Origin of the sequence: Phormidium tenue FACHB-1050 (genome assembly GCF_014696925.1) — a bacterium.
In the GTDB taxonomy this organism is placed as follows: domain Bacteria; phylum Cyanobacteriota; class Cyanobacteriia; order Pseudanabaenales; family Pseudanabaenaceae; genus Pseudanabaena.
Window position 1 is genome coordinate 1 of record NZ_JACJQY010000031.1, and the last position, 57671, is coordinate 57671.

The following is a 57671-nucleotide window of genomic DNA, read 5'->3' on the forward strand; positions in this document are numbered from 1 at the left end:
TTCAAAAAAATCTTTGGTGGTACTTTATGTTCTCGTAAATTTGACAATCAGGCGGTTGAGTTGTTCATCAAATGTGCTGCGCTTAATCGCATGATTCAACTCGCTAAACCTCTCTCCTTCCCTGTTCCTTGTTAATTATCTATCCTAAATCTCCTATATCTTTTGTCTTCTTTTTTATTCATGCAACAAAGCCTATAGGTTTATTAAGACTCTGAAGATAATGTGCAGTCCAACTAATATAATAGAACGATATTCTGGCGCTCAATGTAGAGCAACGTAAAACTTCTTGTCTTGAAGTTTTATTATTCTAGTAAGTTATTAGTTCAATTTAAAATTCTTTAAAAAATATTTATGTCAATTCCATTGATAGAGTATAAACCTCTGTCCCAAAATCATCGCGTGGCTGGACTTGAAGTCTCAGGTGACGAGCAATCTCGAATTTACTCCACTGACAATTTGTTGACAGATATTGAGCTAGATCTTTTGATTGGAGCGGCTTATCGTCAAATTTACAACGAACAGCAAATGCTTATAAACCACCGTCAAGTGTGTTTAGAGTCTCAGTTACGAGCAAGACAAATTACAGTTAGAGGATTCATTCGCGGATTGGTATTATCTGATTCCTTCAAACGACTGACCTTCGATAGTAATAATAACTATCGCTTTGCAGAGATTTGTATTCAGAGGCTTCTTGGTCGTAATGTCTATAGCGATCGCGAAAAGATTGCATGGTCGATCATTATTGCTACTAAAGGACTCTCAGCTTTTGTTGATGAATTACTCAATAGCGATGAATATCTCAGTAACTTTGGCGATAGTATCGTTCCCTATCAACGTCGTCGCATCTTGCCACAGCACACTAAGGGAGAAATCACCTTTGCTCACATGGCAAGGTACGGTACTGACTATCGCGATCGCTTGCCGAAACAAGTATTTAAAGGCAATAAAGACGCAGCAAGATTGGATTATGTTCATTGGGAATGGCAAAAGAACCCACCTGCAATTATCGGTAAAATTGGTGGAGCGATCATCTTTGCTGGCGTTGGCTTTATCGGGTTTATGGCAATGGGAGTATTTCTCGGATTGTAAGTTCTTAATAAGCAGCTAAGCATACTTAAAACCAAAAAACAGATCTCGTGACACTAGCTAAGTTGGCGTTACGAGCTTCTATTTTTTGGTGCTTTAACTATTGTTTTTGACTCAATCACTTTCTGCTTGGCGATGAATTTGGGTGATCGCCAGTTTTGCCAATACTTGAATCACATTCTGCTCATCATTAAGCAAATTTTGCAAAGGTTCCAAGGCGATCGGATTTCCCATTTTACCGAGAGAATTAATCGCGGCCTTGCGTACATCTAAATCCGTATCTTGCAAAGCCAAAATTAGATGGGACACCGCAGGTGGATAATTAACCTGAGCTAATGCTGTAGCAGCTTCCGCACGAATTATTGCTTCTGGATCGGTGAGTGCTGATACTAGAAGATTGCAAGATTTTTCATCGGACTGTTCTTGAGCAACATGCCCGATCGCCCCAATGACCGCACAACGAACATCTAAGGAAGCAGAATCTAAAGCTTGATACAAGTAGTCAGCCCCTTCAGAGCCAATAAAGGCCAAAGCCCAAGCCGCATGACCCTTAATATCTTGGGATTTACTATCATCTCCTAAAATTTCTAGCAAAGCTGGGACAGAAGCTTCACCAGTTTTAGCTAAAGCTCCCGCCGCCGAACTTCTAACTACGGTGTCAGGATCATTCAAAAAGGAATTTAATAGCGTTGGCACGGCGATCGGATCGCCAATAATGGTCAGGGTTTTCGCTGCCGCACGACGCACCACCACATTCTCATGATTAGCTAAAGATTTCGTCAAAAATGGAGTTGCCGCTTCGCCAATTTCTCCTAAAGTTTCCGCAAATCTCAGTCTGACCAGTCCACGCGGATCTCCCAATCCTTCAACTAGTTGTTCTAAAACTTGTGCATCACTATCATCAAACGTTCCAAAAGAAATTTGTTCATTTACTCTTTGGACTAGAAGATCATTTGCTGATTGAATTTCCAGAATCGAATTTTCCATTGTGCATGTGTTCATAGATTGTTGAGGTTATGGAAGCGCATCTCGAAGCGATGCGCTTCCATAAGCCATTTAGGATTGCTATAGCAACGACTATGCTTAGCCCCATATTCTCTATTGAGCTTCGACAGTTGCTTTAGATTTTTGCTGACGTAAAGACTCAAGAGTGGCATCAATTTTAGCTAAATTTGGTTCTAAGTTTGCTAGAGCTTGAGACTTCATGATTTTTGCTCTTTGAGCCATCGCTAGAGTATCGCTCACAATTCTTTCACGATAGCTTTCTAAGTCTGCAATCATTTCTGTAAGTTGCTCAGGAGTTGCTAACTCAAGGGATTTAAGTTCAGGAACATCAAACATAGTTTTTTAATATTTTATTGATATTTTGATTAATTGTTTTTAAAGAAATTTTCAAAGATGTATTTAAAGTGTTTTTTAATATTTTTAAGTAAGTATTTTATCGATTTATTGATTTAAATCATCAAAGCAACTGAACTTTACGGAAAATATAACACGAGTCAGGGACAACTTCCAATACCAGCTTTTAACTAGACTTGCTCGTCAAATCTTGTGCGAAAGTTACCATACTTAATCCAATATTGATTTAGTTGATGGTGTGGTGTATGTAAGCTTGCTTTTGAGCGATAGAGAACTACTTGACGATGATCGCCAATCCAGACTTTATCGGCTGCATCCACACTAATAACAGTTCCACCCAAAGCAATCACACATTCTGAGAATCTTTCTACAGCACTATAGTCTACAGTCTCAAAGATAAAGAAATTACCTGAGCAGATCAGATGTCGGCTACGAATCCAACACTGCATTTTCTTCTGAGCTTCTGGGGGCAGCATTCTCGCTCCAAACTTAGCTTCATTAACATCTAAATAGACTGAGCTTGTTTGCGAATAGTCAGGAGATATCGTTGGAGATATTTGGCACTTCATGGGCAAAACTTTCTCTTTTTTCAAATTTTAGAGGACCAGTTGTAGAACCCCAGACTTGTTGATGGGTATTGATATCTATACCTTTATCAAGGCTCATCCAAGTTGTTTCCGTGACTTCAACATAGCTGTCTAAATAGGTTTGACAACCATGTTTCTCAATTAGGCATTTAGTGCCTTCAACACAACCTGTAAAGAGAGAACCATTGCGTCTAAATACCATCGAACAGTTATACCGACGTTCAATCACATCTGGGGTAATAGTTCTGAGAATGCTGAGATCACGACCAGCACCAGCAAAGAACATGGCATTTTTGAGACTGAAGTTCTCGATATAAATGCGATCGCCTTCATCAACTAAACGATGCACCCCCTGACGGTAGGGAGTCCAGAGATCGTAATCATAGACTTGTTCAGAGTAGAGTCCAATTCCAGAGAAAAAATCAAAGGGCAATGGACGAAAGAAAACATGAATATGAGCGTAATCCTTGGGATTTTCCGAGGCTTGCTTGTAGTTGCTAAAGTCGCCCGACATCCATTTCGCGAGGGTAATTAAATCACTAGCTTCAGTGTTATCCATTACATCAATCTTTAGCTGTTTGACGAATTTCAGATGAGAAAGAAGCTGTAACCACCCCAGAACCCGCACTAGTTTTGATCAAGGACACACGACACCTAACATTAGGGTTAATGAACCAGATCTTTTCTTCGGCAGAAGCGCGTTCGTAGGGAGTGATTAAGACAAAAGTGCCATCGTCTGTGAAGTGATACTTACCGATCGCTGCCATTTCCTCTGCATATCCGCGATCGCGCAGTAGATCGCCTCGATTAGGATCTTCAGGATCAGGGATAGGAACCAACAAACAAGTGCCTTTGATAGCTTCGCTATCTTCCCAGTCTGACTGCCCCTCCCAACTCATCCGAAATGGCGAAACGGCGGCGAGGGGATCAACTTTATATGCTTCACAAAGAGCTATCACCGACGGATCATCAGGGGCAATTAAAGCGATCTCAATATCAGATAGCACAGCCTCAAAATGACTAAAAGCTAGATGATGAGCGCTACGTTGCGATCGCCAATTTCCAATTGATTTCTCAACAAACTCCTGAATACCCATGAATACTTAGATTTGATTAGTTCTTTGATTAGCTTGTAGCTCTCTTCCCTAGACAATCTCAACTTAGGAATAGTTTGATTATTAAGTAAGGTTGTCTTGAGAAGAGAGCAGAGATGAAAAACTAGATTACTTCGGTGATACTAACGATTTTGCCAGAGGTGCGGTTAATTCGTTGGATTTGAGGAGTCATCTTGCTTGCAGGAACAATGTACTCGCTGGTGCTGATACGACGTTTGGTATCAAATTTGGAACCAGAAACCAAAATTTTGAAACGTTTTTCAGTGCCAGAACCAATTACCGTTGCTGTTGAGGCATTAATGGTATTGGCGCTATTAGTCGCGACTGCAAATACGAGTTGTGAAGATTGAACAGCACTATCAACTTGAGCTGCACCACGATCAAGGGCAAACATGCGATTGTATCCAATCTGCTTAGCATTTGCCGCACTGTCCTTACCACGATAGGAAGGAACGGTATTTTCACCGAAAGCAGCTTGATACTCATCACTATCGATGTAAGAATCGATCTCTGCATCATAGCCTTCAGCCACACAACGGACAATATGCTCTGAGACTTCGCGTTGATCTTGAGGCGCACGTCCTAGTAGATGCAAAAAGTTCAATTCGACAAAGCGATAGGGCGCACAGGAGGAGAAGTAGCGATCACGATAAAAGTCAGACTTTGCGACGATTCTCACAAACTCGCGCACCGAAATTTCACCATTTGTAAGCTTCGATTCTGCAACAACCAAGCGCTCACTTTCCATCATGTGAGGATTGCCCAAAACTTGCTTGTAAACTGCACGAATAACGGGATCAATTGTCATAATAGTTATCTCCAAAGTTAAATCAAGTGAAATCAAATTAAAATCATCGTGAAGCCAGCAATTACACAGCTTTAATGCTGAGGATTTTGCCAGAAGCACGACCGATCGCTTGAATTTGAGAAGTCATTCTATTAGCCGAAACAACGTACTCAGTTGTAGTCGCAGAGGGCTTGTTCTCAAAATTGGAACCAGAAACCAGAATTTTGAAGCGTTTTTCAGTGCCAGAACCAATTACCGTCGCAGTCGAGGGATTAATCTTAGTCGCGCTGTTAGTTGCAACCGCAAATACGAGTTGTGAAGATTGAACAGCACTATCAACCTGAGCCGCACCACGATCAAGGGCAAACATATGGTTATAGCCAACCTGTTTAGAGTTAGCAGCGCTATCCTTACCGCGATAGAAAGGAACCGTGTTTTCGCCAAAAGCAACTTGATACTCATCACTATCGATGAAAGAATCAATCTCTGCGTCATAGCCCTCTGCTACACATCGGACGATATGTTCAGAGACTTCGCGTTGATCTTGAGGCGCACGTCCTAGTAGATGCAAAAAGTTCAATTCGACAAAGCGATAGGGCGCACAGGAGGAAAAATAGCGATCGCGATAAAAGTCAGACTTTGCCACGATTTTCACAAACTCGCGCACCGAAATTTCACCATTTGCTAGTTTTGACTCTGCAACAACCAAACGCTCACTTTCCATCATGTGAGGATTGCCCAAAACTTGCTTGTAAACTGCACGAATGACCGTCTCAACGTCACCTAAGCTGTTCGCAAACGTTGCATTCATTACGTCTGTCATAATCATTTATCTCCAAAGTTATATATATTTCAAAATCTCGATTATTTCTCCTTTACTTAAAGTTTTAGAGATTGTAGAGATTTTGAGAGAAGAGAAGAAATTTATTGAAAACAAAAATACTAAAAACTAAAGGTAAAAAATTTATTATCTAAACAATGGGGAAGAGTCGAAGACAAATCCCCATCCTACGCAAGCCAGCTTAAACAACTGTAACGCTAGAGATCACGCCGCCTTGAGCGTGAATGCGCTGAAATTGTGCAGAAAGCTGCTCAGCAGGAACTAAATACACCTTATTGCTACGACGGAATTGAGAAACGCGATTTACAGTCTTGGCGCGGTAACCAGTAACTTCAATCCGATAGACATTGCCAATACTAGAAACAGAAGTTCCCAGAGGAGTGCGACGGGCAGGAGCATCTGCTGGTGTGCGGAATGTGCTGCCAGCACCCGAAGGAGAAATCACCGCAGTTGCCGTAGGATTGATTACTAGAGCATTTAGCTTGGGGCTAGTGCCAGATAAATCACCCTTGAGACTGCTGCTAGAAGCTCCACGCACCAGTTCAAATGTGTGGGTAAACTGCACCATGCTGGTACAAGCTTCAGTCTTGTAGCCACGAATGTAAGGAACGATGTTTTCACCAAAGGTATTTTGGTACTCGTCACTATCGATATAAGAATCGATATCAGCAGCAAACCCTTGAGTATCGAGATTGGTGCTATGTCCTCGCATTTCTTCCAAATCTAGCGGAGGACGACCGAGCAAATGACGGAAGTTAAGTTCGATCGCGCGGTAGCGAGCGCAGCTTGTAAAGAACCGAGAGCAGTAAAGATCGGACTTAGCCACAGCCCTTACAAACTCACGCACACTTAGCTCACCACTTTTAAATTGAGATTCGGCAACGGTTAGTCGCTCGCTCTCCATTACATAAGCATTGCCAAGAACTTGACGATAAACCGCACGAATAATGGTTTCAGAATCTTCCTGAGATTGTCCTTTTACCCTTTCTAAAGGAGGAGTTTCATCAAACAGGCTTACACCTAATCGCGAAGCTGGTCCAAAGGCCATTACAAAATATCTCCTAATTGAACGAAAGAATTAAAAAAATGACTTGATAGAATCTTGTTGTCTAGCCAAATTTTGTTCAGATGCTAAATAAACACTTTTTTATTACGCCCTGATGACTAAATTCTCTTACAAGTCCGTCCTATTAATTGTCAAGAATTGTAAATCTGCATAAGCTCTGCACAATTAAAAATAGCGCTCAAGAAATTATGATGATTTACAAAAGTAAGGCAACACTTTTAGAGATTGAAATCTAATCCCAGCAAGGGTTATAAAATCATAAAATGGCTTAGATATTTTGCGCTTTAGGGTTAAACACAGCGAGGCTTCGCAGATTTAATTTTGCCGAGAGCAAAATTAAATCTGTGATATTTAGGGAAAAATCATGCCTTAACCATGTGCTTTTCTAAATCAAACAAAAAACCATGAATATATTCTTCAGTCCACTCGGCTCCATAGAATCGAGTAAACATACCTCTAGCGGGATCTTTCTCGGCACGATAACGCAAATAGCGAAGTTGCGATGCTTCGATCTCTGCTAGTTGTTCAGAATCAGTTACAGGAGTAGCGCGATCGCAAAAATCTAAATAGGCTTCTAAATAATCTTTAAAAGCCGAAAAGACATGGGTTTCCACCACTTCATTTTGTTGTGGTCTCGTCCAGAGAAAAGCAGGCGAGAAGAACTGACTTGCTTCTTCTGGAAAATCACCACCCCAAGGCAAATGGGGTTGATAAGTTTCAAAGATAGGCAGAATAGGCTTGGTGTATTTAGCTTGATATTTGGGGCGATCGCGAAATAGTGGCTGCATATCTAAAGCAATTAAATGACCACCCGGCAAAGTTACTAAATCTGCACCAAAAAAAGGCAAATCATAGTTTAACTTTGGGAAAATCACAAAGTTTAGAACTTGCAGAGAACTTCCACCTTGCACATGGGCGGCTCTAATTTGTCGTAATTTCGAGGATTGATAGCCGTAACTAGTGGTTACAACTTCATTCTCATGCTTCCCTTTACCAACGATCGCTGATTTTGACTCAAACCCTATGGGAATCGGGTAGGGCTGTAAATCGGGCAATCGATCATGCAAATAGGCGATCGCATGATCTAGAAACGGTTGATAGAGGGTCATCTTAAGAATGAACTCCAACCGCTAGAGGTTTTGCATCTTCAAACAAAAATCCATAGAGAAACTTTTCAGCCCATTCATGTCCAAAATAGCTACTGAATAAACCCGACGCAGGATCGCGATCGGCACTATATTGATCGTAATCTTTCTGCGCCTTGACGATTCTCTGAATATCTGATTGATCAATGAGAGGATGAGGCTTAGCCTCATCAATCATTCGCCAATACAAATTCAAATAATCTTGAAAAGCTTCAAATACGCGAGTTTTGACCGTCTCTGGATCGGTTTTGGCAAATAGTAAATACTTGGAGAAATACTGATTAGCATCATAAAACTTCATCTCCAAGTTTTGAGAGAGTTCTGGATATTTATCATGTAAAGCCTTAAGAGGATGGATATATTTTTCGAGATATGTCGCATCCTGAAAAAGTGGCTGAAAGTCCATCACAATTAGGTTCTTAACCTGTCCAAAAGACAAGAAATCAATCCCTAGCAGAGGCAAATCATACTGATGACTGGGATAGATAACACTATTAAAAATTTGAGCGCTCGCCCCCGCATCAATATAGGTATAGCGAATTTTGCGAAGTTCAGGACATTGATAACACCAACTCCGAATCGTAGCAGGATTGCGACCACGCTCACTCGTACAAGACGCTAAACCCTTTGGTATCAATCGACTTTGTAGGTCAAATCTTTGAAATAGCGACTGCTCTAAGTGTTCCAAGAAAGGTTTATACATAATTTTTTATAAAAAACAAAAAAATAAATCTCTATTAAAAAAAGTTAAAAACAAATTTCGTTTATACAGTTCTTGGATATTCAAGACTTAGCGAAAAGTCTCTTATCTCATCTTGTTATGATTGATTTTCTTACAAGTTCGCAACTTTAATCATCAAGATTTATTAACCTGCATAATTTTTGCACAACTTGTAATGGTCGATTAATGGGCAAAAATGGCACTTAACATTGCCATAAAAAGTGAAAAAGCAGCCTAAATGGCTGCTTTTTCACTTTTTATTTATAAAAGTCAAGATAAATCCAAAGAGATAGTAGTGGTGCTAAGCACCACTACTATCTCTTTGGATTTATCGCAAACTTGCATCGCTGAGATAACGCCTTTCAGAGCAGTAGGTCATTAAATACACACCGTTCATCATTCTAATCGTGCTAACCCGAACTCGAAAATCGTCAGTAATAAACCAACAGCGTTCTTGTCCTTGATTATTGTCATATTCAGTATCAATAGTTAAAATTCCATCTTGTCCAAACCAATATCTACTAATGACAGGAATTTTTTCAACATAGCCTTGATTGCGTAAAAGTTTACCTGAACGACCTGTTTCATCATCTGGTATATCTACTAATATGGCAGCATGATCGGGATTTGGTTCTTGACCACCCTCTTCATGGGCTTGCCACATAAAACTGGCTCCCCCAGAGGCGATCGCTTCTGAAAACTGTCCGTTTATTCCCTGAGATTCACAGATATTTTTAACCCGATGATCCTCGGCTGTCAGGACTTTGACATGAATTTTGGATTCTCCCGACTCATCTTTTACAGCATCAAAATGATGTACAGTACGATGAATAAACCAGATTCCTTCACTCTTGCGAAAGAACTCCATCATCGTCATTGGTGGTACTAGCACTTCAGTTCTCCTTGAGATAATCTTCCATAATTACAGTATTTCCATTTTTTATCGAAAGATGGAAAATGGAAATACTATATAGTGGTTTTCCATTTAGTGCATCCCCATTTGCCAAGCAGCTATCAATCCTCGTCATCAAAAAAATTTTTAAAGTATCGCGAAACGCTTTAAAAAATTTTTTTGGTTTAGATTTGAGCGCAATGCGCTGTATAACAGAAACTCAAAACCATTATCTTAATAACACAAACATGAAAGAATCAAATAAATCTCAAGAAGTTGTAGAGGCGGTTAAATTAGGGAAGTCCTTAAGCATGGTCGATTTATATCAATGTGATCTACATGGTCAAAATTTAAGTAAGGTAGATTTTCATAAAGCAATTCTTGTGCGGGCAAATCTTGCTCATGCAGACTTTAGTATGGCTGACTTAGGCGAGGTAGACTTGCGTAGTGCCAATTTAAGTAATGCATGTTTAACACAAACAAATTTACAAGGGGCTTGTTTATATCGGGTTAATTTATGTGGAGCCGATTTGTCTGGAGCGAATCTGCTGGGTGCTAAATTACAAGGAGCGATATATGATAGCCAAACAATCTTTCCTGAAGGGTTTGCCTATAAATCTTCAGGTGCAGTGGGACCAAATGCTAATCTCAATGGCGCTCCATTTAATACCGCAAATCTCAAAAACGCAGATTTGCAGGGCATCAACTTTTTAGGAGCATATTTGGGAGGAGCAGATCTTTCTGGAGCCAATTTAATGGGCGCGAGATTAGTCCAAGCGGATTTAAGAAGAGCTTGTTTAGTGCGAGCTTCTTTACAGAATGCAAGATTGAATGGTGCAAACTTAGCTGGTGTCGATCTGCGATCTGCTAATTTAACAGATGCAGATTTTGAGCAGTTTGAAAGTATTGCAGGTGCAGATTTTACTTATGTTATCGGTTTAACAGATACTATGCGATCGCGACTACTAAACCATCCTCGACAAGAGCTAGAAACCTTAAACCCTTTAACCCTGAGAACAACTTTAGCAAGTTTATCTAGCTAGTTTTGCTTAATCATTTGCCAAAAAGTTGTGGCACACACCACAACTTTTTGGGTTTTATATTCTAAATCTTAGTACAGGACAAAAAGGTGAAAAAGTAGAGAGGAAGGGGTTTTTATAAAGATAACCACATCACAAATAGGTAGTGATCAAGAGGGAATGATAAGAAACTTAGATTGGATTAGAGTATTGTAGTGATGGACAAAAAGCCAAATCATAGCAATGTGATTATCCAACTTTTTAGAGAAAGATAAAGTTTTTCTGACTAGACGAGCAACCCGTTGCCGCAAAGTGCAATTAAACCTTTCAATGTGATTAGTCTGTCCAGACTCTTTGCCAACTGCCCGATGACGCTTTTTGGGTAATACACAACAGTAAGCTTGCCAAAAGTCACTATAGCAAACGGCACATTGACGATAGACCCTTGGCAAGGATTGCCATAATTCTCTAGCAGCATCTTGATCTCGATTGCCGATATATACCCCAACAATTTCTCTAGTATCACGGTCAATAGCTAACCACACCCACACCTTATATTTTTTATTGCCAACAAAAGACCATAGTTCATCACATTCAATAGAGAGACGCACTTTTTTTTAGGAATTACTTTTACTTTCTGCTCAACAGTACGAGATTTACTGTTGACGTAGCTTTGCACCCATTGCAATGAAACGCCTGCAACGCGCGTGATCGCTCTTAAGGACATACGCTCTAGCAGCAGCTTCTCAACTAGTTGTTTTGTTGCTTCAGGTATAGGCTGATTTCGAGGATTACTCACAAATTGGCGATGGCATTCCTTGCATTTGTGATTTTGTTTTCCATGGCGGGTTGTGCCATTTTTGATAACTCTCTTGGATTTGCAGTAAGGACATTCTTGTTCCATCGGGGTTCCTTGTTCAATTGCTTTCTTTTTTATACCATTCCCTCTTGATCACTACCCCTTTTTCCATACGCGATCGCATTCCCGACATCCCTATCCCATTACGATTAGGAGAACCAGAACCCATACTCGATTTACAAGCCCTACTCCATCAAATTTATCAACGTGGACGCTATGGCCTTGCCATCGATTATTCCCAAGCACCACAACCACCTTTAAGTATGGAAGACGAAGCTTGGGTAAGAAGTTTGATTGAGAAAAGCTAAGGGACTTGTGATTAACTAAAGTATCTACGGCTTCGACTGCGCTCAGCCAACAGGGACTTGTGATTAACTAAAGTATCTATGGCTTCGACTGCGCTCAGCCAACAGGGACTTGTGATTAATTAAAGTATCTACGGCTTCGCCTTCGCTCAGCCAACCTTGGCTGAGCGAAGGCGAAGCCATACCTCGGTGATACCTTTTTTCTCGTCAAGTCCCTAAGTACTTGCTAGCTGACTGAGAAACTCTCCTACTAGATATAAAGAACCACAGAGAATAACGACATCATTTTGTTGATCCTCAAAAGCGGCTGCTAGTCCTAAAGTTAAACTTGCATAAGGATGAGGTTTAGCTTTAATAATAGAAGATGCAACTTGAGCTAAATCCTGTGGTGAAGTAGTCGCAGCACTAGGTACAGGCACAGGAAAAAGTAAATCATCGGGATCTAAAAGTGCTTTGAGAATTCCCGCTTGATCTTTCGTATTCAGAATACCTATGACCCAACGTTTACGCCGAAGCGGAAAAGCCTCATCGACAAATTGCCGTAGATATTCCGCCGCTGCTACATTATGCGCTCCATCAATCAGGATTTTATGGGACTTACCATCAAGGTTAAATTCGATCCATTGCAATCGCCCTGACCATTGCGTATTAGCCAAGCCTGTCCGCATCGCCGCCTCACTAATCTCCCAACCCTGATTTCGTAAGGATTGAATTGTGGCGATCGCCACTGCGGAGTTAATTAACTGATGATTTCCCAATAAAGGCAAAGGATACTCAAAGCCTTGATAGATCGCCACTGTCGCTGTACGTTTAGCCGCACTTACCCAAGTTACAGGAGCCTCACAGTCTGTAACCTTTGCTTGCAAAGCCGCGATCGCCTCAGCATGATTCTCGGCAATGACGACAGGACATTTAGGTTTGATGATTCCTGCTTTTTCCGAAGCGATCGCACCTAAGGTATTGCCCAATTGCTGACAATGATCGAGTCCAATGGAAGTAATCACAGAAACTAAAGGGCGATCGCAAACATTGGTAGCATCTAATCTCCCGCCTAAACCTGTTTCGATAATCCCTATATCCAGATTTTGCAGAGATTTCTGTTTCGCGAAATACCACCACATCGCCGCCGTAATTACTTCAAACTGAGTGGGCGGAAATTCAGGATTAATTGCTGCTTCTACCTGTTGCAGAGCCTCTAGCAAATCCTGATCACGAATCCATTCACCGTTAATCGTAATTCTTTCACGCCAATCAATCAGATGTGGAGAAGTATAACGCCCAACGCGATAACCCGCAGTCTGCAAAATTGACAGCAAAAAAGCACAAACAGAACCTTTTCCATTTGTGCCTGCGACATGAATCACGGGAATTTGTTGATGGGGATTTCCTAAAGCATCGAGCAGTTGGTAAATTCGGTCTAAACCGAGATGAATGCCAAACTTATCAAAAATGGCAAGATATTCTTCAGGTGATAGATTAATTAGCTTTGGAGACATGAACTTCTAAGGCGTAGATTTTGCCTTGGGCATCGACTTCAGCAATATGTCGTCCTTGCATCGCGAATAGTTCACCACTATCACGTTTACCAGCGATCGCCCAAATTGCTTCTAGTCCATTTTCCGTCTTTCTGGTCGTCCAAACACGTTGCATTCCTGAATAGGATTGAAAAAACTTACGATATAGTTGGGCGATTTCGTCTTTGCCAACTACTTTTCGCGCCCCCGATGGATGAACTTCAGCTTGCTCCGCAAACAACTCTACTAGTTCATTAAATGCTTGTTCGTCGTCACTAGCGCGATCAGAAAGTTTAAAATACTGGTCTAAAACTGTCATATTCCCTTACCTCAACTACTTTCAAGCTAAAAACTTCGTTTAACGAGACTAAGCAAGATTTATTGAAGTTTCTTTAGATATCCTATTTGCTTGTAAACATATATTAAGCTCACTATGGCAAGATTTACTTCACCCTATAGGGCGTTAAAAATCGGATGCATTTTAAGCACAAGCAACAGTCTGAACTTTAATATCTACGTGCAGGGTTTTACGCAAGACTTTGAGAATAGCTGTGAGATTATCCATAGTGGGATTGCCTTTTGCGGACAGCATTCTATGTAGGCTTTTGCTAGGTTTAGAGGTGGCGATCGCTAGTTCTTCAAAACCAATAGTTGCATTGACTAGATCTCTCAAGATGAGTCTTGCAGTTTCGGGTTCGCCATTAAGAAAAAGGGAAATAGCTTCGTCAAGTAAAGCGGCTGCAAATGCTGAGTCTCTTTTGACTCTTGCGTTAACTGTTTCTGTAAAGTCTGGAGTTAGGGGTGGGGTTGTCATGTTTATCCGAAAGTCTTTAGAGTACCAAAGCCAAGGGCAAGAAAACTGATAATTCCCAAAAGTGTTTTTTGTAATCTCGTCATGACTGGCTTAATTTCGTAAGTGACTAGCAACCGATCCTTAGCTAAGTCTGCTTCTGGCTTTTCCCATGTTTGCCCATCATACCAACCCGACTCTTCATAAAAAATCTTCGCACTATCCAGTCTTTGCTTGACATGACTCCATCCCGATAGTAACAACAGCACTGGTAAAATCAGCCCTACCGCACCGCCAATACTTGCCACACAGATAAATTGCCATAGGTGTCGACTTGGTGACTCGATGCTCATCGCCACTGGCGCAAAAACAACGGTAAATCCTAACCACATGAACAACAACACTCGCAAATATTGCGATCGCGCTAGCTTTGCCCAACGATAAAAGAACGCTTCCTTAAGTTCAATATATTCGTTGAGTGGTTGTTGGTCTTTGGGAACTGGACAGGTCATGGGTTATACGATAATGAGCAAATATTCTGTCAGTGTAACTTGTTTCAATCGGTGTAAAATGTCTAAATTTCTGAAAATATTGGGCTTGACATGCTAAAGACTTTCGGTATCATTCGCCAAACCGTAATAGTGACTATTTGTTCATTTACGCTCACAGCAGGTGAACTAGTTCAAGCTCAATCTGACTCTAACCCCATCTTAAAAATTGGCATTGTGCAGCGTTTTGGGGAAAGACCGCAGGATCGACTGACCCTCAAAGCAAGAGCAGGTGGACAACTGACACTTTCTTTTCCTTCGGCTGATGGTACAAGTACCCAAACTATTACTAGCGATCGTGTAGTGATCGAAATAGCATCACAGCCATTATCTCAACCAATTCTTGAAGAGAAGATCGTTCTTAGTAATCATCGCAGTTTTGAGAATGCGGCTGCGAGTGCCTTCCATTGGGGAGAGAAAGGAATTCAAACAGAAATGGCGCAACCAAGACGTTGGCAAGTTTGGGCGAAACGCGATGTCTATGACTCAATGTTATTGCGCTATTTGATGTTTTATACCCTGCGATCGCAAGGTAATTTAACTGTACAACTTGATCGCCGTGTATTGCCTCAAAAAGCGATCGCCTCCTTTACCATCGGAGATTTTCGATATAATCGCGATCGCCTTGATGTTAGTAGTAGTACAGGAATTGTGGAAGTTAGCTACCAACGCGAGAATAAAGCCGAAATCAACAATCGTCCCTATGCAGGTACGCTCAGATTACAACCCAATGCCCATCAAAATTTTACGCTCGTTAATAACGTTCCCTTAGAAACCTATGTGCGTGGTGTGGTTCCCCATGAAATTGGATATAACGCTCCCTATGCCGCAGTCCAAGCGCAAGCAGTTTTAGCCCGTACCTATGTTTTGGCAAGTTTGCACCGTTTCAAAGTCGATAACTATGAACTCTGTGCCGATACGCAATGCCAAGTCTATCGAGGTTTAGAAGATACAACGGAAGTAGCTGATCGGGCGATATCTGATACTAGAGGCTTAGTGCTGACCTATAACAATCGGGCGATCGATGCTTTGTATTCCTCAACCACAGGGGGCATTACCGCCAACTACAACGATATTTGGGATGGCACACCCCGCCCCTATTTACAATCGGTACTAGATCTAGCTAAGCGTCCAGAAAATATGCGATCGGCAAATATTAGTGACGATAAGAATTTGAAAGCATTTTTAGATCGACAAGAAGGATTTAATGAGGTGGGGTGGAAAAATCTGCGTTGGCGGAGAGTTGGCACGTTAGAAGAATTGCAAACATCTTTGAAGAAGTTTTTACGCTTCTCTGGAGATAATACGACGAACTTTAATGCGATTAAGCAATTACAAGTCACCAAAAGAGCGGCTTCAGGACGAGTGTTAGAGATGGAAGTAACCACTGATACTGGCAAAATCATCGTCAAAAAAGATGAAATCATTGATGCTTTTGATCCACCTGACAGCACGTTTTTTAAACTAGAGCCAATTTATCAAGATAAAGTATTGACTGGATATACTTTTATTGGTGGTGGTTTGGGGCATGGGGTCGGTATGAGCCAAACAGGTTCTTACAATTTGGCGCGTATGGGCTGGACTTACGATCGCATTCTCGATTTCTATTACACAAATGTCCAACTAGAAAAGCTACGTCCTGAACATTACCAATAAAAAAGAGATAGCACGCAAAGCGTGCTATCTCTTTTTTATTGGCGAGTCTTAAATTAATTTAAGACTTTTCAAAATTTAGAAAGGAAATGTCAGGGTGTCTGGGAACAAGCGGTTAGCTTCAATCAATACACCAGCCGTAATGGTCATCCATACAGCAGCTAAAACAGGAGCAGATGATAAGAAACCTTTCAATGGAGTTCTCCTTTTAAATAGTTTTGATAAATTCTCTAAGTGGAAATATGCTGGGGGTAATTTTTAAAAGCTTTGTTTTGCAAAGCTTTTAAAAATTACTTGCATATCTAACGAGGTGAGACAGTAACTTCGTTTTCAGGAGCTACTAGTTCGCCAGTACCAAACTCTTTGAGAGCAGCAAGGGGCCATGCAAAGCCAGTTAGCATGTACTTAACAGCTAGAGGAAGATCGATGAGGATTTCCTTTTGTTGTGCAGTTGCTGGATCTTTACGAATAGCAATGAGGTAAGCACGACCTACCCAGCCGATCCAACCAGCGATGTATAGAAACATCAAGGCAGGAATGGTGAATTCGCCAGCGCGATCCCAACGACCATCACTGATCAAGTGAGGTAGACCATCATCTCCACAAAGTAAGCCAGCTTGAGCATACTTAGCAAAGCGGGCTTCAGTTTGAGCGATTTTACCTTTGAGGTATTCCGCAGGACCACTGCCAGATTTGAAGTTAGCTAGACGAGCGGTGTAACCATCAACTTCTGAAGCCAAGCGATCTTGGAATGCAGAGGAAGTAGCACAAGGAGTCAAAGCATTGAATGAGAATTCTGCGTATGCAGCAGGGGTTGCAGCAAGGCTTACGCCAAACCACAAGCTAATAACTAGAATGAGAGCAAAAAGTCTTTTCATAGACTGACCTTAATTTACCTTGGTTAAGATAGGCAAAAATAACGAGATTTTAGTTTGAGAACTTAGCCTCAGATCCTATATCAGCGATCGCGCCTTGGTAAAGCAATCTTCACATCCTGTAAAGTAAGTTATCAATTAAGATGATCTAACTGCCGCTTTGCGGCAGTTAGATCATCTTAATCTTGTTTAGAAATGCCAACTATTCTTGCGATCGAATCTAGCTGTGATGAAACTGCGGCGGCGGTGGTATGCGATCGCCAAATTCTTAGTAGCGTAGTTTCATCGCAAATTCAGACCCATGCACTCTATGGTGGCGTTGTGCCTGAGATTGCAGCCCGTCAGCATGTGGAGACAATTAATCCTGCGATCGCCCAAGCCTATCGTGAGTCTGGCAAGACATGGGCAGATATTGACGGAATTGCGGTGACGACAGCCCCTGGATTAATTGGTTCGCTGATGATCGGCGTAACAGCCGCGAAAACCTTGGCAATGCTACACAAAAAGCCTTTGATTGCGGTGCACCACCTTGAGGGACATATTTGTTCGGCTTTGTTAGCTGATCCAACTTTGGAGCCGCCTTTCTTATGTTTGCTAGTCTCTGGTGGACATAGCAGCATTATTTTAGTAAAAGACTACACCGATTATCAGGTGATGGGTAAAACTCGCGATGATGCGGCGGGTGAAGCTTTCGATAAGGTAGCAAGATTATTAGGTTTGGGTTACCCAGGGGGCCCAGTAATCGACAAGATTGCGATCGCTGGTAATCCCAAAGCCTACAAATTGCCACAGGGAAGAATCCCTGATTTTCCCTATGATTCCAGCTTTAGCGGTTTAAAGACTGCGGTATTGCGCTTAACCCAAAAGCTAAGTCCCAATGGCGAAGAGTTACCGATCGCTGATATCGCCGCCAGCTTCCAAGAAACTGTTGCCGCAGCCCTTGCCACACGCACAATTAAATGTGCGATCGAGCATAATTTATCGACAATTGTGGCGGTTGGTGGTGTGGCGGCAAATAGTGCTTTGCGATCGCGGCTAGTAACAAGTGCGGCAGAGCATGACATTCGCGCCATTTTCCCGCCCTTAAGTCTATGTACTGATAATGCAGCAATGATTGGTTGTGCAGGAGCAATTCATCTCGCACGGGGCGAAACTTCATCGATGAATATTGCCACGCGATCGCGCCTAAATCTCGAAGATTGCCAAAGCTTATACGTATAAAAAAGCGCCCCTGCGGGGCGCTTTTTTACATAACCGAGGGTAAGACTAAATTTTTCATGGCAACATGAATTTCTTCAGTCAGTTTTTTTGTACATTCTTTAGCAGAGTTACGACTGGATTGATATTCGGATAGTCGCTCAGAAACTGAGAGGGGTTCAGCCACCGAGATGGTTAATTTGCGATCGCCAAAATGAGGAGTTTCTTTAAAAGCCGAATCAGAATTACGTTCGGTGACGCGCTGCAACACGCTCCACATTAATTTCAAAACTTCGATATAACGACTAGGACTAGGATGTTGGCGTACATAGTCGCTGGTAACACCAATAATGCTTTCAGCAATTCGCATATGCCAGTTGCTATAGCTGGCTTCGAGAGCTAACTGATCGGCAAAGCCACGCTCTACTTCCGATAACTGCTCAAGATCCTTAATGTCATTGCGGAAAATGCGATCCCATCCTGCTTGTTCGAGACGGCGACAGCGATCAATGGGTGTACCCTTTGCCTTAATGCCAAAATTCATTTCAGCAACACTCAAAATGCGATCGGCTAACTCCTGCAAACTGAGTGCTAAATCATCGGAATTGTCGTTGGCGCTGTTGATTGTGACATAGTTACCATAGAAATTTTTGTAATAATCACTGACCCATTGCACTAAGTATGTACCTAAATCGTAAAGTCTTTGGTATCTGGTATCAGTAGTAATTGCAGGCTTATTAATTCCACATTCTTTTTCAATCGTGGTAATTGTCTGATCAATTTTGTCCCAAGCTTTGGTCGAATATTCGTATTGAATCCCCACAGGAATGATTAACATTTCCTCGGTACGCCCTTCTTTTTGTAAATCTTCAGCAGCCCAAAATCCGATCTGAGCGATTCCAGGTTCTAACTCCGCAACGGTTTCACTTTTACCGTTTGTGCCGCCTTCTGGAGCCATCGAGAGTGGTACATCTCCATGGGTAATTTGCTTACGCATCAGGTTTAAAGCTGGGCGATCGAGCTTGCCGCGAAAGATCGAAATCCCACCCAATGCTGGAAATAGCCAGTTTATATAGTCCCCAGCCCATAGAGAAATGCCGCGATCGTACACAAAACCACTATGGGGCAATGTCGTTAGTTTGATCCCCATTTCTCGTGCCTGCTCTGGTACTGCGTAGGCTAACAGATATAACATCGCAAAGGGATCATCTGTGGTGGGATGCCGAAATGCAAGCATATATCGGGATTTACCATCCTGAAACTTTTTGGTGGCTTCAACAAGGCGATCAATATAGCGGGTTTCAATCTGCTTAATGCCACATTGCCACCGCAACCAAAAAGGCGTTAACAGCCGTATGATTTTCAATATGAATTGATTGGCTTTGGGCGGATGAACTTTGAGAGGTGGTTGGACGCGAGTCAGATCTACTGCCATGATTTCCTTTGTATGTATAGCAATACGAATTAAAACACGCAAAGCGTGTCTTCGCGATTTTAGCTGTTTTACAATAGCAATTCTCATTATAAAAATCGGTTTTTTGAAAGCCCACCATTGACAGGCTTTCAAAAAAACGATTTTGGTATTTCCAGTACTTTCGGCATTGGAAATACCAAAATCGGTTTTTTAATGAGAATTGCTAGTTTTACAAACCAAATAAATTTAGTTACAGCAATTACAGCTAACCGCCGCCACTTTCCTTGGTTTGCTATCTCCGCTAAAGAGCTATTGTGCTTTGCAAGATAATAGATGAAGATTTTTAATCGAATATTTTTAAATACTTTTTTTTAGCACTTTTCGCAACAAACTTTAAACAGGGAACTCTATGCTGACGAATATACCTGCGGTATTAAATGATTTTGGAGCATATTTGAAAGCTAGTGGTCGAAAGTTTCAATGGATTGTCCCTAAGAAAGGTACTAAATTTCGGACGATCGCTTGGTCAAGTGGCACGATGTTACTTTTGCGAGTCATGCTCCCTAACCGTAGATATGCAGTGGCAAGAATATATTGTGCAAATCAAGAGGTTTTACAAAAAACTCATCAACATTTACTCAATGGCGATCGCCTATCCGTAAAACTAGGCTTTCAACTAACGCGAGCGATCTGGTGTACGATCCCGCAAGTATAAAAAGGCAGGCGCAAAGCGCCTGCCTTTTTTATCGACACAAATCGCTATACACTAAACATTAAGCAATAAACACAAGCGATATAGCGTTTACCAGTCCAGTGAAGTAAGGGTTTGTTTCCCCGCGAAGTCGGGGAAACAAACCCCTGTAACTCGCTTGCTTGAAAAACGCGATAAATTGCTGCATCCAAGGTCAACACTGGTATATGAGAAAGCTACTAAAGGGTTTACACAAGTTTCAATCGTCCTATTTCCCTGCCAATCAAGAGATTTTTGAACAACTCGCCGAAGGACAAAAACCGCGAGTACTGTTTATCACTTGCTCCGATTCGCGGATTGTGCCGCATCTCATTACCCAGTCAGGTGTTGGCGAACTATTTGTAATTCGTAATGCAGGAAACTTAGTACCGCCCTTTGGTGCGGCTAATGGTGGAGAAGGTGCAGCGATCGAATATGCGATCCATGTGCTTGGTATCGAGCAAGTAATTATTTGCGGACATTCTAACTGCGGTGCGATGAAAGGTTTGCTCAAGCTAGAAAAGCTGAGAACCGAAATGCCTCTGGTCTATGAATGGCTTCAACATGCTGAGTCAACCCGCCGTTTAATCCAAGAAAATTATTCTGATATTAAAGGTGAAGAACTTTTAGCAATTACGATGGCGGAGAATGTCGTCACCCAAATTGAAAACCTGAAAACCTATCCCGTAATTCGCTCTAAATTGCATCAAAACAAGATGTCTATTTATGGCTGGATTTATGACATTGAGTCGGGTGAGGTGCTTGCCTACAATCCTGAAACTGATGAGTTTGAGGTTCCCCAAACTTTATTAGCCAACTCGACCAGTGCGCCCAACGAAAATTTTGTGCATACTGATGCCCCACCGATTCCATCGGCGTATCAGAATGGTTCACAGCAAGTAGAAACTAAAAATGTTGGAGATTTACCTTCATGGATGTCTCCAGAGCAAGCAAATCGCATTTATCGCGGTTCAGCCGCCAACAGATAGATCAAAGCAGCAATTCTCATTATAAAAATCGATTTTTTGAAAGCCCGCCGTCGGCGGGCTTTCAAAAAACCGATTTAGGTGTTTCCAGCGCCTTCGACGCTGGAAACACCTAAATTGGTTTCATAAAGAGAATTGCATAGATTAAAGGCGTTGCCCAGCAACGCCTTTAATCTATGCCTTGTAAAATTGCATCTAATAAATTTGGAAATCTTGCATTTAAATCCTCTCGACGTAAAGAATTATAATGCTGCGTCCCTTCTAGGCGCGTATACATAATCCCCACATCACGTAGCACTTTAAAGTGATGAGATTGAGTGGATTTGCTCATTTCTAAGCAAAACTCTCCACAGGTAATTTCTTCTTTAGTAGCCAACATTTTCACAATTTGCAAGCGCGTTGGATCGCTGAGTCCATAGAAAACTCCTGTCAGAGAGATGTTTTCGCGATCGGGGTGATGATATTGGCGCATTACAAAAAGCTGAACAAATTTTAAGTTAGTAGAAATTTCCACTAACTTAATTATCCCATGCTCTTGTCCAAATTTCTATAGTTCGCATATAATCGAACTATAGAAATTCACGTATCACCAGTTAATCAAATGAGCGCTCCCCTCCTCTCCTCAGTTAAGCTCGGTCGTTATACCTTGCCCAATCGAATTGTGATGGCTCCCTTAACACGCAATCGGGCGGCTGCTGGGAATGTACCTACAGCCTTAAATGCTCTGCACTACGAACAAAGAGCTTCCGCAGGATTGTTGATTACCGAAGCAACACAGGTCTGTCCTGAAGGTTTGGGTTATCCCAATACCCCAGGGATTCATTCTCCTGAACAGGTTGCTGGGTGGAAACAAGTGACGGATGCAGTTCATGCAAAGGGTGGCAAAATATTTTTGCAGCTTTGGCATGTGGGTAGAATTTCCCATCCAGACTTACAACCCAATGGCGTATTGCCCGTCGCACCATCAGCGATCGCCCCTGAAGGTGAATCAGCGACTTACACAGGCATGAAGCCATACGTTACACCTCGCGCTTTGGAATTAGCTGAAATTCCTCAAATTATTGAACAATATCGTCTCGGCGCAAAAAATGCTCTCGATGCTGGTTTTGATGGCGTAGAAATTCACAGTGCAAACGGATATCTATTAGATCAATTTTTGCAAGACAATACTAATCATCGCACCGATATTTATGGTGGTTCAGTGGAGAATCGTGCTCGTCTATTGTTGGAAGTAACTGCCGCAGTTGTAGATGTATGGGGTAGCGATCGCGTGGGAGTGAGACTTTCTCCTAGTGGCACATTTAACAGTATGTATGACTCCAATCGTGCTGTTACTTTTGGCTATGCAGTGAAGGAATTGAATCGCTTTAACCTTGCCTATTTACATTTAGTCGCGCCCAGAGTTGAAGGTTTTGGCTCTGCTGAAGATCAACCTGATCTTGGTGCTGATTTCTTCCGTCCAATTTTTAATAATCCAATTATTACTGCGGGTGGTTACAGCTTTGAGACTGGTAACGAAGCGATCGCTTCTGGATCGGCGGATCTGGTTGCCTTTGGTCGTCTCTACATTGCTAACCCTGATCTCGTAGAACGCTTTGCGGCAAATGCTCCATTAAATAAACCTGATCGCAATACCTTCTATGGTGGCGATGAGAAAGGTTATACCGACTATCCTAGTTTATAAGCAAAAGAGAGTTCGCAAAGCGAACTCTCTTTCTCTTATTAGCTGATGTTACGTAGAACAAAGATCGTCATAATGCTGCTATGTCATCTTAAAACTGATGTTACGTGGAACTCAGATGATGAATCCCTTGTTGCTAGCACGACAGGGCAACCACGGGGGCATTGCCCCTACTCCAATAATTTAGATTTTCGTAGGGGCTGTGCCCCCGTGCCAGCCCTAGACTTAGATGATCGTAGGAATTCTATCCACGTAACATCAGTTAAAAGAGGATTTGGAGACCAAATCCCTACATATTTGTAAAGATTTGGGCTTGGAGACCAAGCCCAAATCTTGGTTTCTAATCAACCCGTTGAAACGGGTTTGAGCTTTTAGCCCGCACTTGAGTGCAGGGCTACCTATTTATAAAAGACTATGAGATTGCGATCGCTTAATAGCAGCAATTAATTTTTCAACTTGGATAGGCTTACTCAAAAAATCGTCCATTCCTGCTGCCAAGCACTCCTCGCGATCACTAGGCATAGCATTTGCGGTCATTGCGATAATCCGAGGACGCATCGCAAAGTTCCATTCTTCTAAAATTTTGGCTGTAGCTTCTAAGCCATCCATGACAGGCATTTGAATATCCATAAATATCAGATCATAAGTACGCGATCGTAGCATTTCAATTACTTCAAGCCCATTATTAGCAATATCAACGATGTAACCCAATTTTTGAAACAGCCTTGCAGCAACTTTCTGATTCACAAGATTATCCTCGGCAATCAAAATTTGTAAAGGATATTGCTGCGCTAATTTGGAGTCAAACCCATGATAAGAATTTATTGTTTGAGCAGAATTGCTTGACTTTAGATTTGAGCTACTATCATCATTCTCAACTTCACCATGATGGGGAGGATCAATGGCTACAAATGGTAACCGTAAACTAAAACAACTACCTACCCCTAATTCACTAGTTACACTAATTTCACCACCCAGAAACTGAGCAATTTTTTGACTGATGGCTAATCCTAATCCTGTACCTTGAGACTTAAACTTATGCTCGCCCACCTGCTCAAAGGGTAAAAAGATTTTGTTGAGTTTCTCTGAGTCAATCCCTACACCTGTATCGGCGATCGCAAATAGCATATGTACAACTTCAGATGTAGACGAAGTGGAATGTGAAGAACAGATAATAGAATTGTGGGCAGAAGCGGTGAGATCAGCAATCAACTCTTGATTAGTCATTTTACTGACTTCAAAAGTCACTCTGCCTTGATCTGTAAATTTCAAAGCATTACCTAATAAATTAAAGAGAATCTGCCTCAATCTCTTAGCATCGGTATGTATTGTCTGCGGTAGATCGGGCGCAAACTGACAAATCAAGTCTATACCTTTTTTATTTGCTAAAACTCGAAAGCTTTCACTTACTCCCTGCAATAGTTCTAACAATTGACAATCCATTGGTTGGATTTCCATTTTACCTGCTTCAATTTTGGAAATGTCAAGAATATCTTCAATCAGTGCTATCAAATGGAATCCTGCATTGTAAATGATTTGTAAATCTTCCTTTTGTTGCGGTACGGTACTTTCATCTTCCTGAAGCAATTGAGTGACACCAATAATTGCATTGAGTGGCGTGCGTAACTCATGGCTCATACTAGTCAAAAAATGGCTTTTTGAACGGTTAGCTGATTCGGCTAATTGTTTGGCTTGGGTAAGTTCCTGATTTCTCTCAGTGAGAAGTTGTGATTTCTGAAGTAATTCTATTTGGGCTTTTTTTAAATGATTGCTATTGCGACGCTGTTCATTTATCGTTCCTGACAAAATTAATGTAAATGAAACAGTAGCGACAATAAAACTTTGTAATAACAGTAAGGATTCATTAATATTGGCTCTTGCGAAAGCTCCTGAGCCTTTGAGTGTACCAAAAATAGCAATTATGGCTATCATTAGGATCAAATTAGTAGCGGCAAAATGACCAAAACGGAAAGTGACCCATACTAAGCAGGGAATGATTAGATACTCAATGGGATAAATGCCAACAAAAGCAACTTGCGAAATTATTAGTACAATGACCAACATTGCCAATGCTTCTAGTAAATGTAGAGGATTGGTTTTGCGATAGAAGTAGAGGAGTTTGTAGCGAGTAATCTCACTCCAACTTAAGAGAGCTGGCGTTAATACAAAAATACCTGTCACATTGGATACCCACCAAGTAAGCCAAACACTTGAATACTCTGACCAAGGGATCGTACTGCCCAAACAGAGCGCTGTTACTCCTGCTGTTGCGTTTATCATTGTTCCCATTAGCCCAGCCAACCAGAAAAACTTAGCAACATTCCGAAAGTTCCTTAATGGGCTTTCTTGACCGATCGCTCGACGCAGCAGATAACTGCCCAATCCAATTCCTGTAGTTGTCCCGATCGCAATCATTGTCACTTGGGCTATGGATTGCAGCATATGGAAAGTGGTATCGTTTTTCAGAAAAGCCCAAATATTTGCTAAGAAAGAACCAATAAAGACCCCAAGGAGTAAGCGATCGCCAAACAGCAAAATCGCTGCTGAGGCAAATCCATCGGGAAACCAAACAGGTGTGACATCTTGAGGAGTAGAAGCGAGGCGACGGCAAATTTCGGCAAGCCCATAGTAACCTGCTGCAACTATGACGATACCAAGGCAATTGATACAGGTTTTCCATATAGATTTGTGTTGACAAAAAATCACAGGAATTCTCAACATAATGCCGTACCTAATAGCTCAAACCCTTTAACTGATTTTATGTGGTAGTTGCTAAACACTGGCTCCCTAGCCTTACTTCTTGTGAAGGAGGGAGGAGTAACCAAACTTCTGCCTCCCCTTCTCTCTACAAGGAGAAGGGTTTGGGGGATAAAGTACATTTTTTTCACGTAAAATCAGCTATTAAAAGATTGTATTCGGTTAATTGAGTTTATTTTTATAAAAAACAAAGGATTTTCTAGCGTCTTGTACAGCGACGATAGAGATAGCTATACCACTTATCTTCTGGGTTTTATGCCCTAAGCAAAACTTACATTGCTATAGCTGCCGTTGATTGTGTTAGTTAGGACAAAAGCAAAACCCAAGAAGAGAATGGCGGCGCGAAGCGCCGCCATTCTCTTCTTGGGTTTTATGTCCTTATACACTTGGCGACAGCTATATATGGAAATCCTATATTTGTGAGATTAAATGGTGTAAGAGAGTGCGCCCTGAAGGGACGCACTCTCTTACACCATTTTAGGATTGCTATAGCTTGTTTAATGTTAGAGATCACTGTTCATTAATGATCTAGATCGGTGATTGTTGTAATTGCAATCGTGATTTTGAGTGTTGGAGATCGTTAATTTTGTATTGTTTGCATCACCAACGGATTTAGCGATCGCCACGATAATAATGATGTCCAGAATTGAGATGCGAACTCAGGGGGGCTTTTATGACACCTATACAAATAACCAGAACCCAAGAATTACTGAGCGATCGTCAGTTCCAGCTTTTCTTTCAACTTAGTAAAATTCGTGGATGGATGGGAGAACTCTATTTGGAATTAGTGTTATCCGATGAAGAGGTGGAATATATCTATCGCTCAGAAACCGATATCTGCAATTACCAAGATGATCAAAAAGAGCTGAAATCCCCCTATCTAATGCGCTGAAATTATCCATCAAACGAGCTAAAGGAGATTTGTGAAAAGGCTAATATAGCAATGTAAGTTTTGCTTAGGACATAAAACCCAAAAGATGAGTAGCGGCGCTTCGCGCCGCCACTCATCTTCTAGCTATATCTTGCATTGCTGCTATAACACTTTCACTTTCACACAAGAGTCCATACATTTTTATGAATTAAAAACCAAGCCCAATAAGGGTTGTAAAAACACAAAATGGCTAAGCCATTTTGTGTTTTGCCATAGGTTACGGTAATTTGAGGGGAATATACATGATATATTTAGGTAAAAGCATTAAATTTTCTTAAATCAAGGATCTGCTTGCATGACACTCCTCTCTCTTTTTCCTCAATGTCAAGACTTACAAGCACAGGTTGAAGCGATCTTACAACTTTTACAACAGGAGCCGAATTTGCGATCGCAGCAGGATGGCAGTATTGTTCAGGCTTCACTGAGAAAAGCGATCGCCCCAACCTTTGAGATTGTATTTGCGGGGGCTTTTAGCGCGGGTAAATCAATGTTGATTAATGCACTGTTAGAGAGGGAATTACTCTACAGTGCTGAAGGACATGCTACGGGGACGGAATGCAAAATTGCCTTTGCCAAAACTGGGGAAGAACGGGTTGTATTAACTTTCTTGAGTGAAGTGGAAGTCCGAGAACAGGTACAAGCACTGTCTCAGCTAATTGGACAGGTTGCACCGATGAATATTAATCAACCTGAAGCCCTCAAACAGTTGCAAACTTTAGCTCTCACTGTGATCGAAAAAGAAGGCGGTAAGAGCAAATCTAAACGTGCCAAGGATGCTGATGCCTTGAATCTATTGCTTGAAGGATTTACAAATAATCGCGATCGCATTAGTTCGACGGCAAATGCGACCTACTCAATGGAACAGTTTGGTTTTGACAATCTCAAAAAAGCTGCTGACTATGCAAGGCGTGGAGCTAATAGCGCTGTTCTTAAACGTGTGGAATATTATTGCAATCATCCCCTATTACAAGATGGCAATGTGATCATCGACACCCCTGGGATCGATGCACCTATCAAGAAAGATGCAGCTTTAACTTTTGAGAAGATTGAGCATCCCGATACTTCGGCAGTAGTCTTTGTTCTCAAGACCGCAGCTACTGGGGAAATGACTTCCGAAGAAACAGAACTCAGTGAAAAAATGCAGGGTAATGCAGGAATACGCGATCGCGTTTTCTATGTATTCAATCGCATTGATGAGACTTGGACGAACGATCAATTGCGAGATCGCCTCAATCACACAATTTCGAGCCAATTTCGCAATAGTTCAAAAATCTATAAAACTAGTGGATTGCTGGGTTTCTATGGCAGTCAACTCAAAAACACAAGTATTAGCGATCGCTTTGGCTTGGACTCAGTATTTGCCGAAAGCGTTAAGTCAGTAGGCGGCGAAGAAGGCACACCACAATTTGTCAATGAATTTAACAGCTATTGTTTAGTTTCTGGCAAACTGGACATTACTAAGTTTCCTATTCCCTATAGTGTTTTGGAAACCAATGTTAAGAATGAGAAGTATGTACGCTTGCTCAGCCATTCAGGAATAGGACTCATCAACCAACTGATTAAGGATAGCGGCATTGAGGAGTTTCGCACCGCGATTACCCGCTATCTGACCACTGAGAAGCGCCCCTTGCTATTTGCTGATCTTGCTGATGATTTACAACCCATTTGTATTGCCCTGCGTCAGTCCTATCTCGAAGCATGGCTAAAGCTGGAAAGTCAACCTCGCGATATTGAAGCGATCAAGTCCCAAGAATTGCAGAAACTCAGTCAAGACTTGAAACAAATTGGCGATCGCCTACGTGAGCATATTGCTCAAGAAGTAAATGTTTCAGTTGCTAGCGATCGCAATGAACTTTTAGAGGCAGATTATCTGAAGCTAAAAACTAAGATGGTCAGGCGTTTGGATGAACTGATTGTCAGTTTCTCGGTTGCTATGGTGCATCAACGCGCCCAAGCTAGCCATCGTCGTAATTCCGTAGTTCCTGTGATGGGGATTTTGACTGAGGGCTTCTATTTCTTGGCAAATGAGCTAGAGGATGTGTTGGTGGAATGCTCTAGAGAACTCATTGCTAATTTCTTCCAAAACATGATTGAACAGATTAAAAAAGCTGACTATTATCGCGAACTCTATCGCTTGCTCGGCAATGATGGCGAGACAGAGAGTTATCTCCAAAGTGTGATGGTCAAAGCATCTGAGGCTTTAGTCAATGAAGCTAAAACTGAATGCGATCGCTATGTGCGTGAACGTCCAACTTTCTATGCAGATGGGACTGTAGGCTTTTGGCAATTGCAACAAACCTTACAGCAAGCCTGTCGCGGTTATGACTATCAGAGTATGATCGAGTCTGAACCCGCTATCCGTCAACTGCTCAAGCTCGATTTTGAGTACAAAGTCAAAGACACGGTAATTCGCACTTTCCGTCAGACAATTAATCAAACTCTAAATACTCATTTACTCGGTGGTGCAGACAAACAAGCAGATAAAATTTTGCAGCAATACGATCGCGCCCGTGAGTATCTCGCTCAAACTCTTGAGAAAGAAGCTCAATCCAAGGTTGATAATAATCGTCGCTTGCAAAGCGAGGTAAAACAAAATATTGATGTGTATAATGCTGCTGTTTCAAACATTAATCAATGTTTAGAAGCAATGCAATTGACCCGTAAGAAGTTGCCAATAATCAGTGAGTCTGACCTACTGATTCCAACAGCGATCGCTGAGACAATTGAGGCAGATTCTTCTATCGTTGACGAAGTGGAAGATACAGAAGAAGAATAAACGAGTATCTAAAATAGCTTCCACTCTAAAGCCCGATCTAAATCCCGATTCTCTGTTGAGGTCGGGATTTTTATTGACATACGGCTAAACGCCGTATAGTATGAGGCTATTAAAAAATAAATATTTTCATTAAGTCAAGATAAATCAATATGACTAATGTAACTCAACCCAAAACGATTGCGAGACTTGAAGCTCGTATCAGTCCAGAAACTAAATCTTTACTACAAAAAGCTGCCGATTTAGAAGGACGAACTCTAACAGATTTTGTTATTGCAAGTGTTCAGGCAGAAGCCTACCGAGTAATTGAGAAACATCAAAAGCTAAAACTCAATCTTGAGGATAGTCAAGCTTTCGTTGATGCTTTGCTTAATCCACCACCACCTAATGAGGCTCTTAAAAAAGCAGCTTTAAAGCATAAACAATTAATTTCAAGTTAATGATTATTAAAGTTGAATCATTTGATAGTCGTAAGCATTGCCGTGCAGACTTTTGTTGTGGACAAGAAAACCTAGATAATTACATTTATAAGCAAGCATCTCAGGATATTAAGCGAAAAGTATCAACTGTATTTGTGTTAATTGATGCTGCTGATCCTAAATTAAATATTTTGGGTTATTACACACTTTCTTCTTATACTATTGAGATTGAATATCTAGATCAATCTTTTGCTAAGAACTTGCCAAGATATCCACAATTGCCAGCGACTTTGTTAGGTCGTCTTGCTATCGATAATCAACAAAAGGGTAAAGGATTTGGGGAACTTATGTTACTTGATGCTCTAAAAAAAACACTCTCTGCTTCTAAACAAATTGCCTCCTTAGCTATTATTGCTGAAGCTTTAGATGATAGTGCGGTAAGTTTTTATCTAAAGTATGGGTTTCAAAAATTCATCCAAAACCCCATGAAACTATATCTTCCAATCAAATCTATTGAAGATATTTTAAAGTAAGTTAGACTTAAGATTTTAGCCAAGATTTTGAGTTCTTGTCTAAAGTCTCAAGTTCACTGTGAAATACAGAATATTTCTAAGTAACCCGTTTCATCGGGTTGGAGATTTGAGTATTATAGCTGTCGCCAAGTGTATGAGGACATAAAACCCAAGAAGAGAATGGCGACGCTTCGCGCCGCCATTCTCTTCTTGGGTTTTGCTTTTTTCCTAACACAATCGACGGCAGCTATATAATCAAGCACAGGACTACTGCTTATTACTGATTCAGGCTGTTTTGAATCGCGATCGCTTGTTTGCGATCGCTTACTCCCAACTTGTGTAAAATTGCATGAATATGTACCCGTACTGTCCCTGATGAAATATAGAGAATCTCAGCGATTTCTTGATTGGTCTTGTGGTCAGACATTAAAACGAGAATTTCTTTTTCCCTTCGCGTCAAAGTATCAATTTTTGATCCCGATGAATTATCTAAAGTAAGTTCAGAAGATTGATTTTGAAAAGTATTGTGGATTTCAGCAGTAGCCGTAGCATCCCACCAAGACGCTCCAGCAATCACCGATCGCATCGCCAGAATTAAAGTCTCGGCAGCAACTCCCTTAAGACAGTATCCCTGTGCGCCTGCGGTGACTAAACGAGAAATCAGCGATCGCTCATTACGTGAAGTAAGTACCAAAATCGGTAAGTTTGGATGATTGATCTTGATTTGACGACAGGTTTCCAATCCACCAAGCCCTGGTAAACCAATATCAAGCAGGACAAGATCAAAGGGCTGCTGTTTAGCAAGATCGATCGCCGTTTCTCCATCATTAGCTTCTGCTAAAACCGCAATTTTAGTTTCCTGTTGCAAACGCACCTGCAAACCGAGGCGAAAGAGTTCGTCGTCTTCAACTAACAGGATTTTGAGGTGATCTAAGGTCATTTTTTTGAGAATAAACTTCAGTGCAAAGCACCAAAGTTCAGGTGATATTGTCAAGATAGCAGGATAGGCGGCGCACCGCACCGCCCATCCTGCTGTTTAGGTAATGTCATGGGATGAATAGGGCAAAGCTGGCAGACGGAATCCAAAAATTGCACCTTGGGGATGATGATTTTCTGCCCAAATTGTACCGCCATGGGCTTCAATAATCTGGCGAGTTAGGTACAAACCTAAACCAGAACCAGTAGCTAAGCGATCGCTTTGTCCTTGATAAAACCGCTCAAACAAATAAGGCTGCTCATCAGATTTAAGCCCTGCACCAACATCAATTACTTGAACAATCTGATGCGAAGATTGGGTTTCTAGCACCAATTCTACTTTTGCACCTCGCGGAGAATGGTTAATTGCATTAGTCAGTAAATTTGTAAAAACTCGACGCAATTGGAAGGCATCACCATGCACCCATAGGAATTTACGAAAGTCCGATTCTCCATAATTTAGGTTCAAATAAACGCGACGACTGGTAGATAGACTCAGTAATGAGGTTGCCACATCTTCCGCGAGAATTGCCAGATTAATTGGTTCTAATTGTAATTGTAATCCTTCCGTTTCATTGCGATAGACATCAAGGAGAGTTTCCACTAGCCGCAAACTATTCTGATGACTACGGATCATCGTTGCGACTACAGTTTTTTGTTTGGCATGAATAGTGCCAAATTGTTCACGGTCAAAGGCTTGGAGAGTCTCGATCGCACCAAGTAACGGTGTGCGTAAATCATGGGCTAAGGTGGAAGCAAAGTCTTCACGCACATTCATGATTTTCTCTTGTGCTTGAAGTTTTGCCTGTTGCTGCACCAAAACTTGCTGTGTTTGCCGATAGCGATCGCACAAAATTGCTGTCACGACTAAAGCTAATATAGTTACCAAACGATTGACAACCATAGAAACTTGAATTGTTTCATGATTAGGAATCCAGATATTGATGAGCGTCAACACCACCGATACAAGTGTGAACAGAAAGGTACTAGTACGGCTCAATTGAGAATTAGCGATCAGAATCGGACTGATGTAGAGATAACCCATCACATATTCGGGCGGTGTAGAGAATTCTAAAACAATCACCAACCCCATCAATCCTATAATCATCCAAAATGTAGGCGATCGCCAAGGTGATGCTTGTTTAGCCATGCGTATCGAATTTCTCACTACCATTCGCTTTTCTCAAAAATTAATTAAATAGCGATCGCCTATTCATTCCCACAACCAGCGATCGCTATAATCCCAACATCTATTTTTGAGGTTCTGCTTCTAGCCAACCTTTGACAGTTTCTAGTGGAATACTGACAAAGGGATTATTTGTGAGAACTTTCACTGTCTCAATACCACCAGATTTGATTGCACTTAGCAAACGATCTTTAAGGGTTGGATCTTCTTTAACTTTGCGTCTAAGTTCCATCTTAGCAACTGTTTGTTTCTCTTCTGGTGAGCCTTCAGGGTAATCTTGAGCGAGTTGTGTCAAAAGTGCTTGGATTTCCATTGCGGCGCTTGTAAGGCTTTGTTGCTGGGCGTTAATGACTTGGTTGCCTGCAACATGACCAGCGACACCATAGACATTGCCGTGAAAGTTTTGGCTAACCATATTTGTGGATTCTTGCTGTTTGCGTTGCTTGTTTTGTTCAATGAAAGTAGCAAATTTTTGGGGATCGGCGATTACTTCATCATTGATTGGGGTTTTGACGGCTTCTTGCTGAACTTTGTCCATGTAGGTGTGAAAAGCTTGCTCATCATCACGGTGAGCTAACATATATTCCCGTAGTTCGGTACGAGTCATTAGTTTGTAATCAGGCTGGATCATCTCTATATCTCCACTATTTCGCCATTACTACCAATCAATACTTCTGTTTCTTCGCCTGCGAGAATGTAAATAGCATTATATCGTGAATCAAATCTGACGAGATAAATGGGTAAATACATACTTGATAGGCTTTGACAAACTAAAAAGCATTTTTTTAACTGCGCTTCTGAAAGCACGTTATGTCACTCCTTCTTATTATATCCATCCTCAATAATATCAGTCTGTGGTGGATAGATGTTTTGATCTCCTTCTACGATTGCGGCAATTCCGTTAGCATCTCCGAAAAAAATCTGTTGAATAATTTGTGGTTTACTTTCGATTATGCGTTGTAAAGTCAAGTTTTCCCTCCGAAACCCCTCGATTTCTGCATCTTTTACCTTGAGCAAAGTCTCTATCTCTTTCTTGTCGGCATCAGGTGGGACATTGACACGAACAACAAAATAACCATCCCACTTATCTTCTATCGAATAAATAGATAGTTCGTCACCAGTTTCAGATTTTAGTTTTAAAAAGGCTTGTAGAAATGCTTGCCAGTCAATGCCATTAGTAAAAATCAAATCAACTGTATTTTGAGCTTTTGTGATAAATTTTTCAAATTCTCCTTTTTTAAAATTCACTTTAGGATTATGTGGAATGCGCTCTTGCTCATTAGTTTGCAAATAGATAAAGTCACATTTTACTCTATCAAATTTAGTATCAGAATTTATTTTCCAGTCTTGAATACAAGCTCCTGTAAAATCAGCTTCGGTAAAGTCTGCTTCTAAGGCTTGGCACATTTGCAGATTAGCGCCCCTAAGATCTGCTCCAATAAATTTAGCTTTGTTGATTTTAGAACCATTGAAATTTGTACAAATCAGACTAGAAAAACTAAGATCGGCAAAATCGAGAGTTGTTCCTTCTAGATTGGCTCTAGTTAAATTTGTCAAGTAAAAATTGGCTCTATTACATTTAGTATCATTTAAGTAAGCACCACTGAGATTTGCAGAGGTAAAATTAGTCTTGAAAAGAATTGCTCCACTAAAAGTCGTATTATTACAATTAGCAAAACTAATATCTGCGTGACTACAATCAGAGTTAGATAAATTTACTTGTTTGAGGTTTACTTTTCTAAGATCCGCTTCAGTAAGGTCTGCTCCATAAAACCGTTCATTGCTTAGATCAATTTCAATATCTTGATTTTCTTCTCGCCACTTATCCCAGGTTTCACTAATTGTTTTAGATAGTATACGATCACTAAGTTTGAGAGGGTTTGGAATTTGTATGCTTTCTCGAAATTTTTCAAGATGTTCTGGATTTGACATGATGTAATTTAAAGACTTTTTAAACTATTAGTTTTACTATATCAATCCTTTCAAGCGATCGCCATATTCATAAACCTATCAACAATCAAGCGATTTTACTCGTGAAATGAAAAGGCGATCGCTAATTTAGACAGAGGGGCGTACAACCCGAATCAACTTTTTCTGCAACGATCCCTCTGCTATTACTGCTTCATTAACCCGTGCCGCAAACTGTTCCCAATTACGATTATTCGTACAAACCACAATCCCAAAATGCTCATCATTACGACGATGCAAACGAATAAAGTCAATTCTATTGATAGTCAAAATAGAGCGCTCTTGACCTACAGCAAACGCTAACACTTGCTCGTCAGGTATTCGTTGATTAGCCTTTCCCGCTTCTTGCACTGTCAAAACATCATGACCAAAATTTCGCAGCAATTCCACAACCTGAAAGGGAAACTGCTCATCCGCGTAAAAACGTGCCATCTTCTAAGCAGCCTCATTCTGCTCGATCAGCAAATCCATCTCATCCGTATGTGCCGCCGCATATACCCAAGCGTTTGCTAAATCTGTAGCAGTAATCGTTGGATAGCTTGTTAACAAATCAACATCGCTATATCCAAGACGGCGAGCCTCTACCAGTACCCAAACAGGAATTCTTGCATTCGCAATGCAAGCCTGACCACCACAAACTCTAGGCGTTTTCTCAATTCCCTGCCAATTGCTACCAAGACTTTGAGCAAGTAACTGGATTACCTGCACTTTGTCACTAGGTCTGAGTGCAAGAAGTTGCTGTTCTAACTCTTTGACGATCACAGATGTAAATCCTCATAACGCTTTAGCAAACTATATTTACCATTTTATATCCTATCTAGCAGCCAATGAGTAGTAACTCTCTAATTAAAGATAAATAGGCTAGAAGAGATCACGATCGCCATAACCTATCAACAATCAAGCGATCGCTAACTAAACACCATCTAAACGCTATCTAAACAGCACAATCTTGAATGTGTTTAAAACCTATGCTTAAGTAAGCACAAGGATTCTAAACAAAAAGATATACCTTGTCAGAGTAGAGAAATAGGTTGATGATTTGACTGTCACAGCAATTGCTTGATACTTCATCGACTCAAAAGGAAGAAGAAATCTCCATGCTACAAGGATGGATTCAGATAGGAATTACGCTGGTGCTGATTGTGGCGATCGCGCCGATTTTCGGTCGTTACATCTCAAGGGTGTTCTTAGGACAAAAGACTTTACTAGATAGAGCTTTAAACCCACTGGAGAATTTGATATTTACTCTCAGTGGCGTTAATCCTCAAACCCAAATGACAGGTTGGCAATATGCCCGTTCGATTTTGTATAGCAATTTAGTAATGGCAATCATGCTATTTCTGATGCTCATGTTTCAGGGATTGTTGCCACTTAACCCAACGGGGATGGGCGCTCCAAGCTGGGATATGGCTCTACATACGACGATTTCCTTTATTACCAATACCAATCAACAACATTATTCTGGAGAAACAGCCCTCAGCTACTTTACCCAGATGCTAGGTTTAGGATTTCTATTTTTTACCTCAGCCGCAACAGGTATCGCAGTGGCGATCGCCTTTATTCGAGGTTTAACAGGGCGATCGCTTGGTAATTTCTATAAAGATCTCACGCAGTCGATTACGAGAATCCTATTACCAATTAGCATTATTGGAGCAATAATTTTCATCGCAGCAGGTGTTCCCGAAACCCTATCTGCGCCTGTGATTGTCCCAACTTTAGAAGATGCAAATATCAGTCAGGCGATCGCGATCGGTCCTGTGGCGCATTTTGAGATCATTAAGCAGCTTGGCGAAAATGGCGGCGGTTTTTTTGGTTCTAATTCTGCCCATCCCTTTGAGAATCCCAATAGCTTCACGAATCTGATTCAGATTTTGACGATGATTTCCATTCCCACGGCTCTAATTTTTACCTATGGAGAAATTGCCAATAGCCGTAAGCAAGCATGGCTGATATTTGGGATGGTGTTCATTCTCTATGTTGCCTTTATTGTCGTGGTAGGCGTTGGAGAGTATCAGGGCAACCCTCTTGTAAATACATTGCTTGGCTCGTCAAATCCCAATCTAGAAGGGAAAGAAGTACGCTTTGGTTGGGCGCAATCGGCTCTATTTGCAGTGACGACGACAGGAACGATGACGGGAGCCGTCAACTCGATGCATGATTCTCTGATGCCCAGTGGTGGCTTTATTACGTTGTCTAATATGTTCCTGCAAATCATTTGGGGTGGACAGGGAACAGGCACTGCTTACCTATTCGCCTATTCAATTTTGGCAGTATTTGTCACTGGCTTAATGGTTGGTCGGACTCCTGAATTTCTGGGACGCAAGATCGAGAAGAATGAAGTGGTTTTGACGAGTTTTTTGATTTTGTTAATTCATCCGATTTTTATTCTCATTCCTAGTGCGATCGCCTTAGCATTTCCTGATCAGTTAGCAGGAATTAGCAACTCAGGATTTCATGGACTCTCGCAAGTAGTTTATGAGTATGCTTCGGCAGCAGCCAATAATGGTTCAGGATTTGAAGGATTAGCGGATAATACGCTCTGGTGGAATCTGAGTACTTCCGTTAGTTTGCTAGGTGGTCGTTATATTCCTTTAATTGCTCTGTTGCTCTTGGCTGATGGCATATCCCGTAAGCAGCCTGTGGCAATGACTACAGGAACATTGCGTACCGATACAGTTCTTTTTACTAGCGTTACGGCGGGCATGATTTTGATTATGGGTGCATTGACTTTCTTTCCTGTGTTGGCTCTAGGTTCTATTGCCGAAGCTTTTCTCATCGCTAGAGGTGGATAGCCCTCATCGCCTCCCAATCCATTCTCCCGTTCCTATCGAGTACACACAAGTTATCAGCTATATCCTAAGTTACCAAAGATCCCCCTCAATCCCCCTTATAAAGGGGGAAGCAGAAGAATCCCTCCTTTACAAGAGTGTAGGGGAGACCTATATTCTCAAACTTAAAATAGATGGATTTGTGTATACAAGGCAGATTACAAAAAGGGAGAAGAAAAGTAAGAGATCTTTTTCTAAACATTTTCTTTCCTAAACCCTATGAATAATTCTTCAACCAAACCCATGCCTAGCGGCACTCGCGACTCGCGCAAACACACACCCAAAGCATCAATGGGAGGACTTTATCAACGAGCTGTGCGTGATGCTTTTCGGAAACTGAATCCTAAAATCGCGGTACGAAATCCCGTCATGTTTATGGTTTGGGTCGGTACGATTGTGACTTTGCTAGTTACGATCGATCCCAATCTCTTTGGGACAGTTAAAGGCGATCCCAATCAGGAGCGGATTCTCAATGGGTTAATTACAATAATTTTATTTTTTACAGTAGTATTTGCTAACTTTGCTGAGGCGATCGCCGAGGGACGCGGTAAAGCTCAAGCCGACTCATTACGCACCACGCGATCGGATACGATCGCCCGTAAGGTGCTTCCAGATGGCACGATTCAGCCAACTAGCTCCACAGAGTTACGGCGTGGTGATTTAGTAAAAGTGGCGATCGGGGAAATGATTCCTGCGGATGGCGAAGTGATTGCTGGTTTAGCCTCAGTCGATGAGTCAGCGATCACAGGTGAATCGGCTCCCGTTCTCAAGCAAGCTGGTACAGATATTTCCAGTTCGGTCACAGGCGGTACGCGCGTAGTTTCCGATGAATTAACCATCAAGATTTCGGCTGATCCCGGGCAAGGATTTATCGATCGCATGATTGCCCTTGTGGAAGGAGCCGAACGCACCAAAACACCAAATGAAATTGCTTTGACAGTGCTGTTGACGGTGCTAACACAGGTATTTCTGATCGTTGTCGCCACGATTACGCCGATCGCCAACTATGTGAATACCCCCACGACGATCGCAATTCTAATTTCGCTCTTAGTTGCCCTGATTCCCACTACGATTGGTGGCTTGCTGAGTGCGATCGGCATTGCAGGTATGGATCGCGTCGCCCAGTTTAATGTAATCGCCACATCAGGACGCGCCGTCGAAGCTTGCGGCGATATCAATACTTTAGTACTGGATAAAACAGGCACGATTACGCTGGGCAACCGATTAGCCGATGAGTTTATCCCTGTCAATGGACATTCCCTCTCAGAAGTTGCCACTGTTGCGCTCGCAGCCAGTATCTTTGATGAAACTCCAGAAGGGCGATCAATTGTCCAACTAGCCGAACAGTTAGGAGCGATCGCTAATTTTGATCGAGATCAGGCTAAAGGTATAGATTTTTCGGCACGTACTCGCATGAGCGGCACTGATTTACCTAATCAGATCGAAGTTCGCAAGGGAGCCGTGGATGCAATTCGTGGATTTGTGCGATCGCGATCGGGTGAAGTACCTGAAGAATTTGAAGCTGCCTATGAGAAAGTCTCAAAACTCGGTGGTACTCCTTTGGGAATCTGTCAGGGCGGCGATCTCTATGGAGTAATTTATCTCAAAGATATCGTCAAATCAGGACTGCGAGAAAGATTCGATCAATTGCGGCGGATGGGTGTACGCACCATCATGCTCACAGGTGATAACCAGATTACAGCCTCCGTAATTGCGGAAGAAGCAGGAGTCGATGACTTCATTGCCGAAGCTACGCCCGAAGATAAAATCGAAGTTATTCGTCGAGAACAGTCTCAGGGTAAATTAGTCGCCATGACTGGCGATGGAACCAATGACGCACCAGCCTTAGCCCAAGCTAACGTTGGCGTTGCGATGAATTCAGGCACACAGGCCGCCAAGGAAGCCGCAAATATGGTGGATTTGGATAGTGACCCGACTAAGTTGATTGATCTTGTAGCAATCGGCAAGCAATTGTTGATCACTCGCGGCGCATTGACCACCTTCTCGATCGCCAACGATATTGCCAAATACTTCGCGATCATCCCCACCATCTTTGCCTCCGCAGGAATTGGCACTTTGAACGTAATGGGGCTAAAAAGTCCCCAATCTGCAATTCTCTCAGCTTTAATTTACAATGCCTTAATTATTCCTGCTTTGATTCCCCTTGCGCTCAAAGGTGTAAAATTTCGCCCTCTTACTGCCGATCAGCTACTACAGCGTAATATTCTGCTGTATGGGCTAGGTGGTGTAGTCGCTCCATTTATTGCGATCAAATTCATTGATATTCTCCTGCCAATTGCCTAATTCCCTAATCTAGCATCACAGATTTTGCTGAATGATGGGATTTAATACCAAATCACTTAGATAGGGCGACAGATGGGATTTTCACACTCTAAATATTGGTTTGGGTTTACGAGCATTTTTTAATAACCATCTGTCGTCTTTACTTTGTGTTTTGGTATAACGGATTGTTATCTATATTCCACTACCAAAAATGTCTTCACAACTATGAAAAAAACTATTTCTCACTTTTCTCCAAGCTTCCCTATAGACAACCTTACCGATTTCTGGCAACACTCTCTTAAACAGAAATATCCTATCTATCTGTTTCTAGCAATCTGCTTTAATCTCATCATTGCTCCTGCGGTCTATGCCGCCAATGCTGAAAGCTTCACTAAATTCCAAGCCTATGCTCTAGGACTTTTAGGAATTGTCACCTTTGCCTTCTCAATTTATCTATTTGTCGTCATGTTTCAGCCTGAGAAGTTTTAGTTTTGGGCTGTTAGCGATTAGCTGTTAGCTAACAAACTTTAAAAAGCCAAAAGCTAAAAGCCAAAAGCTAAAAGCCAAAAGCCAATTACCAATCCCCAATTACCAATCCCCAAATTATGAACGAAATCATCAAAGCCATTCGCGCCACTCTAGTTCTCTGGATACTTGTTGCCGTGATCTATCCCTTAGGAATGTTGGCGATCGCACAATTACCATTTCTCTCCTATCAAGCCAATGGTAGTCTCATCCGTAATGCCCAAGGTCAAGTTATCGGCTCTGCACTAATTGGGCAACCATTTACTAGCGATCGCTATTTCAATAGCCGTCCTAGCACTACTAACTACAGCAGTGCAGATCCAAAAGCGGATACAGCGAATATTCTCAAAACGGGGGTTTCAGGTGCAAGTAACCTCGCACCAAGCAATCCTGATTTGCTGAAGAGAATTAATCCAGCGATATCCAAACTCCAACAATCAGGAATTTCTGCAACTGCTGATTTGGTTTATACATCTGGCTCTAGCCTTGACCCACATATCAGCCCTGAATCTGCGAAGGCACAAATTACGAGAATTGCTCAAGCTCGCAAAGTTGAACCCAGCCAACTCGAAAAGCTGATTGAGCAAAATAGCGATCGCCGTTTTCTGGGCATCTTTGGCGAGGATGGCGTAAATGTCTTGAAATTAAATTTAGCTTTAGATAGTTTATGATTAAATCTCATCGGCGCGGTAAGCATAAAATATTTATTGGCATGAGTCCGGGGGTTGGGAAAACCTATCGGATGCTGGAGGAAGGGCATCGCCTGCGCTCCGAAGGAATTGATGTGATCATTGGTTTACTAGAAACCCATAATCGCGCTGAAACTGCGGCAAAAGCCCAAGGTTTAGAACTAATTCCACGCCAACAGATTAGCTGTGAATCCGTAACACTTACCGAAATGGATACGGATGCAATCCTCAAGCGACAACCCCAATTAGCGCTAGTAGATGAATTGGCACATACTAATGTCCCCAATGCCGAACGTGAAAAGCGTTATCAGGATGTAGAAGTTCTACTCGAAGCAGGAATTGATGTCTATTCCACTGTAAATATTCAACATATCGAGAGCTTAAATGATACGGTAGCCAAAATTACTGGCGTGATCGTGCGGGAGCGGATACCCGATCGCGTGCTCGAAAATGCCGATGAAGTGGTAGTAGTTGACGTTACGCCTGAAACCCTACAAGAACGTCTACGGGATGGCAAAATCTATGCTCCTGAAAAAATTGATCAATCATTAAACAATTTCTTTCAGCGTCGCCATTTGATTGCTTTGCGAGAACTTGCCCTGCGAGAAATAGCAGATAACATCGAAGATGATCTAGAATCCCATGATCAGTCAGGTTCTAGCACAAATCTTATTTGTAATATTCACGAACGGGTTCTAGTTTGTGTGTCTACCTATCCCAATTCCCTTCAGTTACTACGCCGAGGTGCAAGGATTGCAGGATATATGCACGCCCAGCTTTACGTTTTGTTTGTTGATGATCCCGATCGTTTTTTAACCAAAGCTGAAAGCTTACATATCGAGACTTGTGAACGTTTATGTAAAGAGTTTAGCGGTACTTTTATTCGCGTGCGCGATAACAATGCTTTAAAAGCGATCGTGGAAACTGCTCAAAACTATCGAGTCACCCAAATTGTAATGGGTGAAAGCCAGAAGTCACGCTGGCAGATCCTGTTTAAAGGATCTCTAACACAAAGGATTTTACGATTACTCAAAAATGTGGATATTCATATTATCTCTACTAGCAAGGTAGATGATAGCGATCGCGATTAATCATGTGCATAGTCATGGGATGTGGCACTCCGTGCCACATCCCATGACTACATTGGTTCTAGTCGGATGAGTTGCCCCGCTTGTTCGTCAGTAAGAATATAAATAAATCCATCTTTGCCCTGTCGCACATCACGCACCCTTTGACCGATGGGAATCTTTTCTTGAACCACTGTTTGATTACCATCTATTTGAATGCGAATAACTTCTCTAGATACCAAACCTCCCGCAAATAGATTACCCTGCCAGTTAGGAAAGCGATCGCCACGATATAACAGCAACCCAGATGGTGCGATCGCAGGAGTCCACACTAATTTGGGATCGACCATATTAGGGCGAGATGTTTCGTCAGAAATCTTGCCACCAATATATTCTTGGCTAAAGCTCACCACTGGCCAGCCATAGTTTTTACCTGCCTCGATGAGGTTTAATTCATCACCACCCCTTGCACCATGCTCCGTTGACCATATTTGCTTGGATAGAGGATCAGCAAATAAGCCTTGAATATTGCGATGTCCATAGCTCCAAATTGCAGGATTAGAATTAGCTGTTTTCACAAAGGGATTGTCTAAAGGAATGGAGCCATCATCCTTGAGTCGCAGGACTTTGCCAAGCTGACTATCTAACTTTTGGGCTTGATTACGAATCAATTCACCATTTAGTTGTAAAGGTGGATTACCACCATCACCGATCGCAACCAACATAGTTTCATCGGGTAGCCAAACGATGCGCGAACCAAAATGCTGATTCCCTGATTTTGACGGTTTTACCTCAAAAATTAATTGTGGTTCAACCAGCGCTTTACCATCAAATTTTGCTCTCAAAATGCTGGTGTGATTAGATTGGAAGTCTCCAGAGGAATAGGTAAGGTAAACCAATTTATTTTCGGCAAAGCGTGGATGTAGTGAGATATCCATCAAGCCTGCTTGTCCAGACACAAATAGATTGGGGATTTCGGCGATCGCAACTTGCTGTAGTGATCCATTTCGCAGGATTTGGACGCGACCAACTCGCTCGGTAATCAGTATTGCGCCATCGGGTAACCAAGCCATCCCCCAAGGTCTTTCTAAATTTTGGGCTACCGTAACTTTTTTGAAACCCGTGGGAGTAGGCTTGTTACTCGTCGCGGTATTTGTGGCGATCGCGGATGTTGTCGGTTGAGCAACTGTTAATGGTGATGGTGATGGTGATGGATTGAGGTTGAGTTCTGGAATAGCACAACCTCCAATGGTTAGGGCGATCGCACTGATTACAAGGTTCAATGGATAGCGTAAAGTCTTCATCATTTTTGGTTGGTAATTCATAGACCTTCTACATCAGGAGCAGCAGCAATTTTATAAACTAGGTTAACTTTGGATTGAGAATAGGGTGAAAGATGCAAATCCCAAGTACAAAAGCCATTGGCATCAGGTTGAAGGCGATCGCTCGTTTCATCCTGAACTACCTCAATTTTAACTTTTTCCAATTCTGAAATAGGAATCCGTTCAGTCATCGTGATTTTTCTAACTTCATCACCAATATTCGAGAGAAAGATGCTGACGGTATTAGTAATCGTATTCCATTGGGTGAGATGATTTTTCTCACGTTTTTGTGATTGAATGCGCTGGACACGCATATTTGCATCAGTTCCCCAACCAAGGGCAAATTTTTCTTGAGGTGCAATGAAGGATATGGTTGTCCTGCCTACATATTCTGTAGATCGCACTAGATCAACGGGACCAGCTAAAATCGGCAAAGTCGCATTATTCGTTTGTTCACTTTTGAGAACGACTTGCAAAGCTATTTCTGGCATCAGAACATGCTCAATTTTGGCTGAGGATTGAAACTGAAATAATGGCACACGATAGGGATTGCCATTGGAGGGAATATTTGCTTTTTGAGGAGCGCGAATTGTTCGCACTTCACCACCATCATCCACCGATGGTAAATCGATCGCCTCTGGTCTTGTTGCTACACCTAATCCCGTGGTTTTCACCGTTTGATCGCGCATTTCTACGGCTATCTTTTTCGCTTTCTCGCGAATATTCAGCCAATCATCGGTAAGTAAAGGTGGCTCAGTACCAAGGGATGCGCGGGCAGTGGAGAAAACTAAATCGACATTTAGCCAGTCTTCGCCTGTGTTTTGCCAAACGCAACCATCGGTACGGAAGGTTAATTGGGAATTTTCTCCCATTTGCAATTGGGCTTGATGATAGGGTCGCCACAAGGCATTGGGAACCACATAATCAAAGGCTAGTTCGTACTCGCCCGTTTCCACGATCGCCAAATCAGCCTCGATGTGAGCTATAAAAATCTGATCTGGTCTAGTTTCAGCTTGGATACGGCTTACGAGTCGCTCGATCGCCGATTTTAACTGCGCCTGTGCATGGTAAGTGTGGAGAATTTCGCTACGGGATTCCCGCATTTTTTGAAATAGTGGCTGTAATTGCGATCGCCATGCCATCGGATCAACCTGTCCCCAAGCTGCATCAATAGGCAGTTCTTGCAAAGCCTTACCCAAAATCAGACCAATTTGTTGGAACTGTTCTTCGAGTTGTTGGCGATCTTCAATGAGGACGTTGTATTGATCAAATTGCGATCGCCATTCGGTCTTTAACTCTTCGATTAAACCTGAGCGATCGGATTCCTTAATTAACATGCGTCGGCGTACACGTACATCGTTAACTTTCGCACCAGATTGGCGATCGCTAAATTCCGCCCGCAGTGACTTATCAGAGAGAATCGGAGCCACCCGATCAATATGTACTCGCCATAGTCCTGCGGCTAGATTTACCTTGGCTATCCGTTGGACTTGAGCGCGATCTTCAAGCAGTGTCACGGTAGTCACAGGAGCATTTAGATCTAGGGTCTGAATTTCAGTTGATATCATGGGCTATTCCTCTCTCCGATTGCCGTTAACTAGCTCATTGTCCACAAAGGTTTTGATCGTATAGTCGGCGGTTAATTCCGTTTCTCCACCTGCGGGAACGTTGACATGCCAACGATAGCCGCCTTTGATAATGGCATTACGTTCCTGCTGTTCATACTTTTCCCATGCTGGCGAAACCTGTGTAACGGTCACATCGACTTTTACATCCGCTTGGGGGACAGGGACACGTTCGCGTACTGCGATACGGGCATCTCGTCCTAGTCGATTGGCGATCGCAATATGAATACTGTGACGCAGTTCATTAAAGGCAACCAGACTCATACCCGATCGCACTTCTTTAAAGGAGGTATTTCGCGCCACTTTAATCGATTGCTCTACGCCTAAACCTAGTTCCATTTGTCCCTTCGGTGGCACGGTATTAATGCGCGTTGAGAGGATATATTCTCCATCCACATAGACATCGGTAGAGCCTGATAATAATGGCGATCGCAGTGGGTTGCGAAGTTGCGCGATCCGAAAAACATTGGTGTCTTCACGGGGGACTACAACATAACGCATATCAATTTCGGCATTCTCTTCGAGCAGAGCCACGGAATGAAACTGCCCATCTGACGGAATATCAATGCGCCCAGATCCAAGATAGGCAAAGTCAAAAGCACCTGCCATCTCACGCACATTCGTTCCACCCGCAGGTAACGGAATGTTAGAACAAGCAGCAAGAAGTAATGCTTTTCGCAAAACCATCGTCAGATCAAAGTTAATCTTCATCTGCGATCGCTTCAGGGATTCCAAATAGAGGGTCTGCACATTAGGTAAACTGAGTTTGCCACGCTGTGAGGTATTACTAGGATCAGCCAATCGCATCAGTCCATAGTTCGTAATCTCTTGGACAGGATCAAAGGTAGCTTCTTGCATTACTGCCGATACTGTTGGTCGCTCAAGAGACATAGATCTTTTGGGAGGAGCCATAGCCTTCCGCATAACTTGCGCTTCCATTCTTTCGGGAGCAGCAGAGGGCATACTTCTACTCATATTAGGTTGCAACATGGATCTAAGTTCATCCACTTCGGCATCAACTTCTGATGATATAGCCCCAAAATATTGGTTCTGTTCGTCAAATGAGATGGCTTCACTTGCTAATTCAACCGAGTTGACTCCACGACCCAGTAGATTTTGACTAAGATCTGCAACAGAATCTATTTTTAAATTTTCAAGCTTCTGGTTCAGAATCGATTGGGTTACTGATGATAATGTTTCTAGTACTGGAATTTGAAAATTTTGCGAAACTGACGTAGTACTAATGGCGCTATAGGCAAGCTGTCTCTGAAGATCATAATCTTCAAACAGAACCTCTGCTCCTTTGGGTGGGTTTCGCCAAGCCTTTTTGGACACGAATGCTTGCGATCGCCCTAACCGTAGAGAAGGCAACTCAGGCAATTCACACCAACCCATCGGCGTAGCCGTCGAAAGCTCGATCTGTACACCCGACCAATCCTCACCAGTACGCTGGCAAATCAATGCTCTCAAGGCGATCGCTGCGGTATTATTTGCACTATTGAGCCGACAAACATAGGTCGGTGTCCATTTTGCCCCCTGTACAAAATATTCCACAATCAGTTGCAGATTATCAGGTGGTAAAGATGCTGCTTGGCGATCGCGAATTTGCAACCGCGCCACGATTGTTTTACGCAATTCGTTTTCTTTGGCAACATTGGCATTAGAGGCAAGGTTTTGTTGCTGCTGAAGATCGGCTAGATGTTCTCTGGCTTTTCGCAGTTGACTCTCAAGTTCACGCTTTTCTTTAATGCGTAACTGTTTCTGCTCATCTTTGAAATTGGCTAAGGCGATTCTTGCGCCCGTTGGTGAGGTTGGGGGTGCTTTGCCTTGTTCACCAATCGGGCGATCGGGGACATGTAAAGCATTCAAAGCCGACATTTCTAGGGCTATTACATTCGCCAAATCATTAAGGCGATCGACCTCAGCTTTTGCCGACTGAATAGATGCTTCTAAATCTGATATGGGAACTTCCACAGGTGGTGGGACATGTAATCCAACCCGCACATCTGTAACCATGATGTTGCTGTCCGTCTCTGTGCCGTTGTCTACCCTTACCCTGACACTTCCATCATCTAGAGCCAGTGGTAGTCCAACGATTTCCACTTCAATATTTTCATCGTTTTCATTTTGCCATGCGATCGCTGATAGACTTGCTAACCGCTTCACGGTGGAGCCTTCAGCATAGACTTTAACTTTATCGATTTTGGAGGCAAGCTGAGCGATCGACATAAATTTATGCGTTATCCAAATCTTGTCTTGATTTTATTAAGTTTATTATATACTCCTGAAAATTATAGTTAACTTTGGCTTGCTACCGTTGTTAGAGAAATAAGTAGATGAGCATAATTAATTACAAACCCAAACCCGTAAAGTTGCGTCCCGCAGGGGCGCAACTTTACGGGTTTGGGTAATTTATTCTGCACAGGTACTTAGGCAACAGTCAAGCATCTCTCTAACGGATTTGCTATAGCTATAGCCACCTATATCAGGACAAATCAAAACCCCAATAGTGTGAGGCGGCGCTTCGCGCCGCCTCACACTATTGGGGTTTTATGTCCTAACAAGAATGGCGACAGCTACTCCCTTCCCACCGAAGAAATAGACATATAAAACCAAGAAATAGCGTGGCGGCGCGAAGCGCCGCCACGTCTATTCTTTCACTGGGAAGGGAGTATATAAGCTGATTGCTGGTTATTAACTTTATATCGCTATTCTCTTCTTTGGGTTTGACGAGGTCACCAAAATTGGCAGATTTAGAAGTAGTAGAGATAGAATAGAGCTTATGTTTACCATGTCTTAACCTGATGTCAGACACACTTACGGTGGAAGCATTACCGATCTTAGCGATCGCACCAGCCCAACTTTTACGGGGAAACGGGATTTTAGCGCAACTCCCGAAATATTTGTCACGCTATGGGAATAAAGCTCTAGTCATTGCTGGGGAAACCGCCAATCAAGTCACAGCTAGCTATTTTCACAACAGCGATCGCGAAATTATCCATGCGCCAGCGATCGCGGATTGTAGCGATGAAAATTTAGCAATGCTGCGTCGTCTTGTTCAGCAGGAAAATCCCCATGTAATTGTGGGTGTCGGTGGCGGCAAAGTCCTTGATACTGCGAAATTAATAGCTCATCAATGTCAGTTGCCTATTTTTACTGTGCCGACCACTGGCGCAACCTGTGCGGCATGGACAGCCCTTAGCAATGTCTATGATGCTCATGGAGCCTTTGACTATGACGTGACCCTCGATCGCTGTCCTGACATGATGTTTGTGGACTATGACGTAATTGCGACTGCACCTAAGCGCACACTCGTTTCAGGCATTGGCGATGCGATCGCTAAATGGTACGAGTCCTCCGTCAGTAGTGGCAGTAGCGAGAAAACGATGGTCATCGCAGCCGTCCAAGAGGCAAGAATCCTGCGTGATATTTTGTTTCAAAAGTCTGCTGAGGCGATCGCAAATCCCAATAGCCCAGCATGGCGCGAAGTAGTCGATGCGTCTGTCTGTCTCGCAGGTGCGATCGGTGGGATCGGTGGCGCTAATTGTCGCACTGTGGCTGCTCATGCGATTCATAATGCTTTAACTCACCTGCATCAAACCCACGGCACTTTGCATGGTGAAAAGGTTGCCTATGGCATTTTGGTGCAATTACGCCTAGAGGAATTTCAAGGCAATCAACTCGCCGCTTCGTCGCGGCATCAATTGCTGAAGTTTTATCAAGAGATTGGTTTACCGAGGAATCTTGCTGATCTAGGCTTAAGTCAAGTTACCCTCGCCGAGTTAGAACAGATTGCTGAAATAGCCTGTCAACCTAATTCGGATATTCACCGCTTACCCTTTACCGTTTGCCCTAGCCAAGTTTTAGCGGCGATGGTTTCTACTACTAGTCCCATTGCCGCCACCGTTTAAATAAAAAGCCTCGCTTCGCGAGGCTTTTTATTTGTTTAGCGAACGCTGGGCAATTCAATTTTGATCGCCTGTTGTTGCATTTTCTTGAATACATTATAAAAACCATTGGCTCTAGAGGGCGTAAGACTCGCCACTAAACCTGTGTCTTTAATAAAATCAGGCGTGAGTAATTCAACTTCTTTCTGAGTCAACCCACCCATACAGACTGACAGTAAACCGACAAACCCTTTGCTAATCAAAGCATCAGAGTCACCAGCAAATACAACACGCTCATTCTCATCTAACTCGGCAACCACAAACACCTGTGAAACACATCCCTGTACTTTGTTTTCGGGTATTTTGAGTGATTCTGGAAATTCGGCTAATTTCTTCCCGTACAAAATTAATTGTTCATAACGTTGTTTGGGATCGGTGAGCCTTTGAAATCGCTGGACGATGCGATCAATGGCTTCGGGTAAATGGGTCGGACTTGGCATTAGATTTGGAAATATTTGAAAAAAGACAGAAAATCTTACAGCTATTCCAGTTTAAAGGATCTGATCACATCTTGTGGGGCGATCGCTAGCTAAATACATACATGAGGTACAAGGAAATTGATTATCTCCATCATCTCCAATTGGAAATATCGAGTTACACACTATGAGCTACATGAGTTTTGGGAAATACAGTCTCAATTGCCTTGGGAAACAAACCTTTGTACCTCGCTTGGTTGAAAAGTACTATATATTTGACGGTTACAAATTTAAACGAGCCGCAAATTTTGCGGGCTATTTATGCAACCATTGTCTGCGGATTCCTGAATAGAGTTACTTCTATCAACTTAGTCTAACTATTGGCTCTGGTGTAGTCGAATCTTCGATTAGGAAAATAAATCTACGATTAAACAAGTTAATGAATCAACCAGTGATCTCCTTTCTCAACGCTAAAAATTAGTCACGATAGCACATAAGCATATATTCACTCACTATGAGCCATATTCTTAGATGTACTCAATGTGGTAGTACAGCCAAAGAAATCTTTGATTGTCCCTCAAGAGAACTTGGTCATTGTCCCTTTATTGAGCTAAATAAGGTTAAGAGATTATTGAGTTTCACAAAGCCAAAACGTGAAAATAATATTTTTAACTTTTTTATATTATTAGGTGTCATTAGTCTAAATTTTTACTTGATAAGCATTTGGAATACTCTGCCATTAACAACAATTTGGGTAACTATTTTAGGGCTTTTAGGAGTTGTTTTTGTAATAACACTGACACTTATTGAAAAGGTGAGACTATACAACTCTGGAATAGGATTAAGGCTGGAAATTACACGTTTTATTGGTATATATCTAAGTTGCAAATGGAGTAGCAGAGGAAAAGTATTATCTATACATTTTAAATTGAATCAGAATTTTGCTTTACCTCTTAGTGTCGTTGGACTCGCTGCAATATCTCGTGATTTTGGCACTAATTTTCAGACAGACTTACGGGTTTCGATGGAAGAATGCGTCACTATTGTAAAGTTTGCTCTCATCGCTCTAATCATAAATGAGAATATTGAAATTTATCAATACGATAATAACTACAGTGATGAAATATATTACTTTGTTGTCGGGCGGAATAATGCTCCAGCTAAAGGAAATCTTGAAAGTGAGTTGTTTAGAATTGTAAAACTTTGGCATAATAGGGCGATTATGGAAAGCTGGTCTTGGACGGATGGACCAACCATATACGATCTGGTTTCTAGTGTATTCAGTCAGGCAGAAGGAATTTCCTATCCTGACAAATGGCTGCAAACAGACCGAGGCTCTTACAAAAAATGGCTGATAGAAAATATCTATCTAAATGCTGTGAACCTTGGGTTAGGTAAGATTGAGTATCCGTCTTTTTTTGGAGTTCCAGTCGCTCAAGGTTTGATATTTCTCAAATGGGATAAGAATCAAGTAATTAAAGTCCAGCAATCCTTACAAGTTGCCAATGATTTGTCAAAGCAACTTGCTATGATAAATCACGATTTCTATCAAGAACTTGATAGAAATATTTTAATAGCTATCGAGAGTCGAGAACATAAAGATGACAACTAAAGTTCTTCTCTAGCGCTTTGCAAGCAAGCGAGTTATAAAGGTTTGTTTCCCCGCTAAAAGTGGCGAAACAAAACAGTAATTCACTAGACTAATAAACGCTATATAAAGAATTTTAGTTGTTACATTATATCTAAGTTATGAGCAAGCTGGGTGATCGATGAGTTACATATTAACTATCACAGAAATCGTCTCTGGGTTAGCAATATTGCGAACTGCTGGAGGTAAAGAATTTACAGAATTCCGACTGCGTTTCGCGATCGCATCTAAATCATCCAAAGACTTCAACAACTCGCCATTGTGCATAATGCATTCTAGGAGTGGCTGCTCATTAGGCTGAGGAATCTCGGAAATATGGGTCAGGAGATCGCCTGTGATTACGCCATTCTCGAAACTGCGCCAAATTTGCTTGCGACTGGCGATCGATTGCTTACCGCTTGACTTTTTGGAAACAGGAATATTATCAATTTCCACTAATTTATAAACTCCATTTACAGGCGCACCTGTGACTAATTTTGTGCCGATGCCATAGCCATCAATGGGTGCTCCCAATGCTTTTAAACGGAGAATCTCAGTTTCGTCAATATCACCACTGGCAAAGATTGCAGCATCAGGCAGAAATGCTTTTACTTCTTTAGATACTGTTGCTATATCACCTGAATCAATGCGAACTCCCTGTACTTGCATCTCGCCAGAGTTAACTTTTTCAGCAAGATTTCGAGCGGCGGCGATCGTATCGAAAGTATCGATTAGGAGAGGACTATTTGGGAAAACTTGATGGAAAGCACTAAAGGCTTGAGATTCACTGCCTTCGGTTGCATTTAAGGCCATAACCAAGGCATGAGCCATTGTGCCACTTGGTTGTCTACCAAGTTTGAGTGCTGCCAATACATTGGAAGTTGCATCCATTCCTGCGGCGAGGGCGGCTCTTGCCGCCCAAAGAGAAGCTTGGGGGCTAAAGGCGCGTCTTGTGCCAAACTCTAAAAGGGTAATGCGATCGCCTGCAACATCACGCATTCTAGCGGCTCTAGTGGCAATCAGAGTTTGATAGTTGATTGTATTCAGTAAATAGGTTTCCACTAATTGTGCTTGCCAAAGTGGCGCTTCGATTCTTAAAAAAGGCTCATTGGCAAACATCGCCGTTCCCTCTGGTACTGCCCATAGATCGCCCTCAAAGCGGAAGTTTTGTAATAGTTCCCAAAAGCGGCGATCGGCATTAGCGAAGATTCCCGTTGCTTGTAAAGCGGCGATTTGCTCAGCGGTGAAATGCAGGTTTTGCAAATATTCCACGGCTTGGGCAATACCCATCGCAATCAGGTAGCCAAATCCTTCGGGAAGGCGACGCACGAATAACTCGAAACTTGCTCGCTTGCGATCGCATCCCTCATGCACATAGCAAGCAGCCATTGTCAGTTGGTAGAGATCTGTAAGCAGTCCATATTCATCCACAGCGATGTTTAAGCTGTTGGACTTCAAACTGACAACTTGATTAGCGGCAGGATTAATAGTTATAGCGCTCATGACTTTGGTGGGGGTAGAGGCTGGCATATTTCTATTATAGTGTTTTTTACCAAAATTGCAAGCATATTTTTTGTTTGGCAGGATCTGAACTGTGCTTGCCAAAATTATTTTTATCTATATTCTCAAGCTTTTTGAGTATAAGCAAGCTACTTACGGGTAAAAACATTCATTTGAAATCCGTGATAATTATAGTAGTTTTAAATTTAATTTTTATTCCACTGAGCATCTGAAATCCTGAACCAACGACTAATCTGCTGAATTATCGATTCAACCAATTCAGAGTCGATATTAATCATTTATAGCAATGTAAGTTTTGCTTAGGATATAAAACCCAAAAGATGAGTGGCAGCGCGAAGTGCTGCCACTCATCTTTTGGGTTTTGATTCGTCCTAGTTTTACGTTGCTATAGCTGTCGCCAAGTGTATGAGGACATAAAACCCAAGAAGAGAATGGCGGCGCGAAGCGCCGCTATTCTCTTCTTGGGTTTTGATTTTGTCCTATCACCAGAGCAGAACTAAACTTTCAGGAATTAGGACAAGAGCAATCAACCCCAGTACAAAGTCTTGTGAACCAGTTTTTCGCGATTACTCTTAGGGCAAAGTCATGCCCTAACGTGCCACCTGTGACTGCGTAGCGCAATGCAAATTCTAGACTTGGATTATATTGATCTCTTACGATTGGACGCAATTTCTTTAAATCAAAGACAGGTATTTTAAAATCGCGAGGAAGATTCTCTGCCTCAAATAATTCCTTAAGCGCATTCCATCGATGATGTCCAGAATCCAGCATTATTTTAGTAGGAGCTTGGCGATCGCCAATCATCAAACTCACCAGAGGAATTCCCTTCCATCCATTCTCCAAGATACTTGATTTATATTCATTTGCCACATCTGGACTGCCTGCGCCCCCCTTACCGTATTGACTAAAAGCCTTGAAAAAATCTTGAGGATCAAACCAATAGGAAGCTGCCAACATTTTTTTGACTGTCGTCACCGCATGTAGTTGCTTTTCTTCTGAGAATTGATCATCATCTTCCTCTCGAAAATACTCCCATTGAAAATCAACCCAATCTGCCGTCTGTAACCGCGATAATCCAAGCTCAAAAGCAAAGGCATCTACTTTAGCAACGGACTCAATAGTAGTAGGTTTAGCAGGTAGAACTACCTCAATATTTTGGACAGCATCGACCTTAACAATCGATTGCTTCCGTTTAGTGGATGATGATTGTTTCTTATTTTGCCATTCCATGAATGACGGATCGGCTAAAACCTCATTAACTCGATCAATGCGATAGAGTTTGAGCGTACTTTTACTCTTTGGATTTTTCTCTGTCTTGTCGCATTCACCTAAGAACTTTTTGATCGTGGGATCTGTAAAACCATGTAACTCTTTGAGTTCTTTGGATGATATATATTCCGTCTCTATGCTTGTAATAGTCACTTTGTTACCCTTTTTTAATACCCAGTAATTTAGTGGAATCAGTCTAAGGATTAGCGATCGCCTAATAGCAAAACCAAAAATGGCGTAACCATTTCTTAGCTTGGTATAACTTAAAAATATTGATAGCTAAAGATGATGCTCCAATAGTTCATCTTTAGCAATCAAGGAGTAACTTTCAAAATTGCTAGGTATTGGCTTATCTGAGGCAAAAGCATTGCCAGAAGCCAAAAAAACAATGATTTTGAAAATTAAGATTTTGGCGATCGCTTGATTTTTAGCAGCCCTTGACATATGAGTTTTTGAAGGCTTCTGAAGTATTGGGGTAAATCATGCCCCAAAGAGTGATGACAACTTGGAGAATTGTCATGAGATTCTGGTATGTTTGAGGTTCGCCGTTAGCTGACAATCCATGACCGTTAGAGAAACTTTTCGTCGCACAAAAATTGTTGCTACTATTGGACCCGCGACTAGTAGCCCCGATATGATTCGCCAGCTTATTGAAGCAGGCGCAAGTACTTTTCGCCTCAACTTTTCCCACGGCACTCATGCGGATCACCATCGCAGCATTTGCAATATTCGCCAAGTGTCCAGTGAACTCAATCAACCTGTGGGCATTTTGCAAGACTTGCAAGGGCCCAAAATCCGCCTTGGTGTATTTAAAGAAGGTCCAATTACCTTAAATAAAGGTGACAAGTTTACGCTCACCAGCCGCCAAGTTGACGGTAACTCGGAAATTAGTTGCATTACCTATGACACCCTTGCCGAAGAAGTGCCAATCGGCGCAGTAATCATGCTTGATGATGGCAAAGTGGAGATGGTCGTCGAAGCAGTGAATGTGGAATTAGGCGATCTTTATTGTCGCGTAGTCATTGGTGGCACGCTCTCTAACAATAAAGGGGTAAATTTTCCGAACGTGCATTTATTAGTCAGTGCGATGACCGATAAAGATCGCGAGGATTTACGCTTTGGATTGTCCGAAGGGGTGGATTGGGTAGCACTCAGCTTTGTCTGTACTCCTGAAGATGTGCTGGAAGTTAAAGACCTAATTGCCGCTTCAGGTCGCAAGGCTAGTGTTGTTGCCAAAATCGAGAAGCACGAAGCGATCGCCAACATGGAAGCGATTCTCTCGGTTTGCGATGGCGTAATGGTAGCGCGTGGTGATCTTGGCGTAGAAATTCCCGCAGAAGATGTACCGATCGCCCAAAAACAATTAATTAAAACCGCCAATCGCCTCGGCATTCCCGTAATTACAGCGACGCAAATGCTCGATAGCATGGTCAGCAATCCCCGTGCAACCCGTGCAGAAATTTCTGACGTAGCCAACGCAATCATCGATGGCACGGATGCGGTGATGCTCTCTAACGAAACTGCGGTGGGTAAATATCCGATCTTGGCGGTGGAAACGATGGCAAGAATCGCGGTTCGCATCGAAAGAGAACAGGATCTAAAAATGCAGCCCCTTGAAAGCATGGGACGCGCTGTGCCTAATGCGATCAGCCAAGCAGTGGGTAGAATTGCAATTCAACTAAATGCGGCGGCGATCGTTACCCTCACTAAAACAGGCTCTACCGCTCGTAACGTCAGCAAATTCCGTCCACCGATTCCGATTTTGGCAGTTACGCCCAATGTCCAAGTGGCAAGACGCTTACAAATGGTCTGGGGTGTACAGCCGATGGTCTTAATCTCCTTGCCATCAGCCAGACAAAATTTTGAAGCGGCGCTTAATCTTGCTCAAGAGATGAAATTACTCTCTGCTGGTGACTTAGTGGTTATGTCCGCAGGTACTCTGCAAGATGTGGCGGGTTCTACCGATTTGATCAAAGTCGAATTTGTCTCTTCAGTAGTTGGTAAAGGTTTAAGCATTGGCTCTGGCATAGTTCATGGTCGGGCTAGAGTTGCTTTCCATCACCTTGATGTCCGCGACTTTAACGAAGGCGAAATTCTGGTGATCGATCGCACCGATGCTGACTATATCGAAGTAATTCGCAAAGCCTCGGCAGTAATTACTGAAGAATCCAGCCTTGACTCCCATGCGGTGGTGATTGGTCGCAGGTTGGGTATCCCAATTTTAATTGGCGTACAAAATGCTACAGGCTTCATTCGTGACGGTGAACCGCTAAGCGTTAACTTTAGCAAAGGTATGATCTACTCTGGCTCACGATCAGAAGATCTAGCGTTTTAGCTATATTAAAGTTGATGCTTTGCATCAACTTTAATGTTTTTGAGTTAGTCATGGAAAATTTTGCTTTTTACAATCCAGTCAAGATTTTATTTGGCAAAGGTCAAATAGCGAATATTGGCGCAGAAATCCCCTCTGATGCAAAAATCCTCATCACCTATGGCGGTGGTAGCATCAAAAGCAATGGAGTTTATGAGCAGGTAAAAGCTGCCCTAGCAGGTCGTAACTTTCTGGAATTTGGTGGGATTGAAGCTAATCCGCATCTAGAAACTCTACTCAAAGCGGTGGAACTGATTCGCGCTGAAGGGATTGATTTTTTGCTAGCAGTAGGCGGTGGCTCCGTCGTGGATGGTACAAAGTTTATTGCAGCAGCAGTTCCCTTTGAAGGCGATCCTTGGGATATTTGTGCCAAACAAGCTCCCCTAAAGGCGGCGATTCCCTTTGGTGCAGTATTGACTTTACCTGCCACAGGCTCTGAGATGAATACTGCTTCTGTGGTAACTAAGTGGGAAACTCAAGAGAAACTCTTCTTTGCTAGCCCATTGGTATTCCCAAAATTCTCAGTGCTAGATCCTGAAACGACGTACTCTTTGCCTATTCGTCAGGTCAGTAATGGAATTGTTGATGCCTATGTTCATGTAATGGAACAGTATTTGACATATCCTGCCAATGCGCCATTACAGGATCGAATGGCGGAGTCTATCCTCAAAACCTTGATTGAAGAAGGTCCTAAGGTCTTGGCGGATCTCCATAACTACGAAGCACGGGCAAATGTGATGTGGTGTGCGACGATGGCTCTAAATGGGCTGATTGGTGTGGGTGTGCCTCAAGACTGGGCTACACATATGATCGGACATGAGTTAACGGCTCTACATGGTATCGATCATGCTCAAACTTTGGCGATTGTCTTGCCAAATACATTGACTGTTAGACGCGATCGCAAACGTCAGAAGCTTTTACAATATGCCGATCGCGTTTGGGGTCTGGTCGATGGTACTGAAGATTTACGTATTGATCAGGCGATCTCCAAAACTCGCGAATTTTTTGAGTCTGTCGGCGTTCCTACCCATCTCTCAGACTATGGTGTAGGGTTAGATGTGATTCCCAAAATCATCGATCGCTTTGAGAAACGTGGTTTTGTCGCTTTAGGCGAAAATCAAGATGTTACGCCTAAAGTTGTCGAGAAAATTTTAGTGCTTTGTGCTTAACTTCTTTCTATAAAGTGCTGCTTTGCAGCATCTTTAGAAATCTGAAACGCATTTATGTGTGGGTCGGCAAAGCCAACCCACACATAAATGCAGAGTTAGGAAATATAAAATATGACTAAAAAACTTCTATTTGTTTGTCTCGGAAATATTTGCCGATCGCCTGCGGCGGAAAATATTATGAATCATTTGATTGATCAGGAAGGACTAAGCGATCGCTTTATTTGTGATTCGGCAGGAACAGGTGGCTGGCATGTGGGCGCACTACCTGATCGTCGTATGCGTGCCGCAGCCAAAGAACGTGGCTTAGATTTTGTTGGTTCA

The 57671-nt window shown here is 42.2% G+C and carries 57 protein-coding genes and 1 pseudogene (1 of these 58 running past the window's edge); 23 read left to right on the plus strand and 35 right to left on the minus strand.

The genetic code is table 11. From position 1 onward, the window contains the following. Positions 1-135, plus strand: a pseudogene (locus H6G05_RS26030) (IS5/IS1182 family transposase); the annotation flags it as partial. Between the two features lie 216 nt (positions 136-351). Further along, positions 352-1089: a phycobilisome rod-core linker polypeptide gene (locus H6G05_RS16960; protein WP_190579620.1), complete on the plus strand. Its 738-nt coding sequence runs from the start codon at positions 352-354 to the stop codon at positions 1087-1089. 111 nt (positions 1090-1200) lie between these two features. Here H6G05_RS16960 and H6G05_RS16965 read toward each other — a convergent pair whose 3' ends face one another. From H6G05_RS16965 to H6G05_RS17015, 11 genes are all read right to left on the minus strand, one after another. Then, positions 1201-2073 (minus strand): HEAT repeat domain-containing protein, encoded by an 873-nt coding sequence (locus tag H6G05_RS16965; RefSeq protein WP_190579621.1) that lies wholly within the window; start codon positions 2071-2073, stop codon positions 1201-1203. 111 nt (positions 2074-2184) lie between these two features. After that, positions 2185-2427, minus strand: a complete 243-nt coding sequence (locus H6G05_RS16970) for a hypothetical protein (RefSeq protein ID WP_190579624.1) — start codon at positions 2425-2427, stop codon at positions 2185-2187. A 188-nt stretch (positions 2428-2615) separates the two neighbouring features. Beyond that, complete coding sequence (locus tag H6G05_RS16975; protein WP_242025593.1) at positions 2616-3014, minus strand: CpeR family transcriptional regulator; 399 nt, start codon at positions 3012-3014, stop codon at positions 2616-2618. Beyond that, positions 2980-3591 (minus strand): chromophore lyase CpcT/CpeT, encoded by a 612-nt coding sequence (locus H6G05_RS16980; protein WP_190579626.1) that lies wholly within the window; start codon positions 3589-3591, stop codon positions 2980-2982. The genes H6G05_RS16975 and H6G05_RS16980 overlap by 35 nt, the downstream gene beginning before the upstream one ends. A 4-nt stretch (positions 3592-3595) precedes the next feature. Further along, on the minus strand, positions 3596-4129 hold the full coding sequence (locus H6G05_RS16985) for a phycobiliprotein lyase (protein ID WP_190579628.1): 534 nt from the start codon (positions 4127-4129) through the stop codon (positions 3596-3598). Positions 4130-4250: 121 nt separating this feature from the next. After that, entirely contained in the window at positions 4251-4955 is a 705-nt protein-coding gene (locus tag H6G05_RS16990; protein WP_190579630.1) for a phycobilisome rod-core linker polypeptide, read from the minus strand. A gap of 61 nt (positions 4956-5016) precedes the next feature. Beyond that, on the minus strand, positions 5017-5757 hold the full coding sequence (locus tag H6G05_RS16995) for a phycobilisome rod-core linker polypeptide (protein WP_190579632.1): 741 nt from the start codon (positions 5755-5757) through the stop codon (positions 5017-5019). Between the two features lie 199 nt (positions 5758-5956). Continuing rightward, positions 5957-6823: a phycobilisome linker polypeptide gene (locus H6G05_RS17000; protein ID WP_190579634.1), complete on the minus strand. Its 867-nt coding sequence runs from the start codon at positions 6821-6823 to the stop codon at positions 5957-5959. 380 nt (positions 6824-7203) lie between these two features. Further along, positions 7204-7950: a phycoerythrobilin:ferredoxin oxidoreductase gene (locus tag H6G05_RS17005; protein ID WP_190579636.1), complete on the minus strand. Its 747-nt coding sequence runs from the start codon at positions 7948-7950 to the stop codon at positions 7204-7206. A 1-nt stretch (position 7951) separates the two neighbouring features. After that, the gene (locus H6G05_RS17010) at positions 7952-8689 is read right to left on the minus strand and encodes a 15,16-dihydrobiliverdin:ferredoxin oxidoreductase (RefSeq protein WP_190579638.1); all 738 of its coding nucleotides are present in this window, start codon (positions 8687-8689) and stop codon (positions 7952-7954) included. 346 nt (positions 8690-9035) lie between these two features. Continuing rightward, positions 9036-9599 carry a phycobiliprotein lyase gene (locus H6G05_RS17015; protein WP_322096385.1) on the minus strand — a complete coding sequence of 188 codons (564 nt, stop codon included), beginning with the start codon at positions 9597-9599 and terminating at the stop codon, positions 9036-9038. Positions 9600-9847: 248 nt separating this feature from the next. Here H6G05_RS17015 and H6G05_RS17020 point away from each other — a divergent pair, with 248 nt between their 5' ends. Continuing rightward, entirely contained in the window at positions 9848-10642 is a 795-nt protein-coding gene (locus tag H6G05_RS17020; protein WP_190579640.1) for a pentapeptide repeat-containing protein, read from the plus strand. A gap of 146 nt (positions 10643-10788) precedes the next feature. Here H6G05_RS17020 and H6G05_RS17025 read toward each other — a convergent pair. Further along, a protein-coding gene (locus H6G05_RS17025; protein ID WP_242025595.1) for an IS1 family transposase occupies positions 10789-11522 on the minus strand; the annotation gives its coding sequence in 2 pieces (ribosomal slippage) (positions 10789-11228 and positions 11228-11522; 735 coding nt in all). Between the two features lie 44 nt (positions 11523-11566). Between H6G05_RS17025 and H6G05_RS17030 the strand changes: the two genes are divergently transcribed. Continuing rightward, entirely contained in the window at positions 11567-11785 is a 219-nt protein-coding gene (locus H6G05_RS17030; RefSeq protein WP_199310613.1) for a DUF4058 family protein, read from the plus strand. 212 nt (positions 11786-11997) lie between these two features. Here H6G05_RS17030 and H6G05_RS17035 read toward each other — a convergent pair whose 3' ends face one another. The 4 genes from H6G05_RS17035 to H6G05_RS17050 all read right to left on the minus strand — a co-directional run bounded on the left by H6G05_RS17035 (position 11998) and on the right by H6G05_RS17050 (position 14598). Next, complete coding sequence (locus H6G05_RS17035) at positions 11998-13278, minus strand: bifunctional folylpolyglutamate synthase/dihydrofolate synthase (RefSeq protein ID WP_190579642.1); 1281 nt, start codon at positions 13276-13278, stop codon at positions 11998-12000. Then, the gene (locus H6G05_RS17040) at positions 13259-13615 is read right to left on the minus strand and encodes a nuclear transport factor 2 family protein (RefSeq protein ID WP_094533076.1); all 357 of its coding nucleotides are present in this window, start codon (positions 13613-13615) and stop codon (positions 13259-13261) included. The genes H6G05_RS17035 and H6G05_RS17040 overlap by 20 nt, the downstream gene beginning before the upstream one ends. 162 nt (positions 13616-13777) lie before the next feature. Next, positions 13778-14110, minus strand: coding sequence for a helix-turn-helix domain-containing transcriptional regulator (locus tag H6G05_RS17045; protein ID WP_190579644.1), 333 nt, complete (start codon positions 14108-14110; stop codon positions 13778-13780). 2 nt (positions 14111-14112) lie between these two features. Then, on the minus strand, positions 14113-14598 hold the full coding sequence (locus H6G05_RS17050) for a CGLD27 family protein (protein ID WP_190579646.1): 486 nt from the start codon (positions 14596-14598) through the stop codon (positions 14113-14115). Between the two features lie 90 nt (positions 14599-14688). Between H6G05_RS17050 and H6G05_RS17055 the strand changes: the two genes are divergently transcribed. Then, positions 14689-16290, plus strand: coding sequence for a SpoIID/LytB domain-containing protein (locus H6G05_RS17055; protein ID WP_190579648.1), 1602 nt, complete (start codon positions 14689-14691; stop codon positions 16288-16290). A 75-nt stretch (positions 16291-16365) separates the two neighbouring features. On the opposite strand, the gene H6G05_RS17060 is transcribed toward H6G05_RS17055, so the two are convergent. Together H6G05_RS17060 and H6G05_RS17065 are read right to left on the minus strand one after the other, a co-directional pair. Beyond that, positions 16366-16482 (minus strand): Photosystem I reaction center subunit IX, encoded by a 117-nt coding sequence (locus H6G05_RS17060; protein WP_071590168.1) that lies wholly within the window; start codon positions 16480-16482, stop codon positions 16366-16368. Between the two features lie 107 nt (positions 16483-16589). Continuing rightward, positions 16590-17165, minus strand: coding sequence for a Photosystem I reaction center subunit III (locus H6G05_RS17065; RefSeq protein WP_190579650.1), 576 nt, complete (start codon positions 17163-17165; stop codon positions 16590-16592). Positions 17166-17357: 192 nt separating this feature from the next. Here H6G05_RS17065 and tsaD point away from each other — a divergent pair, with 192 nt between their 5' ends. Next, positions 17358-18383, plus strand: coding sequence for a tRNA (adenosine(37)-N6)-threonylcarbamoyltransferase complex transferase subunit TsaD (gene tsaD / locus H6G05_RS17070; RefSeq protein ID WP_190579652.1), 1026 nt, complete (start codon positions 17358-17360; stop codon positions 18381-18383). A gap of 25 nt (positions 18384-18408) precedes the next feature. Here the strand turns inward: tsaD and H6G05_RS17075 are convergent, their stop codons facing one another. Next, complete coding sequence (locus H6G05_RS17075; protein ID WP_190579654.1) at positions 18409-19794, minus strand: 1-acyl-sn-glycerol-3-phosphate acyltransferase; 1386 nt, start codon at positions 19792-19794, stop codon at positions 18409-18411. A gap of 388 nt (positions 19795-20182) precedes the next feature. Here H6G05_RS17075 and H6G05_RS17080 point away from each other — a divergent pair, with 388 nt between their 5' ends. Both H6G05_RS17080 and H6G05_RS17085 read left to right on the plus strand, forming a co-directional pair. After that, a complete protein-coding gene (locus H6G05_RS17080) occupies positions 20183-20488 on the plus strand; it encodes a hypothetical protein (RefSeq protein WP_190579656.1) in 306 nt (101 codons plus the stop codon). A 203-nt stretch (positions 20489-20691) separates the two neighbouring features. Then, positions 20692-21492 (plus strand): carbonic anhydrase, encoded by an 801-nt coding sequence (locus H6G05_RS17085; RefSeq protein ID WP_190579657.1) that lies wholly within the window; start codon positions 20692-20694, stop codon positions 21490-21492. A gap of 166 nt (positions 21493-21658) precedes the next feature. On the opposite strand, the gene H6G05_RS17090 is transcribed toward H6G05_RS17085, so the two are convergent. Then, positions 21659-21961: an ArsR/SmtB family transcription factor gene (locus H6G05_RS17090; RefSeq protein ID WP_190579659.1), complete on the minus strand. Its 303-nt coding sequence runs from the start codon at positions 21959-21961 to the stop codon at positions 21659-21661. Between the two features lie 129 nt (positions 21962-22090). Between H6G05_RS17090 and H6G05_RS17095 the strand changes: the two genes are divergently transcribed. Further along, positions 22091-23173, plus strand: a complete 1083-nt coding sequence (locus H6G05_RS17095) for an alkene reductase (RefSeq protein ID WP_190579662.1) — start codon at positions 22091-22093, stop codon at positions 23171-23173. 399 nt (positions 23174-23572) lie between these two features. Here H6G05_RS17095 and H6G05_RS17100 read toward each other — a convergent pair whose 3' ends face one another. After that, positions 23573-25891, minus strand: a complete 2319-nt coding sequence (locus H6G05_RS17100; protein ID WP_190579663.1) for an MASE1 domain-containing protein — start codon at positions 25889-25891, stop codon at positions 23573-23575. A gap of 709 nt (positions 25892-26600) precedes the next feature. Here H6G05_RS17100 and H6G05_RS17105 point away from each other — a divergent pair. The 4 genes from H6G05_RS17105 to H6G05_RS17120 all read left to right on the plus strand — a co-directional run bounded on the left by H6G05_RS17105 (position 26601) and on the right by H6G05_RS17120 (position 30583). Beyond that, positions 26601-26819 carry a hypothetical protein gene (locus tag H6G05_RS17105; protein ID WP_190579665.1) on the plus strand — a complete coding sequence of 73 codons (219 nt, stop codon included), beginning with the start codon at positions 26601-26603 and terminating at the stop codon, positions 26817-26819. A 334-nt stretch (positions 26820-27153) separates the two neighbouring features. Further along, on the plus strand, positions 27154-29634 hold the full coding sequence (locus H6G05_RS17110; protein ID WP_190579667.1) for a dynamin family protein: 2481 nt from the start codon (positions 27154-27156) through the stop codon (positions 29632-29634). Between the two features lie 149 nt (positions 29635-29783). Further along, positions 29784-30071, plus strand: a complete 288-nt coding sequence (locus H6G05_RS17115) for a type II toxin-antitoxin system TacA family antitoxin (RefSeq protein WP_190579669.1) — start codon at positions 29784-29786, stop codon at positions 30069-30071. Continuing rightward, positions 30071-30583, plus strand: a complete 513-nt coding sequence (locus H6G05_RS17120; protein ID WP_190579671.1) for a GNAT family N-acetyltransferase — start codon at positions 30071-30073, stop codon at positions 30581-30583. Before H6G05_RS17115 ends, H6G05_RS17120 begins: the two co-directional genes overlap by 1 nt. Before the next feature lie 256 nt (positions 30584-30839). On the opposite strand, the gene H6G05_RS17125 is transcribed toward H6G05_RS17120, so the two are convergent. From H6G05_RS17125 to H6G05_RS25875, 7 genes are all read right to left on the minus strand, one after another. After that, a complete protein-coding gene (locus H6G05_RS17125) occupies positions 30840-31502 on the minus strand; it encodes a response regulator transcription factor (protein WP_190579673.1) in 663 nt (220 codons plus the stop codon). Positions 31503-31598: 96 nt separating this feature from the next. Then, entirely contained in the window at positions 31599-32687 is a 1089-nt protein-coding gene (locus tag H6G05_RS17130) for a sensor histidine kinase (RefSeq protein ID WP_190579675.1), read from the minus strand. A 100-nt stretch (positions 32688-32787) separates the two neighbouring features. Further along, positions 32788-33354, minus strand: a complete 567-nt coding sequence (locus H6G05_RS17135; protein WP_190579677.1) for a DUF6887 family protein — start codon at positions 33352-33354, stop codon at positions 32788-32790. 2 nt (positions 33355-33356) lie between these two features. Next, entirely contained in the window at positions 33357-33530 is a 174-nt protein-coding gene (locus H6G05_RS26035) for a DUF6888 family protein (protein ID WP_286392746.1), read from the minus strand. A 6-nt stretch (positions 33531-33536) separates the two neighbouring features. Then, on the minus strand, positions 33537-34655 hold the full coding sequence (locus tag H6G05_RS17145) for a pentapeptide repeat-containing protein (RefSeq protein ID WP_190579679.1): 1119 nt from the start codon (positions 34653-34655) through the stop codon (positions 33537-33539). A 126-nt stretch (positions 34656-34781) separates the two neighbouring features. Next, positions 34782-35123: a DUF5615 family PIN-like protein gene (locus H6G05_RS17150; RefSeq protein ID WP_190579681.1), complete on the minus strand. Its 342-nt coding sequence runs from the start codon at positions 35121-35123 to the stop codon at positions 34782-34784. Positions 35124-35126: 3 nt separating this feature from the next. Next, entirely contained in the window at positions 35127-35453 is a 327-nt protein-coding gene (locus H6G05_RS25875) for a DUF433 domain-containing protein (RefSeq protein ID WP_190579683.1), read from the minus strand. A 335-nt stretch (positions 35454-35788) separates the two neighbouring features. On the opposite strand from H6G05_RS25875, the gene kdpA reads away from it, so the two are divergent. The 5 genes from kdpA to H6G05_RS17180 all read left to right on the plus strand — a co-directional run bounded on the left by kdpA (position 35789) and on the right by H6G05_RS17180 (position 42107). Continuing rightward, complete coding sequence (kdpA, locus tag H6G05_RS17160) at positions 35789-37483, plus strand: potassium-transporting ATPase subunit KdpA (RefSeq protein ID WP_190579685.1); 1695 nt, start codon at positions 35789-35791, stop codon at positions 37481-37483. 255 nt (positions 37484-37738) lie between these two features. Then, positions 37739-39823, plus strand: coding sequence for a potassium-transporting ATPase subunit KdpB (gene kdpB / locus H6G05_RS17165; RefSeq protein ID WP_190579688.1), 2085 nt, complete (start codon positions 37739-37741; stop codon positions 39821-39823). Between the two features lie 204 nt (positions 39824-40027). After that, positions 40028-40291 carry a potassium-transporting ATPase subunit F gene (locus H6G05_RS17170; RefSeq protein ID WP_190579689.1) on the plus strand — a complete coding sequence of 88 codons (264 nt, stop codon included), beginning with the start codon at positions 40028-40030 and terminating at the stop codon, positions 40289-40291. A 116-nt stretch (positions 40292-40407) separates the two neighbouring features. After that, positions 40408-40998, plus strand: a complete 591-nt coding sequence (gene kdpC, locus H6G05_RS17175; RefSeq protein ID WP_190579691.1) for a K(+)-transporting ATPase subunit C — start codon at positions 40408-40410, stop codon at positions 40996-40998. Continuing rightward, positions 40995-42107 (plus strand): universal stress protein, encoded by a 1113-nt coding sequence (locus tag H6G05_RS17180; protein ID WP_190579693.1) that lies wholly within the window; start codon positions 40995-40997, stop codon positions 42105-42107. The genes kdpC and H6G05_RS17180 overlap by 4 nt, the downstream gene beginning before the upstream one ends. A 47-nt stretch (positions 42108-42154) precedes the next feature. Here the strand turns inward: H6G05_RS17180 and H6G05_RS17185 are convergent, their stop codons facing one another. Genes H6G05_RS17185 through H6G05_RS17195 form a run of 3 tightly spaced genes read right to left on the minus strand, consistent with a single transcriptional unit; the run spans position 42155 to position 47259 of the window. After that, positions 42155-43408 carry a PQQ-dependent sugar dehydrogenase gene (locus H6G05_RS17185; RefSeq protein ID WP_242025597.1) on the minus strand — a complete coding sequence of 418 codons (1254 nt, stop codon included), beginning with the start codon at positions 43406-43408 and terminating at the stop codon, positions 42155-42157. Next, on the minus strand, positions 43405-44973 hold the full coding sequence (locus tag H6G05_RS17190; RefSeq protein ID WP_190579695.1) for a mucoidy inhibitor MuiA family protein: 1569 nt from the start codon (positions 44971-44973) through the stop codon (positions 43405-43407). The genes H6G05_RS17185 and H6G05_RS17190 overlap by 4 nt, the downstream gene beginning before the upstream one ends. A 3-nt stretch (positions 44974-44976) precedes the next feature. Then, positions 44977-47259, minus strand: coding sequence for a DUF4139 domain-containing protein (locus H6G05_RS17195; protein WP_190579697.1), 2283 nt, complete (start codon positions 47257-47259; stop codon positions 44977-44979). A gap of 575 nt (positions 47260-47834) precedes the next feature. Here H6G05_RS17195 and H6G05_RS17200 point away from each other — a divergent pair. Continuing rightward, positions 47835-48941 (plus strand): iron-containing alcohol dehydrogenase family protein, encoded by a 1107-nt coding sequence (locus H6G05_RS17200; protein ID WP_190579699.1) that lies wholly within the window; start codon positions 47835-47837, stop codon positions 48939-48941. A gap of 35 nt (positions 48942-48976) precedes the next feature. On the opposite strand, the gene H6G05_RS17205 is transcribed toward H6G05_RS17200, so the two are convergent. After that, positions 48977-49417, minus strand: a complete 441-nt coding sequence (locus H6G05_RS17205; protein WP_190579701.1) for a SufE family protein — start codon at positions 49415-49417, stop codon at positions 48977-48979. A gap of 490 nt (positions 49418-49907) precedes the next feature. Here H6G05_RS17205 and H6G05_RS17210 point away from each other — a divergent pair, with 490 nt between their 5' ends. Further along, positions 49908-51005 (plus strand): hypothetical protein, encoded by a 1098-nt coding sequence (locus H6G05_RS17210; RefSeq protein WP_190579703.1) that lies wholly within the window; start codon positions 49908-49910, stop codon positions 51003-51005. Between the two features lie 162 nt (positions 51006-51167). Here H6G05_RS17210 and H6G05_RS17215 read toward each other — a convergent pair whose 3' ends face one another. The 3 genes from H6G05_RS17215 to H6G05_RS17225 form a co-directional block, all read right to left on the minus strand. Continuing rightward, positions 51168-52523, minus strand: a complete 1356-nt coding sequence (locus H6G05_RS17215; protein ID WP_190579740.1) for a nicotinate phosphoribosyltransferase — start codon at positions 52521-52523, stop codon at positions 51168-51170. A 522-nt stretch (positions 52524-53045) separates the two neighbouring features. Then, a complete protein-coding gene (locus H6G05_RS17220; RefSeq protein ID WP_190579705.1) occupies positions 53046-53963 on the minus strand; it encodes a hypothetical protein in 918 nt (305 codons plus the stop codon). A gap of 126 nt (positions 53964-54089) precedes the next feature. Further along, positions 54090-54254, minus strand: a complete 165-nt coding sequence (locus H6G05_RS17225; protein ID WP_190579707.1) for a hypothetical protein — start codon at positions 54252-54254, stop codon at positions 54090-54092. Positions 54255-54372: 118 nt separating this feature from the next. Here H6G05_RS17225 and pyk point away from each other — a divergent pair, with 118 nt between their 5' ends. The 3 genes from pyk to H6G05_RS17240 form a co-directional block, all read left to right on the plus strand. After that, complete coding sequence (pyk, locus tag H6G05_RS17230) at positions 54373-56145, plus strand: pyruvate kinase (RefSeq protein ID WP_190579709.1); 1773 nt, start codon at positions 54373-54375, stop codon at positions 56143-56145. Between the two features lie 50 nt (positions 56146-56195). Next, the gene (locus tag H6G05_RS17235; protein ID WP_190579711.1) at positions 56196-57350 is read left to right on the plus strand and encodes an iron-containing alcohol dehydrogenase; all 1155 of its coding nucleotides are present in this window, start codon (positions 56196-56198) and stop codon (positions 57348-57350) included. 111 nt (positions 57351-57461) lie between these two features. Then, a protein-coding gene (locus H6G05_RS17240) for a low molecular weight protein-tyrosine-phosphatase (protein ID WP_190579713.1) crosses the window boundary here: on the plus strand, positions 57462-57671 show its start. It continues 261 nt past the right edge of the window; only the first 210 of its 471 coding nucleotides appear in the window; it begins with the start codon at positions 57462-57464; the stop codon falls past the right edge of the window.

Coding starts and splice junctions, on each gene's coding strand:
- H6G05_RS16960 (WP_190579620.1), top strand. CDS start 352: ATGTCAATTCCATTGATAGAGTATAAACCTCTGTCCCAAAATCATCGC.
- H6G05_RS16965 (WP_190579621.1), bottom strand. CDS start 2,073: ATGGAAAATTCGATTCTGGAAATTCAATCAGCAAATGATCTTCTAGTC.
- H6G05_RS16970 (WP_190579624.1), bottom strand. CDS start 2,427: ATGTTTGATGTTCCTGAACTTAAATCCCTTGAGTTAGCAACTCCTGAG.
- H6G05_RS16975 (WP_242025593.1), bottom strand. CDS start 3,014: ATGAAGTGCCAAATATCTCCAACGATATCTCCTGACTATTCGCAAACA.
- H6G05_RS16980 (WP_190579626.1), bottom strand. CDS start 3,591: ATGGATAACACTGAAGCTAGTGATTTAATTACCCTCGCGAAATGGATG.
- H6G05_RS16985 (WP_190579628.1), bottom strand. CDS start 4,129: ATGGGTATTCAGGAGTTTGTTGAGAAATCAATTGGAAATTGGCGATCG.
- H6G05_RS16990 (WP_190579630.1), bottom strand. CDS start 4,955: ATGACAATTGATCCCGTTATTCGTGCAGTTTACAAGCAAGTTTTGGGC.
- H6G05_RS16995 (WP_190579632.1), bottom strand. CDS start 5,757: ATGACAGACGTAATGAATGCAACGTTTGCGAACAGCTTAGGTGACGTT.
- H6G05_RS17000 (WP_190579634.1), bottom strand. CDS start 6,823: ATGGCCTTTGGACCAGCTTCGCGATTAGGTGTAAGCCTGTTTGATGAA.
- H6G05_RS17005 (WP_190579636.1), bottom strand. CDS start 7,950: ATGACCCTCTATCAACCGTTTCTAGATCATGCGATCGCCTATTTGCAT.
- H6G05_RS17010 (WP_190579638.1), bottom strand. CDS start 8,689: ATGTATAAACCTTTCTTGGAACACTTAGAGCAGTCGCTATTTCAAAGA.
- H6G05_RS17020 (WP_190579640.1), top strand. CDS start 9,848: ATGAAAGAATCAAATAAATCTCAAGAAGTTGTAGAGGCGGTTAAATTA.
- H6G05_RS17035 (WP_190579642.1), bottom strand. CDS start 13,278: ATGTCTCCAAAGCTAATTAATCTATCACCTGAAGAATATCTTGCCATT.
- H6G05_RS17040 (WP_094533076.1), bottom strand. CDS start 13,615: ATGACAGTTTTAGACCAGTATTTTAAACTTTCTGATCGCGCTAGTGAC.
- H6G05_RS17045 (WP_190579644.1), bottom strand. CDS start 14,110: ATGACAACCCCACCCCTAACTCCAGACTTTACAGAAACAGTTAACGCA.
- H6G05_RS17050 (WP_190579646.1), bottom strand. CDS start 14,598: ATGACCTGTCCAGTTCCCAAAGACCAACAACCACTCAACGAATATATT.
- H6G05_RS17055 (WP_190579648.1), top strand. CDS start 14,689: ATGCTAAAGACTTTCGGTATCATTCGCCAAACCGTAATAGTGACTATT.
- H6G05_RS17065 (WP_190579650.1), bottom strand. CDS start 17,165: ATGAAAAGACTTTTTGCTCTCATTCTAGTTATTAGCTTGTGGTTTGGC.
- tsaD (WP_190579652.1), top strand. CDS start 17,358: ATGCCAACTATTCTTGCGATCGAATCTAGCTGTGATGAAACTGCGGCG.
- H6G05_RS17075 (WP_190579654.1), bottom strand. CDS start 19,794: ATGGCAGTAGATCTGACTCGCGTCCAACCACCTCTCAAAGTTCATCCG.
- H6G05_RS17080 (WP_190579656.1), top strand. CDS start 20,183: ATGCTGACGAATATACCTGCGGTATTAAATGATTTTGGAGCATATTTG.
- H6G05_RS17085 (WP_190579657.1), top strand. CDS start 20,692: ATGAGAAAGCTACTAAAGGGTTTACACAAGTTTCAATCGTCCTATTTC.
- H6G05_RS17090 (WP_190579659.1), bottom strand. CDS start 21,961: ATGCGCCAATATCATCACCCCGATCGCGAAAACATCTCTCTGACAGGA.
- H6G05_RS17095 (WP_190579662.1), top strand. CDS start 22,091: ATGAGCGCTCCCCTCCTCTCCTCAGTTAAGCTCGGTCGTTATACCTTG.
- H6G05_RS17100 (WP_190579663.1), bottom strand. CDS start 25,891: ATGTTGAGAATTCCTGTGATTTTTTGTCAACACAAATCTATATGGAAA.
- H6G05_RS17105 (WP_190579665.1), top strand. CDS start 26,601: ATGACACCTATACAAATAACCAGAACCCAAGAATTACTGAGCGATCGT.
- H6G05_RS17110 (WP_190579667.1), top strand. CDS start 27,154: ATGACACTCCTCTCTCTTTTTCCTCAATGTCAAGACTTACAAGCACAG.
- H6G05_RS17115 (WP_190579669.1), top strand. CDS start 29,784: ATGACTAATGTAACTCAACCCAAAACGATTGCGAGACTTGAAGCTCGT.
- H6G05_RS17120 (WP_190579671.1), top strand. CDS start 30,071: ATGATTATTAAAGTTGAATCATTTGATAGTCGTAAGCATTGCCGTGCA.
- H6G05_RS17125 (WP_190579673.1), bottom strand. CDS start 31,502: ATGACCTTAGATCACCTCAAAATCCTGTTAGTTGAAGACGACGAACTC.
- H6G05_RS17130 (WP_190579675.1), bottom strand. CDS start 32,687: ATGGCTAAACAAGCATCACCTTGGCGATCGCCTACATTTTGGATGATT.
- H6G05_RS17135 (WP_190579677.1), bottom strand. CDS start 33,354: ATGATCCAGCCTGATTACAAACTAATGACTCGTACCGAACTACGGGAA.
- H6G05_RS17145 (WP_190579679.1), bottom strand. CDS start 34,655: ATGTCAAATCCAGAACATCTTGAAAAATTTCGAGAAAGCATACAAATT.
- H6G05_RS17150 (WP_190579681.1), bottom strand. CDS start 35,123: ATGGCACGTTTTTACGCGGATGAGCAGTTTCCCTTTCAGGTTGTGGAA.
- kdpA (WP_190579685.1), top strand. CDS start 35,789: ATGCTACAAGGATGGATTCAGATAGGAATTACGCTGGTGCTGATTGTG.
- kdpB (WP_190579688.1), top strand. CDS start 37,739: ATGAATAATTCTTCAACCAAACCCATGCCTAGCGGCACTCGCGACTCG.
- H6G05_RS17170 (WP_190579689.1), top strand. CDS start 40,028: ATGAAAAAAACTATTTCTCACTTTTCTCCAAGCTTCCCTATAGACAAC.
- kdpC (WP_190579691.1), top strand. CDS start 40,408: ATGAACGAAATCATCAAAGCCATTCGCGCCACTCTAGTTCTCTGGATA.
- H6G05_RS17180 (WP_190579693.1), top strand. CDS start 40,995: ATGATTAAATCTCATCGGCGCGGTAAGCATAAAATATTTATTGGCATG.
- H6G05_RS17185 (WP_242025597.1), bottom strand. CDS start 43,408: ATGAATTACCAACCAAAAATGATGAAGACTTTACGCTATCCATTGAAC.
- H6G05_RS17190 (WP_190579695.1), bottom strand. CDS start 44,973: ATGATATCAACTGAAATTCAGACCCTAGATCTAAATGCTCCTGTGACT.
- H6G05_RS17195 (WP_190579697.1), bottom strand. CDS start 47,259: ATGTCGATCGCTCAGCTTGCCTCCAAAATCGATAAAGTTAAAGTCTAT.
- H6G05_RS17200 (WP_190579699.1), top strand. CDS start 47,835: ATGTCAGACACACTTACGGTGGAAGCATTACCGATCTTAGCGATCGCA.
- H6G05_RS17205 (WP_190579701.1), bottom strand. CDS start 49,417: ATGCCAAGTCCGACCCATTTACCCGAAGCCATTGATCGCATCGTCCAG.
- H6G05_RS17210 (WP_190579703.1), top strand. CDS start 49,908: ATGAGCCATATTCTTAGATGTACTCAATGTGGTAGTACAGCCAAAGAA.
- H6G05_RS17215 (WP_190579740.1), bottom strand. CDS start 52,523: ATGAGCGCTATAACTATTAATCCTGCCGCTAATCAAGTTGTCAGTTTG.
- H6G05_RS17225 (WP_190579707.1), bottom strand. CDS start 54,254: ATGTCAAGGGCTGCTAAAAATCAAGCGATCGCCAAAATCTTAATTTTC.
- pyk (WP_190579709.1), top strand. CDS start 54,373: ATGACCGTTAGAGAAACTTTTCGTCGCACAAAAATTGTTGCTACTATT.
- H6G05_RS17235 (WP_190579711.1), top strand. CDS start 56,196: ATGGAAAATTTTGCTTTTTACAATCCAGTCAAGATTTTATTTGGCAAA.